A 54048-nucleotide genomic window follows, 5' to 3' on the forward strand; every position below is an offset into this window, starting at 1 on the left:
CGATGCCGATTTCGGCGAGGTTGTAGGCGTCGTCGCCGACCTCTTCGGCCGCGGCCTCGACCTGCCCGCGGATGTCGTCGTCGGAAATCTCGGTGACGGAGCCGTCTTCGACTTCGAAGCGGAGCTCCTGTCCCTCGTCGAGGAGGCCGTGGGGCATCATCGTCCCGTCGACGACGTAGGTGCCCGTCGCGGACGCGGGGCTGAGGAAGATTTCGCCCGCGGGGAGGTTCGAAAACGAGCCGGCCTCGGCGATTGCGCCGGTGTCGGCGAGCCACTCGCGGTCGCCGCGGACGAACGTGATGTCCGTGCCTTTCTCGGTCGTGACGCGCAGTTCGTCGGCGTCGCCGACGGCGTCGAGCATGGCCGCGCTGTGGTCGTAGATGGCGTCGTAGTCGGCGTCGAGGCCGGTGACGAACACCTCCTCGGTGATTCCGGGGAGGGTCGCGCCGCGAGCGCCGGCGTCGCAGGCGTCGCCGCGGGCGCGGGTGTGGCTCAGGCTCTTGGTCGTCGGCGCGAGGAAGGCGTCGCAAGACTGCATCGCGGCGGCGACCGGCGCGGGCGGCTCCTCGCCGTGTTGGCTCCCCGGCGGGTAGCGGACGATGGTCGCGTCGTCGGTCACCTCGCTCGCGACCTCGTAGAGCGCCTCGCCGATGCGCTCGCGCTTGTCGTCGGTGACGACGACGAGCGACTCGTCGGGCTGGAGGTCGAGACACTGGCGGACCGCCGTCTCGCTGGCGGCGCGGAGGTCGGCGTCGGCTTCGGTCATGTGGACACCTGCGCCGCCGGCGCTGTTAGGCGTTCCCATCCGGCTTCCCCCGCTCGGTTTCCGCCCCGTCGCCCCGAATCGGGCGGTTCACTCGCCTCGGAGGTAATCGAGGGACTCACTCGCCCGAGAGTTAATTTCTAAGTATTAACCATCGAAATAACTATGGTCGGGCCCGGTCGTTTGTCTCTCATGATACGAGTGGGTGTCAACGGCTACGGCACAATCGGAAAGCGCGTCGCCGACGCGGTCCACGCGCAACCCGACATGGAACTCATCGGCGTGGCCAAGACCCAGCCCAACTTCGAAGCGCACACCGCGGGCGAACGCGGCTACCCGATGTACGCCGCGATTCCGGAACGTTCGCCGCTGTTTTCCGAGGCCGGCGTCGAGCTCGCCGGCGAGGTCGACGAACTGGTCGCCAAGGCGGACATCATCGTCGACTGCACGCCGTCCGGCATCGGCGCGGAGAACCGCGAACTGTACGAGACCCACCACACGCCCGCCATCTTCCAAGGCGGCGAGGACGCCGACGTGGCCGACGTGAGCTTCAACGCGCGGGCCAACTTCGACGCCGCCCGCGACGCCGACTACGTCCGCGTCGTCTCCTGTAACACGACCGGCCTCTCGCGCATCATCGCGCCGCTCGAAGAAGAGTACGGCGTCGAGAAGGTCCGGGCGACGCTCGTCCGCCGCGGCGGCGACCCCGGTCAGAACTCCCGCGGGCCGATAAACGACATTCTCCCGAACCCGATCAAGATTCCTTCTCACCATGGCCCCGACGTGAAGACCATCTTCCCGGACCTCGAAATCGACACGCTCGGGCTGAAGGTGCCGGCGACGCTGATGCACGTCCACGCGCTCAACGTCACGCTCGAAGACGACGTGACCGGCGCGCACGTCCGGCAACTGCTCGAAGGCGAAAACCGCGTCTACGTCATCCCGGAGGGGATGGGCATCGACGGCGCGGGCAAGCTCATGGACTTCGCGCTCGACGCGGGCCGCCCGCGCGGCGACATGTGGGAAAACTGCGTGTGGGGCGAGTCCATCGGCGTCAACGGCCGGGACCTCTATCTGTTCCAAGCCATCCACCAGCAGTCCGACGTGATTCCGGAGAACGTCGACGCCATCCGCGCGATGTTCGACACCGAAGACCAACAGGACAGCATGGCACTCACGGACCAGACGCTCGGTATCGGTATCTCCGGTAGCCCGTCTGGATTCGCTGAGCAGGCGCGCGCGGAGTTCGCCGACGACTAATCGGCGAATCGCCTGTTCAGTTCAGTTCAGTTCGGTGCGGTGCGGTGCAGTTCGGTGTGGTGCGAGACGGTCCGGTACAGTGCAGTGCGGCGCAGTCGCGGCTTTTCCACCCACTCGACTCGCGCTCTCAGAGCGACCGCGACGCGACGTTCCCGGTGTCGAGGTCGACGACCGCGACGTGGAACTCGTCGTCAGCGCCGGGAATCGGCAGGCCGCCGGGGTTGACGTGCGTCGTCTTCCCGCGGTGTTCGACCACCCGCTCGTGGGTGTGGCCGCGCAGGACGAAGTCGTACGTCCCCGAATCGACGAGGGCGTCGACCAGTCCGGCCTCGGTGCCGTGGTACACCGCTATCTCTTGGCCGTCGAGCGTCAAGTGCGCGAAGTCGCCGTGGTAGGTGCCGAACGACTCGACCGCCTCGCGGAGCGCCCACTCGCCGTCGTTGTTGCCGCGGACGGCGTGGAAGTCGAAGTCAGCGTCGAACGGCGCGGCCGAAAAGGGCGCGACGATGTCGCCGCAGTGGACGACCACGTCCGCGCCCTCCGATTCGAAGTGCGAGACCGCGGCTTCGACGTGATCGAGGTTGTCGTGCGTGTCGGAGACGACGCCGAGTTTCATGCGAGTCGGTTCGGCGGCGTCGGCTATCAACGTTGGGTGACACGTCTGCTCCGCGGCTCCGACGCGGTCGCCGAGAAGAAGAACGGGAGTGCGAGGAACTCAGTCCTGCTTCAGCGCCTCGACGCCGGCGAGCGGCGCGCCGGTCAGCGCGCGGATGTACGCGCCGCCGGCGATGGAGACGTGGCCGAAGTCGCCTTCGTCCATGCCGTACATCTCGATGGCGCGGGAAGTGTCGCCGCCGCCGACGACGGAGAAGCAGTCGGTCTCGGCGATGGCGCGGAGGACGCCGGTCGTGCCGACCGCGAAGCGCTCGTCTTCGAACAGGCCGAGCGCGCCCTTCACGAAGACGGCCTCGGAGTCGCGGATGATGGGGTCGTACTCGTCGACCGTCATCGAGCCCACGTCGAGGTACGCGCGGTCCTTCTCCGTGATGTTGGCGACCGCGATTTCGCCGCGCTCGTCGGTCTCGTCCTCGTAGGCGAGGTCGACGGCGAGCTTAATCTGGTCGCCGCGCTCGTCGAGGAGCGACTCGATAGTCTCGCGGTTTTCCTCCCACTGGTCGTCGAAGAAGTCCATCCCTTCGAGGTCGAAGCCGACGTCGTTGCCGGCGGCGCGGAGGAACAGTTCGCCCGCGATGCCGCCGAGGAGGAACTGGTCGACCTTGTCGCCGAGATTGTTCATGACGTCGATGACGTCGGTGGCTTTCGTCCCGCCGACGACCATCGTCACCTGCCCGTCGAACTCGCGGGTGGCGATAGAGGAGTTCGCTTCGTACTCGGTCTGCATCACGCGGCCCGCGTAGGCGGGGAGTACGAGCGGGAAGCCGACGAGGGAGGCGTGCGAGCGGTGGGCCGCCGAGTAGGCGTCGTTGACGTAGGCGTCGACGTGCTCGGCGAGCGTCCGGACGAACTCGGTGTCGGCCTTGACTTCGGGGTCCTCCTCGGGGAGTTCCTCGTCGCACATCCGCGTGTTTTCGAGGAGGAGCACCTCGCCCGCTTCGAGCGCGTCGATGGCGGCGATAGCGTCCTCACCATACGTATCGGCGACGAACCCCACGTCGCGGTCGATGTGGCTCGCGAGGATGTCGGCGTGCTGTTCGAGCGAGACGAAGTCGTCGTCGCCGGGGCGGCCCTGATGGGCCATGAGGACGACGCGGTGGCCGGCCTCGGCGAGTTCGCGGACGGTCTCCGCGTGGCGGTCGAACCGTCGGTTGTCTTGGACCTCGCCGTTTTCGACCGGCGAATTGAGGTCGAGTCGGACGAGTACGCACTGCTCCGGATCGAGGTCGTCGAGGGTCTTGAACATCGGGTGGAAGAACGTGGAGGGATTACTTAGTGGTGGGTAGCTCGCGCTGAAATCGCGGGCGATTCGCGGCGGCGGTGTCTACTGGTGAGTGACGAAGTGGGCGACGTCGAGCATCCGGTTGGAGAAGCCGAACTCGTTGTCGTACCACGTCAGAATCTTGTAGAGGCCGCCGTCGTTGACCTGGTTGGTCGTGTTGAGGTCGACGGTGCTGGAGAACGGCAGGCCGAGGATGTCACGCGAGGTGACCTCGTCGTCCGTGTAGCCGAGGACGCCCGCGAGCGGGCCGGAGTCGGCCGCGGCGCGGAAGGCGTCGTTGATCTCCTCGACGTCGGGCTTGTCTTCGAGGCGGACGACGAGCTCGGTGAGCGAGCCGTTCGGCACGGGGACGCGAATCGCCATGCCGTCGAGCTTGCCGTCGAGCTGGGGCAGAATCTCGGTGGCCGCCTGCGCCGCGCCGGTCGTCGTCGGGACGATGTTCTCGGCGGCGGCGCGCCCGCGGCGCTGTTTCGCGTGGGGGCTGTCGATGAGGTTCTGACTGCCCGTGTAGGCGTGGACGGTCGTCAGGAGACCGTTCTCGATGCCGAACTCCTCGTCGAGCACCTTCGCGACCGGCGTGACGGAGTTGGTCGTACAGGAGGCGTTCGAGACGACGTCCTCGCCGTCGTACTCGTCGTGGTTGACGCCGTAGACGATCTGCTTGACCGGCTCGTCGCCCTTCGGCGGCGCGGAGATGACGACCTTGTCCGCGCCCGCTTCGAGGTGTGCGGAGGCGTCTTCCTTCGTGCGGAAGATGCCCGTACATTCGAGCGCCACGTCTACGTCGAGTTCGCCCCACGGAAGCTCCGCGGGGGACTGAACGTTGTAGAGGCTCACCGAGGTGCCGCCGATGGACAGCGAGTCGCCGTCGCGCTCGACGCCGTCGAGTCGGCCCATGACGGAGTCGTACTTCGCGAGGTACGCCATGTCGTCGAAGTCCATGACGTCGTTGATGGCGACCAGTTCGACCTTCGGGTTGTCGAGGACGGCACGGAAGATGTTCCGGCCGATGCGGCCGAAGCCGTTGAGTGCCACCCGCACCACGTCCGATTCATCCACGTTCTCGCCCGCGCTGAGGTAGGATTTTTCACTCATGTTCGAGTAGTATCCGTATGGATATCCCGGGCGCAGGAGTATATCTGTTTCGGTAAATCCGGCTGAATCGAACGTTACCTTTCATTCACAATCATAATACCGACAGAAACGAACATAACCGGTCAGACACGGGCGGAGATTGACACGCCACTCGTGGGTCGGACGGTCGGGTCGTAGACGGGCGCTCGCGGCCGAATTCTGGCGATTCGTTGGCAGGAGACTGTCACAGGCAGAAACGTTTTATCCTCCGATTTCATAGCGGCCCTCATGGTCAGAGACGACCGCGACGACCCGTTCGACAACATCTTCGACGAAATCGAACGGATGATGAACGACATGACCGGAGGCGACGCCGGATTCGCCTCCGAGACCCACATCGACGTGTACGATGAGGGCTCTACACTCCGACTCGTCGCGGACCTCCCGGGCGTCGATAAAGACGCCATCGACCTCAAGTGCGACGGTGAGACGCTGACTATCAGCGCCGCCGGTGACCGCCGCGAGTACGACGAACGCATCCGCCTCCCGGCCCGCGTCGACGAGCACTCCGCGTCGGCCACCTTCAACAACGGCGTCCTGCAGGTCACGTTCGACCGCGCCGAGGACTCCGCCGCAATCGACGTCGAGTAGCGACTCGACCTCGCCGCGGCCCGCTCAGGACTTCTTTGCGACCCGCTCTATGAGCGCCGCCAGTCGGTCGAAAAAGCCGGCGTCGTACTTCGCGTCGTCGTCGATGGTCGGCCGGGCGTTCGTCTCGGAGACGACGACCCGTCCGTCGGACTCGAGCAGGTCGACCCCGAGATAGCGGATGCCCAACTCGTCGGCGACCGCCTCGGCGAGGTCGCGGTGTCGCTTCGGGAGGGTCACCCCGACCGCCTCCGCGCCGCGGTGGACGTTGTGCTTCCAGCGCCCGCCGTCGCGCGCGCCGTCGGACAGGCGGCGCTCGACCGCGCCGACGACCTCGCCGTCGAGCACCATCGCCCGGTAGTCCCGCGCGTCCGGGAGCCACTCCTGAATCAGAAACGACTTGTCGCCGGTCGCTCGGAAGTCGTGGACGAGGCTCAGCACGTCCGCGTGCCCCGAAAGCGAGTCCGGGTCGTGGGCCTTGGCGATGCCGACGCCGCGTGTCGTTGAGTTCGGCTTGACGACGACGGGGTAATCGAGACCCGCGGATTCAACGGCGTCGAGCAGGTCGGACTCGTCGGCCGGGTTCGAGACGCAGACGCTCCGCGGGACCGGCAGGCCGGCGCGTTCGAGCGCCGCGATGACGCCCGCCTTGTTCCGCGAGGTGAGCACGTCCTCGCGCGTGTTCACCCACGGGATGTCGTGTCTGGCGGTGACGACGCCGCCCTCCATCGGGCGGGACGGGTAGACGAAGCCGACGTCGAACGACTCGGCCGGCGGCGTCGAGAGGTCGAGCGCGAACCCCTCGGCGGGGAGATGTCCCACGTCGATGCCGCGGTCGCCGAGCGGGCCGCGCATTCGCTCGAACGTCTCGCTGGAGGTGGTGACCGCCAACCGAAGCATACGCTACGAGGTGAGGTCCCGGGGGAAAAATGGTGGGTTCGAGGCGAGGCGCGTTCCGAGCACGCGCCGACGCGCCGACGCGAACTTACGCGACGAGCAGTTCTTCGCCGCGGTCGACGACGATGCGGCACGGCGGCGACATCTTGTTGTACGCGCGGCGGAAGGCGTCCTTCGCGGTCTCCGCGTCCTCGACGTCGCAGTAGATGGTGAACACCGTCTCGCCCTTGGGGATGCGAGCGGCGGTGCCGACGACCTTCCCGAACGACTGGCGCATCCCGTCGGAGACACGGTCGGCACCCGCACCGGTCGCCTGCTTGTTCTCGCGGATGACGTGGTGCGGGAACTTGCGCAGAATCATCTTGTACTGCTTTTCGCCGGCGTGCTTGAGCATGAGGCGGTTGGCAGACAGACGCGCGGATTCGAGCGAACCGTGGCGAATCTGCACTTCCTCTTCGACCTTCAGGCTGATCTGGACGGGGTAGTCCTCGGGGTCGGCCTGCAGGTCGCCCATGTTGTGCTGTGCGATCTTCGAACCGGGGATACCCGTGATGTACTCGCGTCGGGTGTACGCCGGGTTCGTAATCTCCCGGTACATAGAGGCGGGCTTGTCTGACATGGTTACTTGTGAAACCGAAGGGTCAGGCGGGCTAAAAACGCTTCGAAGCTTCATTCGCCCGCCGCGGTCGTGTCAGGCGCTGGCACGCCGGTTCGTCGCGGCGGGCCGACCGTCCCGGCCGGGAGACAGTCTTATGCGCCGCCGCCGCCACGATTCGGACCATGTTGCTCGTCTGCGACTGTATGCCTGCGGACGGCCCCACGTACTTCACCGACGCGCTCGCCGACCTCGCGCTCGACGGCCGCGAGGGGACCGTTCACTCCCTTCCCGCCGACGGTCTCCCGACGCTCTCGAACGTCGACGCCGTCGTCCTCACCGGGAGCACCGCGGGCGTCTACGAGACCGACGAGCGGCCGTGGCTCGACGACGCGCGCCTGCTCGCCCGCGACCTCGTCGCCCGCGAACTGCCCACGCTGGGCGTCTGCTTCGGCCACCAGCTCGTCAACGACGCCCTCGGCGGCACCGTCGAAGCCGGCGACCAGCGCCGCGGCATCGCCGACGTGGACCTCGGCGACGACCCCCTGTTCGAGGGCGTCTCCGAGCGCATCCCGATGGTCCACGGCGACTACGTCGTCGCCCCCGGCGACCGCATGGAGACCGTCGCCGCCGCGGACTACTACGACCACCTCGCGACCCGCCACGAGGACGCGCCCCTCTGGACGGTCCAGTACCACCCCGAGTTCACGGCCGCCCTCCTCGACCGCGTCGCCGACGACTTCGGCTGGCCCGGCGACGACGCCGACCGCGACTTCGGAGACGTGACGGCCGACCGAACCGTCGAGAACTTCGCCGCCGCCGCCGGGCTGGACTGATTAGGCGTCGTCGCCGTCGTCGCTGTCTCTGCTTTCTCCTTCGCCCCCGCTTTCACTCTCGTCCTCCTCGACCGGCGGTTCGCCCGTCTCGGGGTCGAGCGCGACGAACTCCAGCCCCTCGCGGTCGAGCATGTCGGCGGCTCGCTCCGTCACCGAGGGAGCGACGAGGACGCCGCGAATCGGCTCGTCGTCGCCGAATTCGCGGTGGAGCGCGTCCACGTACCGGCGGAGCTGACTCGCCGCCGAGGGACCGACGCGCCGGCGCTTCAACTCCACGACGACCGGGACGCCGTCGGCGTCCTCGCCGAAGATGTCGATAGCGCCCGCGTCGCTCTGCCGCTCGGTTTCGAGAGGCTCGAAGCCCGGTTCGAGGATTTCGGGATCCGCGAGGATGTGCTGACGCAGGTCCTCCTCGCTCCCGACGAGTTCGAGGTCGCTCCGGTCGTCGACGGCGTAGGCCGAACACTGCTCGACGCGCTCGAACCGCACGTCGAGTCGCTCGTCGGGGCTCGTGCGCGTGCTCCGGACCCGAAGCCGGCCGTCGCGGACGCTCGCGGAGTGAGTGCATCCCGGCGGTTGCCAGTTGACCGGCGTCCGCTTCTCGTCGGTGTGGACCAGAATCGAGCCGTCCGGCTTCAGGACGACGAGCCGGTCCCCGGGACCGAGTTCGCTCGTCGCGCGGCCGTCGTAATCGACCGTGCACCGACCGAATATCGTCACCATGTCGCCGCGCTCGAAGGCGGCTTCGAGGTGGACGAGGGCGTCTCGGTGCGTCGGCCGGTGGAGTGTGTTCACCGTCATCCGGGTGTCGTCCCGCGGTTCGTCGTCGTCGGGGATAAGCCCCGCGTCGCGGGCCGCCCGCGGTGCACGCCGCCGGCTCGGTTCGCTGGCAGGCTTATGTCATCTCCGTGCGTATACGTACCATGGCCCCTGACTTCGCCCAACACAACCGAATCGAGATGTCGGCCGAGGAGATAAACCGCCTGCTCCGCGAGGAGGGCGTCGGCGTTCTCTCGCTCGCGGACGACGGCGTCGCCTACGGGATTCCCCTCTCGTTCGGCTACGACGCCGACCGGGAGCGGCTCTACTTCGTCTTCCTCCGGCCCGGGGAGTCCTCGAAGAAGACCGAGTTCGCCGAGCGGACCGCCCGCGCGAGCTTCGCGGTCTGGAACGCCCCCTCGCGGGACGAGTGGGAGAGCGTCGTCGTCGACGGCGAACTCCGCCGGGTCGACGACGGCGACTGGGACCGCGTCCGCGACGTGCTCGGAGACAACGCGTGGTATCCGACCCTGTTCTCGGAGACGGAGCCGATGCAGGACATCCTCGGCTGGGAGCTTCGCATCGCGTCCCGGTCGGGGCTTCAACGCCGGCGCGCGTGAGCGCCGGGTCGCCGCGTGGCCCGTCGCGGCCACCAGTGCGGCCGACCCTCGCACGCCGGGGTCGACCCCCGCGCGCCGGTATCGTTATCGAAGCCGGGACCGTCTGAGCGTTCAGCCGATGCAACGGACGACGTTCGAGGAGGCCAGAAAGCTCGCGGCCGCGGTGCGGACGCCGAACCCGTCGCTTTCCGGCGTCGCTCCCGACGCGAGCGAGGAGGTTCTCGCCCTCGTCGACGCGCCGTTCCGAGACGTGGCCGACGCCCACGACCGCCTGTCGGCGCTCGAATCGCTCCTGTACGAGCGCGGCGACCGCCGCGCCGCGTTCCTGACTATCTACGCCCGCGTGACCGCCGAGGTCGACCGCGGCCTCGGCGGCGACGAGTTCGCCGACCCCGACTGGGTCGCCGACTACCTCGTCACCTTCGCGGACCACTACCGCCGGGCGTTCCGCGCCTTCGAGCGCGGCGACCACGACGACGTGCCCGACCCGTGGCGACTCTCCTTCGAGACGGCGCTCGCCGGGGAGTCGCTCGTCGTACAGGACGTGTTGCTCGGCGTCAACGCCCACGTGAACTACGACCTCGCGCTGGCGCTCCACGAGGTCGGCATCGACCCCGACCGCCCCGCGAAGTACGACGACCACCGCCGCATCAACCGGGTCCTCCGCCGCCTCGTCGACGAGGAAGAGGACCTCATCGCCGAGCGGTACGCCGAGGGCGTCGCCGACATCGACGAGTCGTTGGGTCGGCTGGACGAGGCGCTGTCGTTTTTCACGCTCCGTGAGGGGCGGCGGAACGCGTGGCGCGGCGCGGTCGCCCTGACGGACGGCCGGTTCCGCCCGGTCCGGCGCGTCGTCTACTGGTACTTGCGGAGCCTCACGATGGGCGCGGGCCGCTTTATCCTCGCGCCGAGTTCGAACCCCGCGGTGCGCCGCAGACTGGCGCAACTCGAAGCCGGCGACGAGTCGAGTACTTAAACCCCCCCGGATAGCGCGGGGGGAGTTACCTCCCGGTGTCCGTCGTCTATCGAAGTATGAACTCGCCTTCCGCAGTCGCCGCCCGAAGCGCATCGACGCTCGACCCGAACCGGACCCAGCAGGTCGCCGCGGAGCCGTCGGCGGTCCTCTCGGCGCTCAGCGACGGCGACAGCCGGCGAATCCTCGCCGCCTGCGATGGGGGCCCGCGGACCGCACAGGAGTGCGCCGAACTCTGTGACGTGCCGCTGTCGACGGTCTACCGGAAGCTCGACTCGCTCACCGAGGCGTCGCTCCTCGACGAGCGACTGCGGGTCCAGACGGCGACGCACCACCCGCGGGAGTTCGCGACCAACTTCGACACGCTCTCGTTTTCGTTCGACGACGCGGGCGTGTCGCTCGCGTTCCGGCAGGTCGCCACCGACGGCGGCGAAGACGGCTCGGAGGCCCGGTCGCGATGACCTCGATGAGCGCGTCGACGCGGTCGCCGTCGCCGCCCGCGACGCGGGGCGTCGAATCGACGCGACGGACGGAGCGAACCGAGACGGCGCTCGCCTCGCCGGAGGTGGACTGATGAGCGCGACACCGACGCCGGCGGACGACTACGAGTTCACCTGTCCGCAGTGCGGCGAGGGCTTCGCCGTCAACGGCGGGATGCGCGCGGCGGTCCTCGAACGCGGCTGTCCCATCTGCGGAAGCCCCGCCTCGACCGACGCCTTCGACCCATGTCCCGCGTGAGTCGCAGTTCCCCGTCGCGTCCGGCCGCGGCGCGCGGCCCGTCGCGCGCCCGGCGTTCGAGAAACAGTAGGCTACATATACGTGTGCCACGCGTACTACGAACCACATGAGCGACAGCGCGGACTACACGTTCGTCTGCCCGGAGTGTGCGGAGTCCATGCTGGTCAACGACTCCATGCGCGACGCCCTCCTCGAAAACGGCTGTGTCATCTGTAGCGCCGCGCTCACGACGGACGCCTTTTCGACCGCCTGAGCGCCCCCCTGTTCCCGACCCGCCCGCGACCCGCCAGCCGCCCGCGATTCGCCCGCGACCCGTCCCCGACCGAGTCCGCCGATTTCGCCCGACTGGACTCGCGCGGGCGTCGCCGAGAAGTAACAGTAATTACGTCGGCCGCGAGTCTGGTGGTACGAACCGATGTCTCTGGACCAACAGACCGAACTCTCGCCCGACGAGATACACGAGGTTCTCGCTCGTCACGAGACGGGCGTCCTCTCGCTCGCGAAGGCGGACGAACCATACGCGATTCCCATCTCCTACGGCTACGACGGCGAGAGCGGTCGGTTCTATCTCCGACTCGTCTCCACGCCCGAAAGCGAAAAGCGGCAGTTCCTCACGTCGTCGCCGCGGGCGCGACTCGTCGTCCACGAGTCGAACGACGGGAGCTATCGGAGCATCATCGCCGAGGGGACGCTCGAACGCGTCGACCCCGACGAGCTGACCGTCGAACGAATCGTCCAGTACGGCAAGGCAAAGCGCCCGCTGTTCGAAATCTGGGGCGAGACGAAGCGCGACCTCGACATCCAACTGTTCGAACTCGACCCCGAGACGCTCAGCGGCCGGGCCGTCGAACTGGACGACGCGGAGTCCGACCAGTAATGTCCGCGGTCGTCTCATCCGGGACGGCCCTCGTCGCGGCGGTCGCCCCGCCCTGCGACGAACCCCGACTCGCCCGCGCGTAACACGATGCCAGCCGGTATTCGCGCCACGGTCGAGTTCGCCTCGCCGTCGGTCTGCCCCGTCGCCTCGGTCGCCCACTCGACGGACTCCGTCGTCGATTCCGTCTCGACCAGCGTCGTCTCCACCCCCGGCGACGTCAGCGTCTCCGAGTTCGTCGTCGAGGCCGACGACCCGCCGGAGGCGGCCGCGCTCGAACCCATCTTCTCCTACGGTTCGAAGCACCTCTATCGCTACACGCACGATGGGAGCGTCGGCTGTCCCTGCGAGTGCCTCGGCGAGTTTGGCTGTCCGGTCGACCGCTACTTCGCCCAGCGCGGCAGTCTGACGCTCGTCTTCCACGCCGCCGACTACGAGCAGTTACAGACCGTCATCGGCGAGCTTCGCGACCGCTTCCCCGGGCTCGACATCAAGCGCCTCGTGCGCTCGCCGACCGGCGACGCCCCCGGCGACAGCGTCTTCGTCGACCGCGGGAAGCTCACCGCCCGCCAACTCGAAGTCCTCCAGACCGCCTACGACATGGGCTACTTCGAGCGCCCGCGCGGGGCCAACGCGACCGAGGTCGCGGCCGAACTCGACATCAACCAGTCGACGTTCTCGGAACACCTCGCCGCCGCCCTGACGAAACTGCTCGGCGACGTCCTCGAAGAGGGCTAGCGACCGCCGCGGGCTCCCCTCCCCACCGGGGTATATAAACGTCCCACGCTATCGGGGTTGTCAGTTGGTCCCCGTTCGCCGATTCTACAGAAGTATGAGTCAGGCTTCGCTCCCGTTCGATTTCCGCTCCGCAACCGCTTCCTCGGAACCCCGCGTCGTCGACGACCACGCCGAGGTCGACGCGCTGTTTTCCCTTCTCGAAGACGACGACTGCCGGTGCATCCTCGACGCGACCGACGGCGTCGCCCGCTCGGCGAGCGAGCTCTCGGAGGCGTGCGACCTCCCGCTTTCGACGACCTACCGCAAACTCGACCCGCTCGTGGACGCCGGCCTCCTCTCGAAGCGCCTCCGCATCTCCCGCTCCGGCACCCACACGGCCGAATACGAACGCACCGTCGACGACGTGACCGTCTCCGTCACCCCGTCGGGCGTCGAAGTCCGCGTCTCGCACCGCGACGTGGCGCAGTCGGCGTCGGTCACCGCCTGAGCGTCGCGCTCACCTTTTCCATTCGCCAGTTTCGCGCCGGTCGCACCGATTCGACCGCGATTTGCTGTGCCTACTTAAGATTCTACTCGTCGTACGGTTGTCGTGTATTCCAACCGCATTCCAGTCCTGATCGTCGCAGTTCTCGTGCTCCTCGCCGGCTGTGCCGGCGGCGCTGACGTCGCGCCGGCCGCCCAGACCGACGACACTGGCGAGTCGACCGGCGGCGGTGACAGCGCGGATACCGGCGAGTCGACCGACGGCGACGACTTCGAACTGAGCGACCCCGAGCGACTCCTCCGCGACGCCGGGAGCTTCACCGTCAGTTGGTCGTACACCGGCGTCGACGCGGACGGCGTCGAAACCGCGGTCACCCGCGAGTTCGCCGCCGACCTCGAAACCGAACGGTCGTACACCCGCACGACGTCGACGACCGACGGTCAACCGGACGAGGGAGCCGTCGAGCAGTTCGTCACAGACGGCGTGACGTACGTCCGGGTCGGCGACGGCGACGAGGCCACCTACACCTCCTACGAGGGGTCGACGGAAGTCCTCGCCACCGCCATCGCGCTCTCGCAGGCCCGCGCGTACGGCGCTGACGACGACCTGACGTTCGCCGGCACCGAGACGTTCGACGGCGCGTCCGTCGAGCGCTACGAGCTGTCGGCCGCCAACGAGGCGCTGATTCTCGCCGGGTCGGCCGCGGCGCAGGGCGAGCCCGGAAGCCTGGAGGTCACGAGCTTCGAGTACGTCGTCCTCGTCGACGAAGACGGCCTCTCGCGCCACGAATCGTGGTCGTTCTCGGGGCGGATGGACGACGGGTCCGAGGTGAGCGGGTCGTGGGAGTACTCGCTCACGGGCGTCGGCTCGACGACCGTCGACGAACCCGCGTGGCTCGACGAAGCGCGGGCGTAGGCGGGGATGGTTTTGTGGCTTAGGTAGCCGGCCTCTGCACCCAGTTTCGCGCCCTGTCTCTAAGCTGTGTTCCGATTGTTTCAGCTCTTCTTGAGATCGTGCGTATATCTGGGTACACGAAGAGTCAAAGAGACTAAGGGCAGAGAAAATCTATATTGAGTATAGACGGACCTATTGTGGGGATTGAAGCTATAGTAGCTTCAGATGTAACTCTGCGGTTTGAAGACTGAATTTACAGACGGACCCTTGTGGGGTTGAAACACGCGAAGTTGAGCTAACCGGGAGTTTGCGCATCGAGCGCAGAATCTTAGCAACAGCCCTCGCGTCACCAGCGGCAACTGTGAGTGACATCCATGAATCGAAAACCCTCAAATCGGACCAAAGATCGAGTATGCTCGGACCCCAACGACACGGAACCGCCCTGCAAAGACCTGCTGGAGTGGATCGCGCTCATCCTTCGCATCATCGAGATGCTCAGGAACTTTCTGGCTCCCATCTGCAAATAAGCTAACCACCTTATTTCGGATACTAAATATCCTAATTAGGAGGGTCGGATTTGGTCGCGTCTGTTCTTAGCACTTCTACTCTCCTCGGAGACCGTTTCAAACCGTACAGTAGTGATACGCCTCCCGGATTTGAACCCCACTCGCAACTCGGAGAGTTGCTCGCTGGTTCAGAATCCGGTCGGGTGGCAGTTACAGTACCTGCCACGCTCGCTTCGCTCGGTGGTCAGGTACAGAGAAATGCCGCCTCCCGGATTTGAACCGGGGACAGCTCGATCTTCAGTCGAGTGCTCTCCCAGTCTGAGCTAAGGCGGCGCGATTCGACAGACGCACAGGAGCGAAAAAACCATTTCGAATTGCGACGCTACGACCCGCCGTACTCCGACTCCTCCCACCCCGTCACGTCGCTCGGGATGAGTTCGCCGTTGACGTGCCACTCGCGCGGGCGGAACGAGACGCCGAACAGCGTCGCGTAGAACCCCGCGACGAACGCGACGATGATGTTGCCGGGGATGCCGCCGATGCCGGCGCTCCCGACGAGCGTCGCACCGTCCGTGTACGCCGTCAACTGGATGACCCACGCGACGAGCATCACGACGAAAAGCGGCAGGTACACCCGCCGGAGCCGATGCGCCAGGGCCTCCTCGAAGGGTATCTTCATGTTCGGCGTGCGGTAGTCCTCGCCGAGTTTCTTCCGCCAGTCCTCGTCGAGGACGCCGCCGTCGGGATCGAGCGCGTACGCCCAGACGTTCTGCTGGAACATCCGAACCCGCGAGCGCCAGATGTCGTACGCGCGGAAGCGCCGCGCCTCGATACAGAGGAAGATGCTCAGCGTCACCACCCCGAGGAGGATGATGTAGTGCGGGTGCGTTTGTGCGGAAAACGACCACGTCAGAATCCCGGCCATCAGCGTAATCGCCCAGTTGCTGGTCCGGTCCAGCCGCTCCCGCCACGATTTCATCCGGTGTATCTCGCCCCGGTAGAGGTGTGCGAACGACGAACCCGGGCCCATCGTCTCGTCGAAGACGCCCGCGCCGATGTGGGAGTCGTCCATTCCCGCGGGAGGTTCAAGCTCCCCGTCGTCGGACATTGTTGTTCATTTGATGCACAACTACCGAGGGATAAGAGCCTTCTGGGTTGTGAGTTGGGGTGGCGACTGTCTGACGCGCGCCGTCCTGCGTCGGACAGCCTCGCGGCTCAGAGTGTGTAAAAAAGCGCTCAGAAATCGATTCGTCTGGTACTGAATTCGGAAACCGAATTACAGGCGCGTGACGTTCGTCGCGCGCGGGCCCTTGGGGGCCTGCTCGATGTCGAACTCCACTTCCTGACCCTCTTCGAGGTCCGGACCGCCAACATCTTCCATGTGGAAGAACACGTCGTCGTCCGCGTCGTCAGTAGAGATGAAACCGTAGCCGCCAGTGTCGTTGAAGAAGTCGACCTTACCTTTCGCCATTGCAACCGTACAACGTGCCTGCGAACGGATAACCCTTCCGCATGGCGAGGGTATCGCTCGCCCGACTCACGGTGCGCCGCCGAGCGCCGCCGCTCGCGGGCGTGAAAAACGGAAGAAAGTTCGTCAGTCTGTGAATGTACTGCGGTGAACGGAAACCTGCTTAGAGGCGGGTGACGTTCGTCGCGCGCGGGCCCTTGGGGGCCTGCTCGATGTCGAATTCGATCTCCTGACCCTCTTCGAGGTCCGGACCGCCAACATCTTCCATGTGGAAGAACACGTCGTCGTCCGCGTCGTCAGTAGAGATGAAACCGTAGCCGCCAGTGTCGTTGAAGAAGTCGACCTTACCTTTCGCCATTGCCTTTGAATCAAGCGACCTCACGCGGATAAGTCTTCTGAAGAACGTCTCTGGGTCCAGCGGTGCCGTGTGTTCGGTTCTCCGGGGTTGAAACGTCTGAATGCTGTCTTGTTCGATTGCGCCGCCCGGAATTCGATTGCCGCCGACCGAGGGTGACTCTCGGTCGCTCCGCTCCCTCGGTAGTTCGCAGAAAAATGCCGCCTCCCGGATTTGAACCTCGCTCGCAAATCTTCGATTTGCTCGCTGGTTCAGAATTCGGTCGGGTGGCAGTTACAGTACCTGCCACGCTCGCTTCGCTCGGTGGTCAGGTACAGAGAAATGCCGCCTCCCGGATTTGAACCGAAAGAAGACTCACTCCGTTCGACTTCTTGGGTTCAAATCAGTCCGGCGTCGTTTCTCCGATTCTTCGCCCCGCTCAGAATCTCAGAATATGCCGCCTCCCGGATTTGAACCGGGGACAGCTCGATCTTCAGTCGAGTGCTCTCCCAGTCTGAGCTAAGGCGGCTCGCACTCTTCCGAAGCCGGACCGAATCAAAAAGGCTTTCGAATCGCCCGTCGGCGTCCGGTCAGCGGTGCCGGCCGCCCGTCGGGCTCGCCCGCGCCCGCTCCGCCCGCGAACGAATCCCCTTGAGCATCTTCCGCTCCATGGCGAACTGGACCGGCTCGACGACCAATCGGTTCATCGCGCGCTCGCGGAGCGTCTCCGACCGCCCGCGGAACCTGACGACCAGCCGCGTCGCGCCGGGCGCAACCTCGTGCAACGCGAAGGTCCACGTCGCCGGGCTCTCTCCGGTCTCCCAGCCCGGCGCGCTCAACACGAGGCTCCGCTCGGGGTCCACGAAGGCGACCCGGAACGACGGCGCGCCCGACCCCGGCGGGCCGAGTCGTATCTCGTCGCCCACGTCGAGTCGCTGGTGTTGCGGGAGGATTCGGTCCGCGTTGTGAATCTGCAGGCCGAAGAGGTTCTCCAGTCGCTCGTAGCTGTAGAACCCGCCGCGACCCTGCCCCAACTGGACGAGCCACGGCCAGACCGCCCGCGCGGGGGCCGTAATCGTAATCGCCCGCGTCGAGGAGACGTCCGCCTCGGCGACGAAGTCGTCACCGGGGAGCCACCCCGTCGCCTCGTCGTCTGTCGTCCCCCAGCGCCTATGCCACGGTCGAACCGCGAGGAGGTACGTCCCGACGACGCCGATTCCCGCGAGACCGAGTGCCCGGATGAGTCGTCTCGTGCCCATTGCCTTCACCGTTCGTGCCCCCTTGGAGAGGGGGTGAGATAATCCTACCTCCGGGATTCCGAACCGCGGGCGACCACGACCCAGACGATTCCACCGAGGGCCGCCCCGACGAGGTTCGCCCCCGCGTCGGCGACGCCGAACGACCGATACGGGAGCGTCGCCTGCACGAGTTCGATACCCGCGCCGAACGCGCCGGCGGCGACGACGGCCGCCGCGACCTCCTCGCGCCCCCTCGCGCGAATCGCGGACGCGACGGCGAATCCGAGACCGGCGTACCCGACCGCGTGGACCCACTTGTCGAGGCCGACGAGTCCGAACGGACCCATCGGTGTGAGGCTTCCCGGCGGCGTCGGAACGACCGACACCACGAGGACGACGAACGCGTACCCGAGGGCGACGGCCGCCCGCCGCGGGTTCTCGCGGAGTCGAGCGATTGGGTTCACTACTCGGTGGTGGGTTCGTGGTGGGCTAAAAGGGTTCGCGTCCTCGTGGCTCCGACCGCGACCACGTGAAATTAAATAGCAGGTGAGCGACACGTTTCGACAACCGTGTCGCTACTCCCCCGCTGGTTCACCTCCAAGAACTTCGCAGTACAGCTCATCATCCTCGCGTTGGTCTTCGACCCGCTCGGGTTCGTCGGCGGCTACCTCCTCGGTCCGTCGCTGGGTGTCGAACCGCTCGTCGGCGGCGCGTTCGGTCTCGTCGCCGCCAACGTCCCGATGTCGCTTTTGGTGATGCAACGAAGTGTGTGAGTGGAGTCGGGCGGATTCGAACCACTCCGTCAACCTCGCTCCGCTCGGTTGCCGTAAGGTTCTCCCGCCCTCGGTTCACTAATTCGCGTTCGCTGTCGCTCACACAGAATTAGTGGGCTCGGGCGGATTCGAACCACCGACCTCAGCCTTGTAAAGGCCGCGTCATAACCAACTAGACCACGAGCCCTGCACCTCAATCGAGCCGGTTCGCGCTCATAACGGTTTTCGTTTCGACCGGTCCCCGGAACCCTTAGACGCGCGGCGACCGTCACGTCCGCCAATGACCTCTCGCGCGCGAATCGCCCTGCTCGTCGTCGCCGTCGTCGTCGCGGTCGCGAGCGTCGCGTACCTCACCAACCCGGCGGTCGTCCCCGGCTCGACCGACGACTACGAACGAACCACGCTCACCGTCGTCGACGACGAGACCGGCGAGACCCTGGCGACCGTCGACGCCCGCGTCGCCGACACCCGCGCCAAGCGCTTTACCGGCCTGAGCGACACCGAATCGCTCGCCGAAAACGAGGGGATGTGGTTCGTCCACGACTCGTCGGGCACCTACGCCTACGTGATGCGCGACATGGACTTCCCCCTCGACATCGTCTTCGTCGCCGAAAACGGCACCATCACGCGCATCCACCACGCCGAACTCGACCCCGAGGGGACGAGCGAATCCGACCTCACCCGCTACCGCGGAACCGGGAAGTACGTCCTCGAACTCCCCTACGGCTACACGAACGAGACCGGCATCGACGCGGGCGACCGGGTCGAAGCCGAGTAGAAGCGAAACGCCCGAAGGGCCGGCGACCGTTGACCCCACTATGACAGCACACGTCGCGGCGCTCTCCGAACTCGAAGGCTGGCGCGCCGAGGAGTTCGCGGCGCGGGTCCACTACCGCGGGGCGGACGACGCCTACAGCATCGAGTACTACGAACCGTCCGACTGCGTCCTCTACTGGAAGGTGAAAGGCGACGGCGAAGTCGCGGTCCCCGTCGGCCGCGACACGGTCCCCGACCCGCTCCGCGAGCGCGTCCGACAGGACCTCGTCGAGGCCGGAATCGACCCCGAGGTCGAAGACCGAGTCGTCTGAGCGCCGACGGCGCGACCGACTCGCACCCATCCGTCGGCGTTGCAGTACGTCACGAATTATGATACGTAGTTGGTAACAATCTCACAATATCTGTATTTGTGCCGACGTGTTGTAGTTGGATAAGTGCCATGTCGACACACATCACGAGGAGAGGGGCGCTTCGCGGACTGGGTCTCACCGCGCTTCCGGCGCTCGCGCCGGGCGTGTTGCAACTGCGGACCGACGAGGTGGGGCTTTCGGGATGCGCGAGCGTCACCGAGTCGGGGCGGTACTACCTCGACGGAGACCTCGACTGTCTGGAGGTTCTCGCCGACGACGTCCGCGTCGACGGCCGGGGCTACGCCGTGAACGGCGAGACGACGATTTCGGGCAGTCGCGTCTCGATAACCGATATCGTGCTGACGAAGGGGGGCCGAATCACGGATGCGAGTCGGGTGACGATAGCGGACTCGCAAGTCGTCGGCCATCCGGGCGACCAGTACGACCCGGTCCCGCAGTTCGTCCTCGCGGACACAGCGCGCTGTGCGGTGACGAACACGAGCTTTTTCATCTTCGAATCGGAGAGCGTCGTTCTCAGACGCACCACGCGGACCCGGTTCGAGTCGTGTACGCTCGTCAGTCCGGTCGTGCTCACGCTCACGGACTCGCACCGAAACGAGTTCGTCGACTGTGAGTTCCTGACCGAGGACTTCCCGGTAAGACTCGTCAGAAGCAATCGGAACGTGTTCCAGCGGAACCTCGCCGACGGCGGTGGCCCCGGGTTCCAACTCCGCGACAGCCACCGGAATCGCTTCGTCGAAAACGAGGTCGATATCATCATCGCCGGGTTCGAACTCGTCGGAAGCGACCGAAACTCCCTCCACGAGAACGTCGTGACGACCGGTCTCTCGGCTCACGGCGTCACGCTGGAGGACTCCCACCGCAACCGACTCATCCGGAACGACCTCTGCGGCGTCAGCCAACAGCCGGTCGTCGAATCCGGGGGTTCGAGCAGGAACACGGTTCGGAACGCCTCCTGTTGAGCTACCGGCGGCCCGCTCCCCCACCCGAGCGCTTTACTGCGCGCGCCCCCTGAACCGTTGTCGTGTCCCCTGAAACCGACGACGACCCGTTCGAGGACCAGCGAGCGCGGGTCGACAACCCGATGCGGCGGCTGTTCGCCGAGTACGGGCGCGACAACACCTTCGAGTTCCTCGTGGGCGTCCTCGCGAGCGTCGCCGCCCGCGTGCTCGACCTCATGCCGCCGGTCGTCCTCGGCCTCGCCATCGACGCCATCATCCGGCAGGAGACGTCGTTCGCGGCCGGTTTCCCCGTCGTCCCCGAGGCGTGGATTGCCCCGTTCGTCCCCGCGACCCGAGACGGCCAGTTCTTCTTGGCGGTCGGCATCATCGTGTTCAGTTTCACCGCCGGCGCGCTGTTCCACTGGCTCCGCAACTGGGGGTGGAACGCCTTCGCCCAGCAGATTCAACACGACGTCCGGACCGACACCTACGACCGGATGCAACTGCTCAACATGGACTTCTTCGCCGACAAGCAGACCGGCGAGATGATGTCCATCCTCTCGAACGACGTGAACCGCCTCGAACGGTTCCTCAACGACGGGATGAACTCGTTTTTCCGCCTGTTCGTGATGGTCGTCGCCATCGCGGTGGTCCTCCTCTCGTACAACTGGCAACTCGCGCTCGTCGCGCTGTTGCCGGTGCCGCTCATCGCGCTGTTCACGTGGAAGTTCGTCGGCATCATCCAGCCGAAGTACGCCGACGTGCGCTCGTCGGTCGGCAAACTCAACTCCCGGCTGGAGAACAACCTCGGCGGCATTCAGGTCATCAAGACGTTTAACGCCGAACCCCACGAATCGGACCGCGTCGACGGCGTCTCGATGGACTACTTCGACGCCAACTGGGACGCCATCAACACCCGAATCAAGTTCTTCCCGGCGCTCCGCATCCTCGCGGGCATCGGCTTTTCGCTCACCTTCGTCGTCGGCGGCCTGTGGGTCATCAACGGACAGGGTCCCGGCCCCTTCACCGGCGACCTCGAAATCGGCGAGTTCGTCACGTTCATCCTGCTCACCCAGCAGTTCGTCTGGCCGCTGGCTCAGTTCGGGCAGATTATCAACATGTACCAGCGCGCCCGCGCGTCCAGCGCCCGCATCTTCGGCCTGATGGACGAGCCCGCGCGGCTGGCCGAACAGCCCGACGCGCCCGACCTCGCCGTCTCCGAGGGCCGCGTCGAGTACGACGACGTGACGTTCGGCTACGGCGACGGCGAGACCATCGTCGAGGACGTCTCCTTCGAGGTCGACGGCGGCGAGACGCTCGCGCTCGTCGGCCCCACGGGCGCGGGGAAATCGACGATTCTCAAGCTCCTGATGCGGATGTACGACCCCGACGAGGGGCGCGTCAGCGTCGACGGCCAGGACGTGCGCGGCGTGACCATCTCCAGCCTCCGCGAGTCAATCGCCTACGTCAGCCAAGAGACGTTCCTGTTCTACGGGACCGTCCGCGACAACATCACCTACGGGACGTTCGACGCCGACGACGAGGCGGTCGTCGCGGCCGCCAAGGCCGCCGAGGCCCACGAGTTCATCTCGAACCTCCCCGAGGGCTACGACACCAAGGTCGGCGAGCGCGGCGTGAAGCTCTCGGGCGGCCAGCGCCAGCGCGTCTCCATCGCCCGCGCCATCCTGAAAGACCCCGACATCCTCGTCCTCGACGAGGCGACCTCGGACGTGGACACCGAGACGGAGATGCTCATCCAGCGCTCGCTGGACGAACTCACGGCCGACCGGACGACGTTCAGCATCGCCCACCGCCTGTCGACCATCAAGGACGCAGAACAGATTCTCGTCCTCGAAGACGGCCGCATCGTCGAGCGCGGCACCCACGACGACCTCCTCGCGGAAGACGGCCTCTACGCCCACCTCTGGGGCGTGCAGGCCGGCGAAATCGACCAGCTCCCCGACGAGTTCGTCGAGCGCGCCGCCCGCCGGCAGGCCGAGGTCGACGCCGGCAACGACTGAGCGAAGCGCCCATCACTAAGGTCGGGGCCGTCCCTTCTGTCGCCATGCGACTCTCCGAGGCCACCTGGACCGAGGTCGCCGACCTCGACGCCGACCTCGCTCTCCTCCCGGTCGGAAGCACGGAACAGCACGGCCCGCACGCGCCGCTCGGAACCGACGCGCTCAACGCCGAATCGGTCGCCGAGGCCGGGGCCGAGACGTTCGACGGCGAGGTCGTCGTCGGCCCGACCATCCCGGTCGGCGTCGCCGAGGAACACCGCGCGTTCGACGGCACGCTGTGGGTCTCCCCGGACACCTTCCGCGCGTACGTCCGCGAGACAATCGAATCGCTCGCCCACCACGGCTTCGACCGCGTCGTCGTCGTCAACGGCCACGGCGGCAACATCGACGCGCTGGCGGAACTCTGCCGGCGCGTCTCGCGGACGGGCGACGTTTACGCGGTCGCCTTCACGTGGTTCGACGCCGTCGGCGAGCACTCCTCGGACATGGGCCACGGCGGCCCGTTAGAAACCGCGCTCCTCCGCCACACGCACCCAGAACTGGTCCGCGAGGACCGAATCGACGAGGCCCGCGCGGGCGGTGCCGACCGCTGGGGCGAGTGGGTCTTGGGCGTCAACCTCGCCCACGACTCCGACGAGTTCACCGACAACGGCGTCGTCGGCGACCCCGCCGAGGGGGACGCCGACCGCGGCGCGGAACTGGAATCGCTCGCCGCCGACTCGCTCGCGTCGCTCCTCGACGCGGTCGAGAGTCGAGAACTCGACTGAACGGCCGCTGTCCGGCCCACCAGCCCACCGGCTCACCGATGGACTGGTCGGCCGGCGGGCGAGTTACTCCGCTTCTTCCTCGTCTTCGTCGTCGTCCGCGCCGGCGGCTTCCGCCGCCTCGGCCGCGTCGGTGAGCGCGCCGCGGAGTTGCGGCATCGTGTTGGTGAGGTCGCCGACGAGTTCGTGGGCCTCCTCCACCATCTCGATGAGTTCTTCCAGCTCTTCGATGGCCGCTTCGAGGTCCTCGGGGTCGTCGAACGCCTCGGCGCGCTGACCGATGACGTACCACTTCTTGGCCTGTCGGACGTGCTCGGCCGCGCCCTCGACGTTGAGCGAGGAGCGGAGGCCGTTGAGGACGCCGAGGACGTTGTCGGCCTCGGCCTCCCACACGTCGTCCGGGTCGGGGAGCGCCGACCGCGCCTCGCCGAGGTGCTCTTCGACGTCGGCGCGCATCTCCGCCGCCGCCTCTCCGAACAGGTCGTCGTCGCCGAGCGTGCTTTGACTCATGCTCACACGTTCGGCACGCGGGGGTTTAAAAACGACCCCGAAAGTGAAAGTGAAATCGAGCGACTCGGTCGCGGTCGCGGCCGATTTCCGACCTCACTCGACCGACATGAGTTTCATCAGCGGGTAGCCGTCTTCCATCTCCATTTCCGTCCGGACGCGGACGCCCTCGTAGTCGATTTCCATCTCGACTTCCATGAACCGCCCCGTGAGTTCGGTGTAGTCGGCGGTCGAGTCGGCGAGTTCGGTCTCCAGTGCGCCGTCGAGAATGTGCACGGAGACCGACTCGCAGTACGGTTGGTTCTCGATGGCCTCGGCCATGGCCCGTTCGAGGCTCCGGGCGCTGTCAGGGCTGACCGGCGTCCCGGCGAACTGGTGGTAGAGCGTCCCGAACTTGATGCCCGCCTCGAAGCAGGCCGTCTGCGGGTCTGTGACCATACCGGGAACTCCGCCGCCGCCGGGTAAAGTTCGCCGGTCGAGGTGGCGAGCGAGCGCGAATCGGTCCTTACTTAGCCTCCCTCGCCGGACGTAGAACCGAATGGACCAGCCGGTTTTGCTGACGGGGGCTGGCGGGCGCGTCGGCCAGGCGATACTAGGGCACATCGGCGACGCCTACGACTGGCGGCTTTTGGACCGCGAGCCACTCTCCGACGAGAAGATACCCGAATCGGTCGACCCCACGGAGGTGTACGTCGCCGACGTCACCGACGAGACCGCCGTGCGAAACGCCATGGACGGCGTCTACGCCGTCATCCACCTCGCGGGCGACCCGCGGCCCGAAGCGCCGTGGGACAGCGTCCTCCGGAACAACATCGACGGCACCCAACAGATGTTCGACGCCGCGGTCGACGCCGGCGTCGAGAAGTTCGCGTTCGCCTCCTCGAACCACGCCGTCGGGGCGTACGAGACCACGGACCGGACGCCCGACATGTACCGCCCGCACCACGAGTTCCGACTCGACGGGACGGAACTGCCGCGCCCGAGTAACCTCTACGGCGTGAGCAAGGCCGCCGGCGAGACGCTCGGTCGGTACTACCACGACCACCACGACATCTCGGTCGTGAACGTCCGCATCGGCAACCTCACTCAGCACCACCCGCCGAAGGAGTACGAGCGCGGACAGGCGATGTGGCTGTCGTACCGCGACTGCGCGCACCTCTTCGAGTGCTGTATCGAGGCCGACTACGACTACGAAATCGTCTACGGCATCTCCGACAACGACCGGAAGTACTACTCCATCGACCGCGCTCGGGCGGTGCTCGGCTACGACCCGCAGGACAACTCCGCCGAGTTCACCTTCGAGGGCGAACCGCTGGACGAGGCCTGACCGCGGCGTCGGAACCCCGGTTTCTCCTCACTCGAACAGGCCGCTCACGTCGTCTTCGCGCCGTCGCCGCCGGCGGACGTGCTCGCTCAATCGCTGAAACACCAGTCCTCGCTGGGCCTCGTTGCGCACGAAATCGAACACCATCGCCGTGAACTGCGTCTGTGCTCCCTCGGCGATTTCCCCGCGGGCGTATTCGACGGCGTCGGCGACGACCGACTCGTCGTAGCCGTCCAGTTCCTCCGCGAGCGTCTCGGCCGCGACGGCGACCGCGTCGAAATCGAGGTCGTCGTACGTGACGACTCGGCCATCGAGTCGGAGCGCCAGCGGGTCGGCGGCGGCGACTCCCGGGTCGGCTTCGAGGCGCGCGAGAAACGCCCGCACTTCGGCGAGGTCGACGCCGCGGTAGTCGTCGCCGAGGCCGTCGAGGTACTCCCGGGTGCTCCGGGCGAGGCCGACCGCGCCGGAGTCGTTGCCGTCGCGGGCGTGGTGGACCGCCGCGGTGAACTGGATGAGGCCGTGGAGGAACCGCTCGTCGTCAGTGTCGCGTTCGAGCGACAGCCACCGCGACTCCCACGCGCCGTGGGCCGCCCGGAACGCGCCCGCGTTGTAGATGGCGACGCCTGCGCGAAGCGAATCGTCCATGCGAACCGTTCGCCGTCCACGAGTAAAGATTCCGCGAAGGACGCGCTCTCGGGACGTAGGGCTGGCATACTTATCCCTCTCGGGAACATATGAGGTATGATAGCACATGAATGCCCTCGAAACCCTCGTCCGAGGTGTCGAACGATGACTCCGTCCCCGGTTTGTATCCGCTGTGGTGAGCAGTACCTGTTCACGCGGTCGTACAAAGGCAACTACTGTCGGGACTGCCACGGGTCGTGGGCCGCAAAGCCCCGCTCGGAGGAGACGCCTCGCCCCCGTCCACAGCGGTCGCGGACGACCTCGTCGGTCCGCCGCCGCGAGGACGACGAGCGGTCGCCCGGCCTCGAACCCCCCTACGACGAGGCGTAAGCGCGTTTTTCGCGGTCCGTGACTGCCGAGTGCGCTCGGCGTTCCGTGATTTCTCCGACCTCGCGATTCGCATTTGACGCCGGTAGGCTCCCGTTAGCGACGGTTAGGCGGTGGGTTTCCCCCCGTCGATTGACTCGGCCGGTGTCTCTATACGTCGTCCGGACGAGCGCTACCGAAATGTCGTCCGAGTCGATTACCGTTCATCTCGTCGGGGACTCCACGATGGCCGATAAGGAGGCGAACGAGCGCCCGGAAACCGGGTGGGGAATGCCCTTCGCCGACTGTTTCGACGACGCCGTCGCGGTGGCGAACCACGCCCGAAACGGCCGGAGCACCCGCACGTTTCTGGCGGAGGGTCGCTGGCGTCCCGTGGTCCGCCAGTTGACCGCGACCGACTACGTGTTCGTCCAGTTCGGCCACAACGACGAGGTGCCCTCGAAGGAACAGCACACGACCGAGGCGGCGTTCGTCGACAACCTCCGGACGTTCGTCGACGAGACGCGCGAACGCGGAGCGACGCCGGTGTTGCTCACGTCCATCGCGCGCCGCCACTTCGACGACGACGGCGTCCCGAAAGACACCCACCGCGAGTACGCCGACCTGACGAGAACCGTCGCACGCGACCGCGACGTTCCGTTCATCGACATGGACGAGCGAACGCGGGCGCTCCTGGCGGAACTCGGTCCCGCGGAGTCGACGGGCCTCTACAACCACCTCGAACCGGGCGAACACCCGAACTATCCGGAGGGTGTCGCCGACGACACGCACTTCAGCGAGCGCGGGGCGCGCCGCATGGCCGACGTGGTACTCGACGGGGTCGAAGAACTGGAGCTCGGGTTGGCCGCTCACGTCGAGTCCTGACGAGCGCTGAACCCGGTCGCGACGAAGTCGCTTGCCGTTCAGGTCTCCGTAGAGAATGTGAACCGACCCGAGAGAACAGAGGGCTCTCGAAGGTCAGGTCCAGAGAGAAACGTCCTGACGGAGATTTGAACTCACTCGCTCCCTTCGGTCGCTCCCTGTTCAAGTCTCCGAAACGGAGTTTCAACGAGGAGCGGACTCCTCGCTTCGCTCGTCGTGTAGTTCCTCGTAGAAACGTCCTGACGGAGATTTGAACTCCGGTCCCTGGCTCCGCAAGCCAGGAGGATAGTCCACTACCCTATCAGGACTGTCTTACTGCATTCTCCGGTACTCGACGGTTACTTAAGACGGTTACGATGTGAACTCTCAATGAACCGCGGGACCACGGCACGAGGCGGGCGTCGGTGTGCGTGTCGCACGCAAGGACTTTTTCGCCGGCGAGCTTAGTCCCGGACGTGAATCGACGCGCGCTCCTCCTCGGAACCGCCGGGCTGTGCGCCTCGCTCGCGGGGTGTTCGAGCGGCGGCGACGCGGCGGAGCAGTCACCGGCGGGCACCGGCACCGAGACCGGGACCGCGTCGCCGACGCCGGCGGAGACGCCCCGTCATCCGCGACTCGTCGGGCGGTCGTTCACGCCCGTCCGCGCCGACGCCTGCCCGGCCGAGGGGGCGCTCGCGTCCGAGACCGAAACCGGTGTCTCCGTCGTCGGGTGCGTCTCGGGGGCGACCGACTGCGCCGTCGCCCGACTCGCGCGGGCCGACTACGACGCGGAGTCGGACACGGCCACGGTCGTCGTCGAGACCGTCGGGCGAGCCGACGCGGAGAACTGCGCCGAATCGCCGGTCGCCCGCGGCTACGAGGCGACGCTCCGGTTCGAGAGCGGCCTCCCCGGTCGGGCGGTCGTCGTCCACGACGACGCGGACGGCCGCCGGGAGGTCGCTCGCATCGACGTGGACGCCTGACGGTCGGGTCCGAAGGTTCAAATCCGAGGCCGCGGCCACCCCCGCTATGTCGCTCGATTCGTGCCGTCGCTCGCGCGTTCCAATCCGGAGGAAAACAACGCTTAAGCGCCGCCCTTCCCTGTTCGACCATAGTATGAGTACGACGTTTGGTCTGCGGCGACGCGCGCGCTTCGTTCCGGGAGGTGACGCCTGATGGGCGTCATCCGGGAGGTCTATGACGACCTCGACACCGATGTCGAGTTCGAGGAGTTCGAGGCGGCGGTCAACGACAAGGTCGAACAGATGGGCGGCCTCGCCGACGAGGAGACGGCGGCGATGCTCATCGCCCACGAACTGCGCGACGAGGAGGTACACGGCATCGCCGACATCGAACCCGGGATGGAGGACGTGAAGTTCCTCGCCAAGGTCGTCAGCATCGGCGAGGTGCGGACGTTCGAGCGCGACGGCGAGGACGAAGACGGGCGGGTCGTCAACATCGAGGTCGCCGACGAGACCGGGCGCATCCGCGTCTCGCTGTGGGACGAGATGGCCGCCGGCGCGAAGGAGAACCTCGAAGTCGGCACCGTCCTCCGCATCGGCGGCCGCCCGAAAGACGGCTACAACGGCGTCGAAGTCAGCGCCAGCAAGGTCGAAGAGGACCTCGACGCCGAGGTCGACGTGCAGGTGCTCGACACCTACCGCGTCGAAGACCTCGCGCTCGGCCTCTCGGACGTGAACCTCGAAGGCAAGATTCTCGACACCGGAACCGTCCGAACGTTCGACCGCGACGACGGCACCGAGGGTCGCGTCTCGAACCTCTCGGTCGGCGACCCGACCGGCCGCGTCCGCGTCACGCTCTGGGACGAGCGGGCGGACCTCGCCGAGGAGCTCGAAACGGGCCAGTCGGTCGAGGTCGTCGACGGCTACGTCCGCGAGCGCGACGGCTCGCTCGAACTCCACGTCGGCTCCCGCGGCGCGGTCGAGGTCATCGACGAGGACATCGAGTACGTCCCCGAGACGACCGACATCGGCACGCTCGAACTCGGCCAGACGGTCGACATCGCCGGCGGCGTCATCGAGGCCGACGGCAAGCGCACCTTCGACCGCGACGACGGCTCTGAGGGGCAGGTGCGAAACATCCGCGTCAAGGACGGCACCGGCGACATCCGGGTCGCCCTCTGGGGCGAGAAGGCGGACGCCGACGTCGACCTCGCGGACTACGTCGTCATCACCGACGTAGAGATAAAAGAGGGCTGGCAGGAGGACCTCGAGGCCTCCGCCGGCTGGCGGTCGTCCGTCACCGTGATGGACGAGGCGCCCGAGGGCGCGGCCGGGACCGACGCCGGCGGGTCGGCCCCCAGCCCGCCGAGCGACCAGGGTCTCGGCGCGTTCTCCGGTGACGGGTCGTCCGAGTCGTCCGGGTCGTCCGACGGTGCGTCCGCCGCGAACGGCGGGTCCTCGTCGGACGCGTCCGCGGCCGAGGCCGCCGGCGAGTCGGTCGAGTTCACCGGGACGGTCGTGCAGGCCGGGACGCCGGTCATCCTCGACGACGGCACGCAGACCAAGACCGTCGACACCGACGCCGACCTCGGCCTCGGCGACGAGGTGACCGTCTCCGGGACGGAGACCGACGGCCGCATCAGCGCGGAGACGGTCGAAGTCCACACCGGCGCGCAGCGGTAGGGCGGGGAGACCACCGGTCGGCGGTCACCGGTCAGAGGTCGCTGGTCGCCCACCGCCCACCGCCGTCGGCGAGCCGTCGAATCTGACTCATTGTTCGTCCGGTTTTTCCGGGTTCTCACAGCGAAATCCGTCCCCTCGAGAGCGCTCCGTGCGATAAAATCCAGAAGGGGCCGCGACGGAAAGGATTATACGCCACACGGACCCGATATGTGGGTATGAGTGTCGAGCTACCGTTCGCCCCGGTAGACGCGATTATCCGGCAGAACGCAGGTGAGTTGCGAGTGAGCGCCGGCGCCGCCGAGGCGCTCGCCCGCCGGATTCAGGACCGCGGCGCGGAACTCGCGATAGACGCCGCCGACCGGGCGACGGCGGACGGTCGCAAGACGTTGATGGCCGAGGACTTCGGCGTTCAACAGGTCGTCGACCGCGACGAACTCTCCCTCCCTATCGCCCCCATCGACCGCATCGCTCGCCTCCGAATCGACGACCGCTACCGCGTCGCGATGGACGCTCGAATCGCCCTGGCCGATATCCTCGAAGACTACGCCGTCAACGTGGCGGGCGCCGCCGTCAAGCTCGCCCACCACGCCGACCGGCGGACGGTCCAATCCGAGGACATCGAGACCTACTTCTCCCTCTTCGAATAATGCAATTCGGCTACAGCGAAACGTGTCTCGACCACGACACCGGGCCGCGACACCCCGAGACGGCCGACCGACTGCGGGCCATCCGGCGCGGGCTGGCGAAGCGCCACGGCGTCGAGTACGTCGACGCCCCGCCCGCCGAGAAATCCACCGTCGCGGCCGTCCACGACGACAGCTACGTCGACGAGTTCCACGACTTCTGTTCCGACGGCGGCGGCAACTGGGACCCCGACACCGTCGCCGTCGAGGCGTCGTGGGACGCCGCGCTCACCGCCGCCGGCCTCGCGGAGTGGGCCGCCCGCGCCGCGCTCGACGGTGACGACGGCCGCGACACCCCGTTCTCGCTCGGCCGCCCGCCGGGCCATCACGCCGTCGAGGACGACGCCATGGGCTTTTGCTTCTTCAACAACGCCGCCGTCGCCGCGCAGGCGGTCATCGACGACGGCCTCGCCGAGCGCGTCGCCATCTTCGACTGGGACGTCCACCACGGCAACGGCACGCAGGATATCTTCTACGACCGCGGCGACGTGTTCTACACGTCCATCCACGAGGACGGCCTCTACCCCGGCACGGGCGAGGTCGAAGAGACCGGCGAGGGCGACGGCGAGGGGTCCACTCTCAACGTCCCGCTCCGCGCCGGCGCGGGCGACGCCGACTACGTCTACTCGTTCGACGAGGCCATCGCGCCCGCCGTCGAGCGGTTCGACCCCGACCTGTTCATCGTGAGCGCCGGCTTCGACGCCCACCGCCACGACCCCATCTCGCGGATGCGCGTCTCGACCGAGGGCTACGCGATGCTCACCGAGTGCGTGCAGGAGCTCTGTGCGGCGACCGATGCCGCCATCGCGTTCGTCCTCGAAGGTGGCTACGGCCTCGACACGCTCTCCGAGGGCGTCGCGACCGTCCACGAGACGTTCGACGGCCGCATCGCGATGGGGCCCGACGAAGACCCCGACGAGAAGAACGTCGAGCTAGTCGACGACGTGCGCGCCGCTCACGGCCTCGGCGCGAAGTAGCGACCCAACTCGGGACCGAACGACTCGGCGAGCGCGGCCACGTCGTCGCCGACGAGAACGTCGTAGCCGTCTTCTTTGAGCGTCGATTCCACGTGTTTTCCGAGCGCCACGTCGAACAGCGCGTCGCTTTCGAGGAAGCCGGTCGCCGAGGTGAACTCCCGCTCGCGCTCGACCACGTAGCGGTCGCCGTCGAGAAACGGCCCGTAGTGGTCGTCGCCGCCCTCGTACGCGCCGTAGAACCCCTCGGCGTGCTGGCGGACGTGGACCGGCGGCCCCTCGTGGCGCTCGACTGTCGGGCGCTCGGCCACCGAGAGCTCCGCGAACAGGACGGCCTCGCCGTCGGCGTCGTCTTCGGTGTCGGCGAACGTCGCGCGCCGGAACACGTCGAAGCCGCGTCTGTCGAGGCCGTCGGCGACGCCGGTCAGCGACTTTCTGAGCTGGGGGTAGAGCTGGTCGTCCACGAGGTCCGGGCAGTCGAAGACGACGGCGACGGCCGTGGTGCCGCGGCGGTCGAGGTGGTCGCGAACGCCGTCGGCGTCGAGCGCCGGCGGGTCGGGCCGGAAGAACAGCGATTCCCGCGGGTCAGAAAGCAGGTCGCGGGCGTAGTGCTGGAGCCGCGCGACGTTCTCCGCCGAGCAGACCGCGGCGACGTTCCGCTCGGGGTCGGTCGGGTCGATGACGACGAGCGGGTCGGAGAAACGCCGCGTCCCGTGGTCCTCCGGGTCGAACTCGACCTGCGGGCTCCAATCGGCGGCCGCCCGGAGCAACGGTTCGAAGCCGCCGTGTTCGACCACGAGGAGTTCGGCGAGATAGCCCGAGAAGCCCTCGGTTCGGAGGTCGCTCCCGTAGGCACCGATGCCCTTCAGGAAGCGCTTGAAGACGCGCACGTCCGCCGCGAGGCCGTCGTCGAGGCGCTCGGTCAGGTAGGCGTTGTGGAACGGCGTCCGGTCGACCGCAGAGCGGATGTCCGAGGCGGACGGCACGTCGTAACAGGGGACGAGGTCCACGTCGAAGCCGCCGTAGTCGCCTTTCACGTAGGGGTGTTCGGCGTACTCCTCGTGGCCGTCGGGGAGGACGGAGTGGCCGACTTCGAGGCCGTACGCTTCGAGTTCCTCGCGGTCGAGGTCGGCCGGGAAGCGCACGAACAGGTCGATGTCGCGGTCGCCCGAGAGCCACGTGCCGCGGGCGGTACTGCCGACTTGGAGCGCGTCGGCGTCCACCGGCAGGTCCGCGAGGGCGTCGTGGACGCGGGATTCGAGCGCCGCCGCGGCGTCCGCGAGCGCCCGACGCTCCGCCTCGTCGGGGTCGATGCGCTCGCGGACCGCGGCGACGACCGCGTCGAGGTCCGAGTTCGTCATGCCCGCTGGTTCCCCGCGGGCGGGCGAAAGCGTGACGGTGCTCCTGCGACCGCGTCAGGCGGTGGCATCCGCCAGCCGTCGGTTAAAAACGAAAGCCCTATCAAGAAACATCGAATACGAGAGAGTGCAGACGAAAGCCGCCGTAGCTCAGTTGGTAGAGCACCTCGCTGTTAACGAGGTTGTCCCAGGTTCGAGTCCTGGCGGTGGCGCTTCTCCGTTTCTCACCCCGACGAGCGACTCGTCTCCGGTTCGTCGGCGACGGCTTCTGATAAGACATAAGAGGGACGACGGGAAAGAATCGACCGAGGGCCCCTAGCTCAGTCTGGTCAGAGCGCTCGGCTCATAACCGGGTGGTCATGGGTTCGAACCCCATGGGGCCCATAATACTTTTAGTCGCTCCGTTGCTGATGAAAAAGGCCATCTACGGACCCTCACGCGCCTGACTTCCCCGTTTCCGCGAAATATCAAAACGCCCAAAAATCCCAGTTCCATAAGCTCTGCTCACGGACGTGCCCGCGGTCGGGCGATAACTTTAGCCGGGGGTGTTCGGTAGATGTCGCGGGCTCGTCGAGAGACGGACCTGTGGCGGTACGTCGAGTACCGGTGTCGGAGCTGTCACGAGTGGTGCCTCGTCGATTACTCGGCGCGCGCGGCGAAGATGCGAGGTGCAAGTACTGCGCGCGCATCCCCTCCATCGAGGACGAGACGCGAACTGACGCGACTGCCGCTCTCACAGCGTTTATTTCGCTTCCCGTTCACGTCACGCGTCCAACTGCTCTGCGTTCGCCGTTGACGGCGACGTCGAGCCACACAGCGGGAAGTCGGCGATTGTGCTCGGACGAGATACCTGACGTTCGAGGGTTTCTTCCTCCGGAATTCTGGTGATTAGCCCCGTCTGAGAATTTTTACTATTATCCCGAGTAAATGAATATCAATCGTTAAGTACGATGGGTCCAATATTTTTCATGCATGTCACGCGATAGCCAGTCTGATAATAGTCGACTCAGTCGGCGCCAGTACGTCGCCGGCGCGGGAGCGCTCGCGACGATGGGGCTCGCCGGCTGTTCCGGCGGCGGCGGTTCCGATGACGGCGGCGACGGTGGTACTACTGAAGCGGGTGGCGACAGTACCACCGAAGACGGCGGCGACGGCGGTGACGGCGGTAGTAGCGCCCCGGTCGAGGTGCTCCACGGCTGGACCGGCGGCGACGGCGCCGCGGCGGCCGAAGCGCTCGAAGCGGCGTTCAACGAGGCCTATCCCGACGTCGGTCTCGACATGAACCCCATCGGCGGCGGCGGGAATCAGAACCTCGACGCGGTCATTGCGAACCGGCTCCAGAGCAACGACCCGCCGGGTTCGTTCGCCAACTGGCCGGGCCCGAACCTCCTCCGCTACGAGGGCGTCCTCGGAAGCGTCGACGACGTCTGGGAGGAGAACAACTTCGAAGAAGTGATGATCGACGAGGCGGTCGAACTCCACCAGCAGGGCGGTAGCTACCGGGCCGTCCCGCTGGGTTCCCACCGCCTGAACTGCCTGTTCTACAACGTCTCGGTCGTCGATGAGGCCGGCATCGACGTCGACTCGCTGAACAGCCCCTCGGCGCTCATCGACGCGTTCGAGACGGTGCAAAGCGAGACCGACGCGGTTCCGATGACCCACGCGATGTCCGGCACGTGGACGACGACACAGCTGTGGGGCGCCGTGATGCTCGGCGTGAACGGCTACCAGCCGTACATGGACTTCCTCAACGGTGAGGCCTCCGAGAGCGCGGTTCGCTCGGCCTTCGAGACGACCGCGGAGATGCTCGAAAACTACATCTCCGACGACGCGGCCTCGCTCAACCTCACCTCGTCGAACCAGAACATCATCAACGGCAACGCCGCCTTCATCCACCAGGGTAACTGGGCGGCCGGCGCGTTCCGGAACGCCGAGAACTTCGACTACGGCGAAGACTGGGGCTTCAAGACGTTCCCCGGCACGGAGGGGATGTACACGCTCCACATGGACTCGTTCCTCTACCCGGCCGACAACCCGACGCCGGAGGCGTCGAAGGCCTGGTCGGCGTTCGTCGGCAGTCCCGAGGCGCAGATCGCGTTTAACCAGTACAAGGGCTCGATTCCGACCCGGACCGACGTGAGCATGGAAGAGTTCGGACCGTACCTCCAGGAGACCGCCGAGGACTTCGCCAACGCGGAGTACCGTCCGCCGAACCTCCAGCACGGACTCGGTGTCTCCTCTTCGACGATGACGGCGCTCAACGAAGTCATCTCCTCGGAGTTCACCGGACCGTACAACGTCGACGCCGCGACGCAGGGGTTCCTGGACGCGGTCTCGAACTGAACCGTAAGAAATGTCAAATTTTTATCAACGAGTGCGCCGTGCGATCAACCTCAGTGCTAGCGACGACCAGCGGGTCGGCGACGGTGACGAAAGCGGGCGCGACGCGGTCCGTACCGACGGTGGCGTCGTAAGCGAGGACTCCCCGAATCCGGGGGCCGAATCGGGCGTCTTGGACCGCCTCGCCGCGGGGATAGACGATCGGCTCGGAAGCGACTTCCTCGAATCGTCGATCTTCTGGATTCCGCCGTTCCTGCTGATGGGGCTTTTCGTCTACGGCGCGGTCATCTGGAACTTCCTCATCTCGCTGACCGACTACCAGCGGTTCGCGAACGCGCCGGACTACTCGAACCTCGACTTCGAGATGTACACGCGGGCGCTCGCGGACTCGGGGTTCATCGACGCCGCGGTCAACACGTTCATCCTGCTCGTCGCGTTCACGGCAGGGACGCTCGCGGTCGGCCTCATACTGGCGATTCTTATCGACCGCGGAATCCGGTTCGAGAACTCGTTCCGGACGATCTATCTACTGCCGATGAGCCTCTCGTTCGTCGTGACGGCGCAGTTCTGGCTGTGGATTTACAACTTCAACAACGGGATTGCCAACCGCGTCATCGGCGTTTTCGGACTCGGCCCGATTAGCTGGCTCGGCGATCAGAACATCGTCCTCTGGGCGGTCATCTTCGCGTTGATGTGGCAGTTCTCCGGGTACGCGATGGTCGTGTACCTCGCCGGACTCCGCGCGATTCCGGACGAACACTACGAGGCGGCGAAAGTCGACGGCGCGTCGACGCTGAAGATGTACTGGCGGGTCATCATCCCGCAGTTGAAGGGCGCGACGATAAGCGCCGCCGTCGTGCTGATGGTGTTCGGCATGAAGGCGTTCGACTTCCTCTACTCGCTGGTCGGCGGCTACCGGCCGCCGAACGGAGCCGACATCTTGGCGACGAAGATGGTCCGCGAGGCGTATGCGAACCTCAACTGGGCGTACGGCGCGGCGATTGCAATCGTCCTCTTTGCGATGGCGCTCGGCGTCATCGGCCCGTACCTCGTCTACGAATACCGGAGGAACAACCTATGAAAGACGACACGCTTCGAACGGACGGCGGAACGGCGACGATCACGGACCGGCTACGCCGGAACGTCGAGCAGATGACGATAGAGGACGCCGGTCTGTACGTCGTCCTGCTGTTGGCGGCGGGGTTCTATCTCGTCCCGATCGAGTCCGGGTTGGTCACGTCGATCAAGACCGGGACCGCAATCGTCCAGACCGCGCCGTTCGCCCCGCCCGGACCGTCCGGGTTCACGCTGGCGAAGTGGCAGGCGGCGGTCGAGGCCCTCCTGCGAGGGATGGGCAACAGCATGCTGTACGCCGTGCCCGCGACGATTATCTCGGCGTTCGTCGGGAGCATCACGGCGTACGGGCTGACGATTCCCGACTGGAAGCAGTCGTACAAGGCGCTGGTGCTGGCGCTCATCATCGCGGGCATCTTCATCCCGTACCAGGCCGTGTTGGTGCCGCTGACGCAGTTCTGGTCGCAGTGGGCTCAGCTCACGGACCTGCTTTCGTTCGTCTGGGCGCTCGGTATCCCGGACGACTACGTCGGCATCGTCGAGCTCGTGGTGACGCACGTCGCCTACGGGATTCCGATTTGTACGCTCCTGTTCCGGACGTACTACAAGACGATGAGCGAAGAGATGATAGAGTCCGCGCGCCTCGACGGGGCGACGCTCCGTCGGGTGTACCGGCGCATCGTCTTCCCGCTTTCGGGGCCGATGTTCGCCGTGGTCCTCATCTACCAGTTCACCCAGATATGGAACGACCTCCTGTTCACGCTGGTGCTCGTCTCGACGGAGTCGAGTCCCGCGGCCCCCGTCGTGTTGATTCTCGCCGGGCTCGGCACCTCGATGGAGGGACAGGACTTCGCGCTCCGGATGGCCGGGGCGTTCTTCGCGGCGCTCCCGACGCTCGCGGTGTACATCTTCTTCGGCGACGAGTTCGCCGAGGGGGTGGCCGCGTGACGCGTCGTCACAGGGACGTGGCCGCCGTCGAGGCCGACTCGAACGGCGACCGCGGCCGCCGGAGGCGCTCGCCGCGGCGCGGAACCGACAGCTCACTAACGATACCTACTCAGAGATATGGCAACGCTTGAACTCGATTCGATAACGAAGACGTTCCAGGACGGCGACGACGAAATCGTCGCTGTCGACGACATCTCGATGTCGATCGACGACGGGGAGTTCCTCGTCGTCGTCGGCCCATCGGGCTGTGGGAAGTCGACGACGCTCCGGATGATCGCGGGCCTGGAGACGATTACGTCGGGCACGATTTCGCTCGGTGACCGCGTCATCAACGACGTCCCCTCTCAGGAACGGGACATCGCGATGGTGTTTCAGTCGTACGCGCTGTACCCGCACATGACCGTCCGCCAGAACATGTCGTTCGGCCTGGAGGAGTCGACGGACCTCCCGGACGACGAAATCAGCCGGATGGTCTCGGAGACGGCCGACCTCCTCGACATCCCGAGCCTGCTGGACCGGAAGCCGAGCGACCTCTCGGGCGGCCAGCAACAGCGCGTCGCGCTCGGCCGCGCCATCGTGCGCGACCCCGAGGTGTTCCTGATGGACGAGCCGCTTTCGAACCTCGACGCGAAGCTCCGCGCGCAGATGCGGACGGAGCTCCAGCGGCTCCAAGACGACCTCGGCGTCACGACCGTCTACGTCACCCACGACCAGACGGAGGCGATGACGATGGGCGACCGAATCGCCATCCTCGACGGCGGGGAGCTCCAGCAGATCGCGACGCCGCTCGAGTGTTACCACGAGCCCGCGAACCAGTTCGTCGCGAGCTTCCTCGGCGAGCCGTCGATGAACTTCTTCGACGTGACGCTCGAAGGCGACCGGCTGGTCGGTGACGCCTTCGAGTACCCGGTCGGCGCGGAGATACGCGACGACGTCGGCGACGCGACCGAGCTCGTCCTCGGAATCCGACCCGAGTCCGTCGAACTCGTCGAGACCGCGGGCGGCGACCACGACTTCGAGATGACGGTCGACGTCGTCGAACCGATGGGCGACGAGAACACGCTGTACCTGCAGTTCGACCCCGACGCGGACTCCGAGAGCGCGGCGACGCTGGTCGCGACCACGGACGGCCTCACCCCCGTCAGTTCGGGCGAGGCGGTGGTCGCGCGGATTCCCGAGGAGGCGATTCACCTCTTCGACCGCAACACGGGCGAGGCGCTCCACAACCGGTCGATGGAGGAAGCCGCACAGCAGATCGACCTCAGCTAACCGGACTGCGACTCCTTTTCCCGTCGTTCGACCGCGCGCCGCGTCTCACCAGTGGTGGGTTCGGTCGACGCCTTCGGCGACGAGCGCCGCGGCGGCGACGTGGGCGTACGCGCACCACCCGAGCGCCAGGAGGGCGGCGACGCTCCGCGAAATCGTCGCCGCGAGCGCGCTCCACGAGAGGACGACGAGGACGGCCGCGCCCACCCACGCGAGGAAGTACGTCGCCGAGACCGCCCCGCCAAGGGCGTCTCGTCGAAGCCCGGCGCGGAGTCCCTCGCGGACGCTCACGGCGGCCGCGACCGGCAAGAGATACGCGCAGACGACCGTGACGAGTAGCGCGACGGTCGCGAGCATCGCCGTCGTCACGCCGGTCAGTACGGCCGGAACCGTCCCGGTCGCGGTGACGTAGGCGACGGCGACGACGGTGACCGCGGCCGGCAGGAGGTAGACGGCGGCGACGCCGAGCAGTCGCCCGGCGAGCCTGAGCGTCTCGGCCGTCGCCAGTGAGGGGAAGCCGTCGCCGGCGAGCACGCCGCCGACGAGACCGAAGAAGGCGAAAAGCGGGACGACGCCGAGCGCCGCCGGCGCCAGAAACGTGAGGTCGGGCCAGAGCCGCGCCGCGAGGCGGAGGAGCGTCACGGCGACAAGGAGCGCGACGAGGCACGTCGCGGTGCCGTCCACTCGCGTGCGGTCCGCAAACGGATACCGGAGGGCGTCGGCGAACACCTTACGCTCCCCGCGTGCGGTCGGTGACGCCGCGCATCGGCGAGTCGTCGGCCGCGCTAGGCACTGGTCGGAACACGGCTATTCGCTGGACGGCACCGCGCAAAAGGGTGTTGGTCGAACGACCGAACCGTCGCGGACGCGGTGGAGCACACGGTGGTTCGCGGCCGGCTCAGACCCGAAAAATCGGGTCTCCGTTCGCACTGACCGAACCGCACGAAACGGCGACTGGCCGAGCGAAAAATAGCATAATAGATGTGATATATGGTGCGAACCGGACGCCCTCTTTCGGCCGAGCCGTTCGACCCCGTGTACCCAGTTCACACGCTTCATTCGCCGTTTTCGAAGCGATTGGCCAACTTCGACAAACGGGATTTTAGGCAACACGAAAAATTGTTCGTTCTCGGATAAGTATTAAGTGGCCCCAGCCCCAACTACCAGTCGAGATGAGCACACAGAAGTCAGTCCTCAAGGAAGCAGGCAGTGTCGGCGACAACCCGGTTCGACTCGACACCGAGAAGGCCGAACAGATAATCGAAGCGCTGAACACCGACCTCGCGGACGCGTACGTCCTCTACCACCAGCTCCACAAGCACCACTGGAACGTCGAGGGTGCCGAACACCTCCGCCTCCACGAGTTCCTTCAGGAGGCCTACGAGGAAGTCGAGGAGGCCGCGGACGAAGTCGCAGAGCGCCTCCAGTCCATCGGCGGCGTCCCCCACGCCAGCATGCCCGCGCTGAGCGAGGCCGCGACCGTCGAGCCCGAGGACGAGGACGCCTACGACATCCGCACGTCGCTGGAGAACGACCTCGAAATGTACGGCGACATCATCGAGAGCTACCGCGAGCACATCGAACTCGCCGCGGGTCTCGGCGACCACGCGACGGCCCACATGCTCCGCGAGCAACTCATCGAAATCGAAGAACACGCCCACGTCATCGACCACTACCTCGAAGACGACACGCTCGTTCAGTAAGCGTCGTCGCCGACGCGTCGGAGGACCCGGTCCCCGCTCCGACGACCGACCGTTTTCTCGCGGAACCCCCGTTAGACGCGTAGCGACCGTACTCGCCGCGCTCGCGACCCGAGCACGCTCCTTCGAATGGGCCGGAACGGGACGGGATGGAACGGAACGGAACCGAGTGAGGTCTGGCGTTACCGAGTGACGTCGATAGTCACGTCGCTCGAAATCCAGCCGTCGCTGTTGCCCGACTCCATGAACACCGACTTCCCCGGTCCGCCCTTGCAGACGGATATCTCGGGGGAGTCGGGTCGGTCGGGCTCCGACGCGGATTCAGAGTTCGACTGCGTACCTGCGCCCATTGCGAGACTTTAGGGATACCTAAAACAAAAAGGGTGCGGTTCTGACCCGGCGCATTCGTGACAATTAATGATAGATAACACTTTCTGCGGTCCCGCTCGACTCGTTCACTCCGCGAGCGTGTCGGGCGACGACTGCGACCCCGTCTCGGTGCTCCCGTCCGCCTCGTCGCGGAGCAGTGTCGCCGCGAGGCGTTCGGCGACTGTCCGGCTGACGTTTCCGACGAGTTGCATCGCCTCGTCCTCGTGGTCGTCGAGGCCGAGCACGTCCCGGCAGAACCGCGAGAGGGTCCGGTAGGTGTCGTAGAGGTCCGCGGCCGCGTCGCGGCCCTCCGCCGTGAGCGTCGCGCCCTCGTACGGCTCGTACTCCACGAGCCCCTTGGCGTCGAGGTTCTGGAGGCGCTCTGTCGCCGCGGGCGGCGAGCGGTCGAGCGCGTCGGCGACGTAGCCCGGCGAAATCGGCGTCTCCTCGTCGCCCTCCCGCTCGGCGATGTACAGCGTGAGGAGGTACTGCGGCGCGCCGATCATACGCGGCGGACGAGGTGGTCGCGGACGGCCCGCTGACAGTCCGCACAGACGCCGTCAACGCGGGTCGCGGCCGCCAAGACCGGGTAGTCGGTCGCGCGGTCCTCGTAGAGATACGCCGCGAGCAGTCGGTGGTCGACTTCGACCGCCGCGGTGTGGTGGGTCGCCCCGCCGAGACGACGCTGTCGCTCGCGGACCAGTCGGTCGCACGCCTCGCGGCGGTCGGCGAGCGCCTCGTGACGCCGCCGGAGGGCGTCGAACCCCAGTCCCGAAAGCGGCGTCTCGTCCGCCCGCACCAGCCAGTCTTCGCACTCGTCGAGCACGGCGAGCGCCGCTCGGAGCGACCGCTCCTCGCCGTCGAGCGCCCGACGCATCCCGTCGAGGCCGCGTTTCCGGTCCGCCGCCGCCGACACGACCGCCTCTTTGACCGCCGGCGTGAACCGGCCTCCCGTGTCAGAATCGAGCGCCGCCGAGACCTCCGGTCCGAACTCCTCGCGAATCGTCACCGAGAGCGGTTCGGACTCGTCCCCGTCGGCGACGCTGTGGGCGCGTATCGTCTCGGCGAACAGTTCGCGGACCCGTCGCCGTCCCCCGCCGGCGGCGTCTCGCCGGGTCGCCGCCGGCATCGACGCCGTCCCGCACGCGGTCGCTCGCGCGGGCTGTGCGGCGAGCTTTCGCACGCGCCGCTCGAACCGCTCGACGGCCCGTCGCTTCGCCAGCACCTGCTCGCGCTCGCCCTCGACGCGGCCCAGCGCGTCTCGGACGTCCGCGGCCTCGTCACCAATCACGTCCGCGTCCCCGTCTGTCCGGTGCGCCCAACCGCGCCGGTGCGCCCGACCCGGTGGTCTCGACGCCGAGGCAATCGCGCATGTTCAACACGCACCCGCGGCGGTTCCGCCGCCGCACGCGAGCGCGCCGCGTCGGTTCGGTCCCGACGACCGGTGGGACTCCTTGTCGGCCATACCGTTTAGGCCAACCTAAAACAACATAGTGTCTTCGGTTTTTAGGCTATCCTAAAAGGTGGTCGCACAGTGGAAGGTGGGGGACCCGCCGCGGCGCTCCGGTCGTCTCGCAGTGGCACAGTCGGGGCCGGATGCCGGCGGTCGGGCGGTCACTCCTCGGTCGCGTCCGGGTGGGTTCCCTTCGGGACGCCCCAGCCGAGTTCGGTGAACGACGCCACGCAGACCGCCGCGACGACGACGTGCATCACCATCAGCACGACCACGCCCGGCACCGTCGCGCCGGGGTCGACGTAGAGGAGTCCGATGTCGGGGATGAACGACGCCACGAGCACCGCGGCGGCGACCCTGACGAACGTCCGGTCCGCGTCGGCGACGCGGGCCGCGAAAAGCCCGTAGACGAGCGTCGCCGCGACCGCGCCGACGGCCGAAAAGAGCACGACCGGCGGGTACGAAAGCGGCGCGAACGGCTCGACGAGCCCCGTTTCGAGGACGAGCGCCAACAGGAACGCGTTCGCCACGGTTGCGACCGCGGCGGTCGCCAGCCCGCGACGCGTGAGGTCCGTCCACGTCGGGCGGGCCGCGGGTGTCACGGTTGCCATGATATATAGTAGCACACATCCGGTGAAGAATCTACGCGTCTTCGCCGATTCGTGACGCTCCGTGAGTCCGACGCGTGGGTCGAACACGGTCGAGGCGTCGCTCCGAGTCGGTTCCTCGACTCGGTTTTCCGACTCGGCCCTTCGATTTCCCCCGACTCAGTTCTCGGTCAGGAGGCGACGGAGCACGTAGTGGAGGATGCCGCCGTTTTCGACGTACGTCACCGCGGCGGGGGTGCCGACCTGCGCGGTCACGTCGAACTCGATTTCGGTCCCGTCGTCCCTCGTGGCGACGACGGTCAGTTCGTCGTTGACTTCGAGGCCGTCGTCGAGGCCGCGGATGTCGAACTGCTCGGAGCCGTCGAGGCCGAGCGATTCCCACGAGTCGCCGTCTTCGAACTGGAGCGGGAGGACGCCCATGCCGACGAGGTTGTCGCGGTAGATGCGCTCGTAGCTCTCGGCGATGGTCGCGCGCACGCCGAGGAGGTCCGTCCCCTTCGCCGCCCAGTCGCGGCTGGAGCCGGTCCCGAACTCGACGCCCGAGAGGACGACGAGCGGGGTTCCCTCCTCGCGGTAGCGCTGGCTGGCCTCGAAGACGGTCGTCTCCTCGCCCGTCGGGTGGTGAATCGTGTAGCCGCCCTCCACGTCGTCGAGCATCTGGTTTTCGATGCGGACGTTGGCGAACGTCCCGCGCATCATCACCTCGTGGTTGCCGCGGCGGGAGCCGTAGGTGTTGAAGTCCACGGGGTCGACGCCGTGGTCCACGAGCCACCGGCCGGCCGGGAGCTTCGACCCGAACGGCCCGGCGGGGCTGATGTGGTCGGTCGTCACCGTGTCGCCGAGCGTCAGGAGACAGCGGGCGCCCTCGATGTCGGAGACGCCGGGTTTCTCCAGCGGGAAGTCCGTGAAGAACGGCGGCTCGCGGATGTAGGTCGAGTCGTCGTCCCAGTCGTACACGTCGCCGGTCGGCGCTTCGAGCGCCTCCCAGCGCTCGTCGCCCTCGAACACCTCGGCGTACTTCTCGCGGAACATCGACGGGTCGACGCTGTCGTGGATGGTCTCTCGAATCTCGTCGGCGTCCGGCCAGATGTCCGCGAGGTAGACGGCGTTGCCCTCGTCGTCGGTTCCGAGCGGGTCGGTTTCGAGGTCGATGTCCATCCGCCCGGCGAGGCCGTAGGCGACGACCAGCGGCGGGCTGGCGAGGTAGTTCGCGCGAATCTTCGGGTGGATCCGCGCCTCGAAGTTGCGGTTGCCGCTGAGGACGCTCGTCGTCCACAGGCCGTGTTCGTCGATGGCGTTCTCGATGGGTTCCGGGAGCGGCCCGGCGTTGCCGATACAGGTGGTACAGCCGTAGCCGACCACGTCGTAGCCGAGCGCTTCGAGGTGCGGGAGCAGGTCGGCCTTCTTCAGGTACTCCGTGACGACGCGGCTCCCCGGCGCGAGGCTCGTCTTCACGTACTCCGGCACGTCGAGACCCTTCTCCAGCGCGTTGCGCGCGAGCAGGCCCGCGGCGACCATGACAGAGGGGTTCGAGGTGTTCGTACAGGACGTGATGGCGCTGACGACGACGCTCCCGTGGCCGATTTCGACCGTCTCGCCGCCGAGGTCGACCTCGACGCGCTTCGTCAGCTCGCCGAGGTCGGGTTCGTCGGGGGCCGCCTCGGGCGTCTCGGTCAGCGTCCCGCCGTCACCCGCGAGTTCGCCGTCGGGGTCGCCGCCCCCGCCCTCGCCGAGCCAGCGGGTGATTGCCTCCTCGTCCACGTCGGCGACGACCTCCTCGAACTCGCCGTAGAGGAGGTTCCGGAAGTGCGTCTTCATGTCGCCCATGGCGACGCGGTCCTGCGGGCGCTTCGGTCCGGCGAGGCTCGGTTCGACGGCGGAGAGGTCCACGTCGACCGTCTCCGTGTACTCGGGGTGTTGCTCGCCGAAGAGGCCTTGCGATTCGAGATACTCGCGGACGAGTTCGATGTGTTCGGGTTCGCGGCCCGTGAGTTCGAGGTAGTCCAGCGTCGCCTCGTCGACCGGGAAGACGCTGATGGTCGACCCCTGTTCGGGGGCCATGTTGGAGATGGTCGCCCGGTCGGGGACAGACAGGTTCCCCACGCCGGGGCCGAAGAACTCGACGAAGCGGTCGACGACGCCGACCTCGCGGAGCTGTTCGGTGACGTGCAACACGAGGTCGGTCGCGGTCGCGCCCTCCGGCAGTTCGCCGTCGAGTCTGACGCCGACGACCTCGGGGAGCTTCATCGTGATGGGCTGGCCGAGCATCGCCGCCTCGGCCTCGATGCCGCCGACGCCCCAGCCGACGACGCCGATGCCGCCTATCATGGGCGTGTGGCTGTCGGTGCCGACGAGCGTGTCGGGGAGGAGCCAGCGGTCGCCGCGCCACTCGCGGTCGTGGACGACGCGCCCGAGGTGTTCGAGGTTCACCTGGTGGACGATGCCCGTGCCCGGCGGGACGACGCTGAAGTTGTCGAAGGCGTTCTGCGCCCACTTGAGCGCCTTGTAGCGCTCGGCGTTGCGCTCGTACTCCAACTCGACGTTCTTCTCGTAGGCGTCGGGCGAGCCGAAGAAGTCGACCTGCACGCTGTGGTCGATGACGAGGTCACACGGCACCTCGGGTTCGACGAGCTTCGGGTCCTTGCCGGCGCGGTCGGCCGCCGACCGAAGCGCCGCGAGGTCGACGACCGCGGGCACGCCCGTCAGGTCCTGTAACACCACGCGAGACGGCGTGAACGGGACTTCGACGTTCGGCACGTCCGGCTCCCACGAGGCGGCGTTTCGCACGTCCTCCTCGGTGACGATGTCGCCGTCGACGTTCCGCAGTACGGACTCCAACAGGATGCGGATGCTCACCGGGAGTTTGTCGAGTTCGCAGAGGCCCTGTTCTTCCAGTACGGTCAGGTCCGCCATCTTGTACGTGGTTCCGTCGTGTTCGAACTCACGGACGGCGTCCAGCGTATCTCCATCACTCATAGTCGACCGTTAGGGTCTCCGGGGGCTTGAATACGGGACTCGTTCTCACGGCGTCGGAATCGAGGCGAACCCGGGTCGAGTCGGCGATATCTGGGACTCTGGAGAGGGTGCCGCCGGGGTTCACCGAGACCGCGGGCGGGACTTCCCCAGTTCGCCCGCGACGATGACGCCGCCGTGTTCGAGAAGCGAGTGCGAACAGTCCCAACAGCTGTACCGAAGGTCGTGGCCGCGGGCGACGACCACGTCGGCGCGCTCGCCGCACCGATAACAGGTCCGGTGGTCCGCCGGGTGGATGACGCGCATCGGCCTCGGGCTACTCCTCCGGGACGGCCGCGACCCCGACGAACTCGTTGACCTCGTCTTGGACGTACCGGCGGACGCGCTCGCAGTAGTCCCACAGGAGGTCGTTGAACTGCTCGCGCTCGGGTTCGGTCAGGCTCTCGCCGCCCCGCGACCACGACGCCGGAATCTCGGAGTGACGGGTGCAGACGACCGAAATCGGGTGGTTCTTCGGATGGCCCATGACGACGGCGTACTCGTCTGTGCCCCAGAGCCCGTCGTCGCCGTCGCCCGCGAGTTCCGCGTCCACCTCGTCGAGAAGCTGTCGCTCCTCGGCCGTGACGGCGGCGTCGTCGCCGGCGAACAGCTCGCGGTACGCCCGGTCGCGGGCCGTGTACGTCCATCCATCGAGCCGCTCCCGCGCCCCTCGGAGGAGTCGTCTGTCAGCTTCCATGCGTATCAGAAGGTGCGCCGAGGTGATAGTCGTACGCCCGCCTCGAAGCGCGCGACCCCGGCGTCGTTCGTCGCCGTCGGTGACGGCGCGGACGACGCCGCTCACTCCCGCGCGGCGGTCAACTTCTCCCTGAGTCGGTCGGCGTCGACGCGGAACTTGAACGCGGGCCGGCCGTCGACGTAGACGTACGGCACGCGCTCGCCGTACTTCTCGCGGAGTTCCTCGTCGGCGTCGACGTTCACGAGGTCGATATCGACCGGGACGTCCGCCTCCGCGGCGACCTCGCGGACGGTCGCTTCGGCCTCGTCGCAGAGGTGGCACTCCGTGCGCGTGTAGATGACGATGGGGACGGCGTCGCTCATCGCTCGATGTCGCCGCCGCGGCCTGTTGAGTCTTCTCGTCGGCGTCGTCTCCGGCGGCGTTTGTCCCGACCCGTCAGTCCTCGACGATGCCCGTGAACTCGTCGACCGGCATCACCGAGTAGTCGACGCTCAGGGTGTCGCGGGTCGCGCGAATCTTCCCGACGAACGTCGAGATGTCCGAGAGCTGTCCTTCGAGGACGAACAGCTCCATGCAGTAGTGGTTGCCGACGTGGTTGTGAAAGTTCGACTTCACGAGGCCCTCGTACTCGTGTCGCAGGCCCATCATCCGCTCTTCGACGGCGGTCGTCTCGTAGTCGAAGATGACGGTGACGACGGCCATCAGCTCGCGGTCTTCGAGCTTCTTGTCCTCGAACTCGCCGAGGAGGTTCCGGGCGGCCTCCCTGACGACCTCGCTTCGCCCCGTGTAGCCGTGCTCGCCGGCGAACGAGTCGATGCGTTCCAGAAGCTCCTCCGGCATGGAGACGCTGACGACGGTCATATATTAACTCCGGTAGGAATTCCTATTAAAGATTCGTATCGTCCCCCGAATCGGCTCCGCTCGCACCGCGACGGGGGAACGATGTTGCAAGTATCTGTTGGCCGGTTCTCGGCCGCCGTCGGTCGCCAATGCGCCCCGAAACCTCGGCTGACGGCGGTTCCGTCCGGGTGTTCCGTCGCCGTCGGCGTTTTCGATTCCGATACCGGAGGCGAACTGTTGATATAGGAGAAGCGACCAGTCACAAACCGATCGAATCCTCGTATGGCGACAACATCCGAACCCGGGCTCTCCGAGACGCGAATTCACGAGGTACTGAGTAACGACCGCCGGCGGATGGCCATCGAGTTCCTCCAGGACGGCGACCTGACCCTCCGCGAACTCTCGGAGCGCATCGCGGAAGCCGAGACCGGGGAGTCGCCGCCGCCGCGAAACATCCGACAGAGCGCCTACGTTTCGCTACAACAGACCCATATCCCGAAGCTCGTCGAACTGGACATCGTGCACTACGACGAGGAGTCGAAGGTCGTCTCGTTGGCCGAGGCGGGCGACGTGACGGTCTACATGGAGGTCGTCCCCGAGGGCGAACTCTCGTGGAGCGAGTACTACGCCGCCCTCGCCGCGCTCGGCATCGTCCTCATGATTGCCGTCGTCGTCGGCGTCCCCGTCATCTCGGCCGTCGGCGCGCCCGGTCTCGGCTCGCTCGTCTTCGCCGTTCTCGGCGGCTCCGCGGTCTACCAGCGCTGGTCCCAAGAGGACTGACGCGCTCCGTCGCCCCGCTTTCCTGTCGCGTCTCCAGTCCCCGGCGCTTCGCAACCGACCCGGTCCGCCACGACCGACCCGGCGCTCTCCCGACCAGCGACCGCTCGACGCACGGAGACGCCCCGGCGGCGACGCCCGGCGGCGTGACAGTTAGGTTGTCTCCGCCACGACTGGGCGTATGCACGACTCGGCCGACCCGGACGGGCCGCCGACGGTCTGCGGCGAGTGCGGCGCGAAACACTCGTTTCGGCGGCGGTACGTCACCGGCGGCGGCTGGCGAACCGTCTACCGGTGTTCCGAGTGCGGGTCCCGCGCGCCGAGCGACGCCGACGACGGTCCCGCGTGAGCCGCGGCGGTCGCCATCAGCCCGCGCGACTCGCGGGGCGCGTCAGCAGTAGGTGTCGCGCATCGTCCGCGCGAACAGCCCCTCGCGGTCGAGCGCGATGGCGACGAGGACGAACTCCTCGTCGAGGGGGCGCAGGACGAACACCTCGCGGGGCACGTCCGGCGCGTCGGTCTCGTCGTCGAGACGGTCCAAAAGCGGGTCCAGCGGGACGACGCCGTCGCCGAACTCGTCGAACAGGTCGCGCGCGCCGGGCTGTTTCGCGAAGACGTAGAGCACGGCGTTCGGGTCGCCGTCGGTGCCGTAGGTGACGCGCGAGCCGATGGCCTCGCCGTCGCCGGTCGCCCGCCACGTCTCGCGGGCGGCCTCGAACAGCCCCGTCGCGGCCCCGACGAACCGGAAGCGGGTCCGGTCGCGGACCGTCACGGCCGCAAAGCGCGGGTCGCCGTCCTCCCAGCGCAGGGTGGCCTCGATTTCGTTTCCGGATTCGAGCGCCGAGACGCGCTCGGCGAGGTCGCCGCCGTAGCCGGTTTGCGGCACGTACGTCGGCGAGTAGGCGTCGTCGGCGTCGGTCTCGACGGCCGGGTCGGTCCAGTCGATGCGCTCGTCGGGGAGTTCGAGCAAGAGGAGTTCGTCTCCGTCGCGCGGACTGCGATAGACCCGGAACCGGCCGGTCGTCGTGACCTCCATGTCCGCGGCTACTGGGCGGACGGAAATACGCCTGCCGGTCGGCCGTCCGGTCGTCGGGACGCCCGTCGGCTCACCGCGAGATGCCGTTGCCCTCGTCGGCGACGACGCGCTCGACGTCTTCGGGGTTGACGACGGCGATGTCCCCTTCGACGGTCCGCTTGAACGACGCCGTCGCCGAGGCCCACTCCAGCGACTCGGCCACGCTTCCGCCGTCGAGGTGCTTCGCGAGGTAGCCGCCGACGAACGCGTCGCCGGTGCCGATGGCGTCGTAGGTCTCGGCCTCGTAGACGCCCTGTTCGAACACCGCGCCGTCGGACACCGCGAGCGACCCCGCCTCGCCGCGAGTGACGACGACGGTCTCGATACCGTAGTCCTCGGCGAGTCCGCGGGCGACGGACTCGGCGTCGCCGTCGCGCCCGAGGACGGTCGCCGCGTCGCGCTCGGCGGCGAAAAGCAGGTCGATGGAACCGAGCAGGTCGCGGTAGGCCTCGGCCGCCTCGTCGGGCGACCAGAGCTTCGCCCGGTAGTTCAGGTCGAAGGCGGTCATCGTCCCGGCGTCCTGCGCCGCGTCGAGCACGTCGGCCGTGGTCTCGCGGAGCGTCTCGGAGAGCGCGGGCGTGATGCCGGTCGTGTAGCACACCTCGGCGTCGCGGACGGCGTCGAGGTCGAACTCGCCAGCCTCCAGCGTCGTCACGGCCGCGTCGGCGCGGTCGTAGACGACGTTCGTCGGCCGCGGGGCCGCCCCGTGTTCGAGGTAGTAGACGCCCTGTCGGGAGTCGTCGGCCCAGACGACGCCGTCGGTGTCGACGCCGTGGCTCCGGAGTTCGCCGACGATTCGCCGGCCGAGCGGCGAGTCGGGGAGCTTCGAGAACCACGCGGCGTCCCGTCCGAGTCGGGCGACGGCGACGGCGACGTTCGACTCCGCGCCGCCCGCCTGCACTTCGAGTTCGCGGGCGGTTTCGAGTCGCTCGCCACGCGGCGGCGACAGCCGAAGCATCGTCTCGCCGAAGGTCACGAGTGCTGTCATGGACGGCCGTTCGCGGGCGCGATATAAACCTCCGGCGTTGCCGACGAGGTTCGCGCCCGCGGCCGATTCGGTCGCCCCGCGCCCGCTCACGTGGCGGTCAGCCGCCGGACGAGGTAGATGAACGCGATGGGGATGCTCAGGAACGGGACCGCCACGAGGTAGTACACGGGCGAGGGAACCCAGTCGCTCTCGCGGGCGAGGTCGAGTCGGTCGGCGTAGAGCGCCAGCGGGCCGACGATTACGGCGGCCGCCGTCCCGTAGAGCCGAATCGCCTGCCCGACCGCGTCGGCCCACGGCGGCACGCTCGGCCCCGTCGCCGCGGTGAAGAGATACGAGACGACGAGCACCAGCGGCCCGAAGCAGACGCCCAGAACGACCAGCGGGTTCATCGCCTCCATTGTCTCGGTGCCCCGACTTGAATCCTCGCCGCGGCTATCGGTTCCGAGACTCGGGGCAGGGCGGCGAGACCAGCGCGACGAGACGGCCGCGCCCGCCCGACCTGCCCCAACTCGACCCGACCCGACCCGACCCGACCCGACCCGCTCGGGCTACTCCTCGCGCCGCCGCCCGCCGTGGCCGGGGTAGTCGCGCTCGAAGCGCGAGGCGATTTCGTCGCGGTCGAACTCGACGATGACCGGACGCCCGTGCGGGCAGGCGTAGGGGTTCTCGCAGTCGTCGAGCGCCGCGAGCAGGTCGAGCACGGAGCCCTCCCGAAGCGACGTGTTGCCAGTGATGGAGGGGTAACACGCGAGGTCAGACAGCAGTTCGTCGGCGACGGCGTCGACGGTCTTCCGGCCGCCGTCGACCTCCTCGCGGACGAACGCCGTCAGCGCGTCGCGGAGCAGGCCGGGGTCGAGCGCGGCGTCGAACACCGCCGGGACGGTCCGCACCGAGACGGTCCGCTCGCCGGTTCGCCCGGCGTGGAAGCCCACCTGCGCCAGCGCCTCGCGGTACTCCTCGAACAGCGCCGCCTCGCGCGCGGTGAGTTCGAGTTCGACCGATTCGGCCAGCGCCTGCGTCGGCGTGTCGCCTTCGACCTCGCCTTTCAGGCGCTCGTAGTTCACGCGCTCGTCGGCGGCGTGCTGGTCGACGAGCACCAGCCCCTCGTCGGTCTCGGCGACGATGTAGGTGTCCGCGAGTTGGCCGATGATTCGCATCGACGGGAGCGAGTCGAACGCCGGCGAGAGGTCCGCCTCCTCGCCCGAGAGGTCGCGCTGGGTCGTCGGCGCGGCGATTCGGGAGCGGCGGCTTCGGGGTTCTTTCTCGTCAGTACCCGGTTCGACCGACGAATTTGCGTCCTGCGCCGCCTCCGGTTCAGTCTCGTCGTCGGTCGAAAGCGACGACTGCTCGGTCGTCTCCGGCCCCGGCGCGAGGTCGTACTCGCGGGGCGGCGTCGGCGGCGTGGACGATGGCGGGTCGGTCGCTCCGGACGAGTCAGCAGGCGTCTCGGCGGTCGGACCGTGCGAGCCGTGGTCGCCAGCGGGACTGTCGGCGTCGACGCCCGCCTCCCGTTCAGTTGCAGTCGTGGTGTCCGGGTCGGCGTCGCGGGTCGCGGTCGCGTCCGAGTTCGCCCGAGGGCCCGACTCGTGGACCGCTCGGTCCTCCCGAGCCTCCCGCGCGGACTGCACGTCCCGCGCTGACGGGGGGTCGGCGTCGCCCGCGTCTCCCGATTCGCCGTCCGAATCCGACTCTCGGACCTCGTGTGGGTCCAACGAGGCCGCGTCGTCGCCCGACGAACCGGGTTCGATGGCCGCTTCGTCGGCTTTCGACCGCCCCCGCGGGGCCGACGACCGGACGAGACCGTGACTCAGGAGGGCGTCTTCGACCGCCTCGGTCACGTCGCGCTTGACGCCGGACTCGTCGTCCCAGCGGACCTCCATCTTCCGCGGGTGGACGTTCACGTCCACGGCGTCGGGCGCGACCTCGACGAACAGCACCGCGAAGGGGTAGCGGTCGGCGTCGAGTTGGCCGCCGTAGGCGTCGAGGACGGCCTCGCGGAGCACGCGGTCCGTGACGTAGCGGTCGTTGACGAACGTCGAGAGGTAGTCGCGGGTGCTCCGTGTCGTCTCGGGGTGGCTCACGAGCCCCGAGACGGCGACGCCGGGGGCGTCGTGGTCCACGGGCACCATCGACTCGGCGACTTCGCGGCCGTACACCGAGAGCACGGTCGATTGCAGGTCGCCGCGGCCCTCGGTGGCGAACACCTCGCGGTCGTCGTGTTCGAGCGAGACGGCCACGTCGGGGTTGGCGAGCGCGTAGTGGGTGACGACCGCGTTGACGTGGTCGAACTCGGTCGCCGTCGTCTTGAGGAACTTCCGGCGGGCGGGCGTGTTGTAAAACAGGTCGTCGACCTCGACGACGGTCCCCTCTGGACAGCCGGCGGGTCGAACCGACTCGACCTCGCCGCCCTCGTATTTCAGCTCCGTGCCCACGTCGCCGCCGCGGGGCTTCGACCGGATGGTCAACCGCGACACCGCGCCGATGGTGTGGAGCGCCTCGCCGCGGAAGCCGAGGGTGCCGACGCCGGCTTCGAGGTCCTCGATGTCGCCGATTTTGCTCGTCGTGTGCTCGCGGACGGCCAGTTCGAGGTCTTCTTCGCTCATGCCGACGCCGTCGTCGCGGATGCGGACGCCCTCCACGCCGCCGGCGTCGACGGCCACGGAGATGCGCGTCGCGTCCGCGTCGAGGCTGTTTTCGAACAGCTCCTTGACGACCGAGGCGGGCCGCTCGACCACCTCGCCGGCGGCGATGCGCTGGATGGTCTTCTCGTCGAGCTGTTTGATGTCGCTCATTCGCCGTCACCGCCGTCGAGTTTCGACTGCCACGCCTGCACCTTCGCCATCAGGTCCAGCGGCGACGTGTCGTTCACGTCGGTCGATTGCAGTTCGTCGAGGACGGCTTCGGTCTCCGGGTCCAGCGCGGCCTCGGACTCGGCCTCGGTCCCGGCGTCGCCCGCCTCGGACTTCGACTCGACGGCCGCGGCCGCGTCCACCGAGCCGTTGCCCGCCGCGTCGTTGCCAGTCGCGCCGTTCGCGGGCGCGCCGGAGCCGGCCGAATCGCCGCCAGTCCCATCGACTTCGGCGACGTTCATCTGCCCGCTTCCCACGTCGAAGACGGCCTGTACGGGTTCCGACGACCCGGAGCCTTTCGCCTCGATGGCCTTCTCCTCGCGGAGTCGGTCGAGCACGTCGCCGGCGCGGTCGACCACCGGGTGCGGGACGCCCGCGAGGTCGGCGACGTGAATCCCGTAGCTCCGGTCGGTCGGGCCGTCGACGACGGTCCTGAGGAACGTCACGTCGCCGTCGCGCTCGTCGGCCGCGACGTGGACGTTGGCGACGCGGTCGAGGTGGTCCGCGAGGCTCGTCAGTTCGTGGTAGTGCGTGGCGAACAGCGTCTTCGCGCGCACCTCGTTGTGGAGGTACTCGGTGGCCGCCCACGCGATGGAGATGCCGTCGTAGGTAGCGGTCCCGCGGCCCACCTCGTCTAAGATGACGAGCGAGTCCTCGGTCGCCGAGTGGAGGATGTTGCTCAGCTCCTGCATCTCGACCATGAACGTCGAGCGGCCCTGCGCGAGTTCGTCCAGCGCGCCGACGCGGGTGTAGATGCCATCGACGACGCCGACGGTGGCGCTTCGGGCGGGGACGAAGCTCCCCACCTGCGCGAGGAGCGTGATGAGCGCCGCCTGCCGCATGTACGTCGATTTGCCGGACATGTTCGGCCCGGTGACGATGAGGAAGCCGCGGTCGTCGTCCATGCGGAGGTCGTTCGGGACGAAGTCGGTCGTCGTCTCCACGACCGGGTGGCGACCGGCCTCGATGTCGAGCGCCCCGGCCTCGGTGAGTTCGGGACGCGTCCACCCGTTGCCGGCGGCGTGGGTGGCGAGCGACGCCAGCGCGTCGATTTCGGCGATGGTCCGGCCCACGTCCTGTAAGAGTTCGGCGCGCCGGGCGACGCGCTCGCGGAGGTCTTCGAACAGTTCGTACTCGAGGTCGCCGCGGGCCTCTTCGAGCCGGAGAATCTCGCGTTCCTTCTCCTCTAACTCCTCGGTGACGAAGCGCTTGGAGTTCTTGAGCGTCTTTATCTGCCGGTAGTGGTCGGGCACCTGGTCCGCGACCGACTTGCCGACCTGAATGTAGTAGCCGTCGGTCTTGTTGCGGTCGACGGTGACGTGCGAGAGGCCGTGGGCCCGCTTCTCGCGGTCGGCGAGCGTGTCGAGCCACGACTTCGCCGACTCGTGGCGCTCGATGAGGTCGTCG

General features: G+C 67.3%; 63 protein-coding genes and 6 tRNA genes (2 of these 69 cut by a window edge). 34 read left to right on the plus strand and 35 right to left on the minus strand.

Going from position 1 to position 54048, the window contains the following annotated elements:
- Positions 1-766: the 5' portion of an aminopeptidase gene (locus IEV64_RS07395; RefSeq protein ID WP_188423634.1), read on the minus strand. It extends 194 nt beyond the left edge of the window; only the first 766 of its 960 coding nucleotides appear in the window; the start codon lies at positions 764-766; its stop codon lies off the left edge, out of view.
- Positions 767-955: 189 nt separating this feature from the next.
- Here IEV64_RS07395 and IEV64_RS07400 point away from each other — a divergent pair, with 189 nt between their 5' ends.
- Positions 956-2023 carry a type II glyceraldehyde-3-phosphate dehydrogenase gene (locus IEV64_RS07400; RefSeq protein ID WP_049920527.1) on the plus strand — a complete coding sequence of 356 codons (1068 nt, stop codon included), beginning with the start codon at positions 956-958 and terminating at the stop codon, positions 2021-2023.
- A gap of 127 nt (positions 2024-2150) precedes the next feature.
- Here the strand turns inward: IEV64_RS07400 and IEV64_RS07405 are convergent, their stop codons facing one another.
- From IEV64_RS07405 to gap, 3 genes are all read right to left on the minus strand, one after another.
- Complete coding sequence (locus IEV64_RS07405; protein WP_188423538.1) at positions 2151-2639, minus strand: metallophosphoesterase; 489 nt, start codon at positions 2637-2639, stop codon at positions 2151-2153.
- A 99-nt stretch (positions 2640-2738) separates the two neighbouring features.
- On the minus strand, positions 2739-3944 hold the full coding sequence (locus tag IEV64_RS07410) for a phosphoglycerate kinase (RefSeq protein ID WP_188423539.1): 1206 nt from the start codon (positions 3942-3944) through the stop codon (positions 2739-2741).
- A 78-nt stretch (positions 3945-4022) separates the two neighbouring features.
- On the minus strand, positions 4023-5075 hold the full coding sequence (gene gap / locus IEV64_RS07415; RefSeq protein WP_007274893.1) for a type I glyceraldehyde-3-phosphate dehydrogenase: 1053 nt from the start codon (positions 5073-5075) through the stop codon (positions 4023-4025).
- Between the two features lie 267 nt (positions 5076-5342).
- Here gap and IEV64_RS07420 point away from each other — a divergent pair, with 267 nt between their 5' ends.
- A complete protein-coding gene (locus IEV64_RS07420) occupies positions 5343-5705 on the plus strand; it encodes an Hsp20/alpha crystallin family protein (RefSeq protein ID WP_004970480.1) in 363 nt (120 codons plus the stop codon).
- A 24-nt stretch (positions 5706-5729) separates the two neighbouring features.
- Here the strand turns inward: IEV64_RS07420 and IEV64_RS07425 are convergent, their stop codons facing one another.
- Positions 5730-6602 carry an ATP-grasp domain-containing protein gene (locus IEV64_RS07425; protein ID WP_007274892.1) on the minus strand — a complete coding sequence of 291 codons (873 nt, stop codon included), beginning with the start codon at positions 6600-6602 and terminating at the stop codon, positions 5730-5732.
- A gap of 85 nt (positions 6603-6687) precedes the next feature.
- A complete protein-coding gene (locus IEV64_RS07430; protein WP_004044437.1) occupies positions 6688-7218 on the minus strand; it encodes a 50S ribosomal protein L16 in 531 nt (176 codons plus the stop codon).
- A gap of 161 nt (positions 7219-7379) precedes the next feature.
- Here IEV64_RS07430 and IEV64_RS07435 point away from each other — a divergent pair, with 161 nt between their 5' ends.
- Positions 7380-8030 (plus strand): type 1 glutamine amidotransferase, encoded by a 651-nt coding sequence (locus tag IEV64_RS07435; protein ID WP_188423540.1) that lies wholly within the window; start codon positions 7380-7382, stop codon positions 8028-8030.
- Here the strand turns inward: IEV64_RS07435 and nucS are convergent, their stop codons facing one another.
- A complete protein-coding gene (gene nucS / locus IEV64_RS07440) occupies positions 8031-8831 on the minus strand; it encodes an endonuclease NucS (RefSeq protein ID WP_007274890.1) in 801 nt (266 codons plus the stop codon).
- 122 nt (positions 8832-8953) lie between these two features.
- Here nucS and IEV64_RS07445 point away from each other — a divergent pair, with 122 nt between their 5' ends.
- The 9 genes from IEV64_RS07445 to IEV64_RS07485 all read left to right on the plus strand — a co-directional run bounded on the left by IEV64_RS07445 (position 8954) and on the right by IEV64_RS07485 (position 14131).
- Positions 8954-9409: a pyridoxamine 5'-phosphate oxidase family protein gene (locus IEV64_RS07445; RefSeq protein WP_007274889.1), complete on the plus strand. Its 456-nt coding sequence runs from the start codon at positions 8954-8956 to the stop codon at positions 9407-9409.
- Between the two features lie 118 nt (positions 9410-9527).
- On the plus strand, positions 9528-10385 hold the full coding sequence (locus tag IEV64_RS07450; RefSeq protein WP_188423541.1) for a DUF5995 family protein: 858 nt from the start codon (positions 9528-9530) through the stop codon (positions 10383-10385).
- Positions 10386-10441: 56 nt separating this feature from the next.
- A complete protein-coding gene (locus IEV64_RS07455) occupies positions 10442-10843 on the plus strand; it encodes a winged helix-turn-helix domain-containing protein (RefSeq protein WP_007274887.1) in 402 nt (133 codons plus the stop codon).
- A 112-nt stretch (positions 10844-10955) separates the two neighbouring features.
- A complete protein-coding gene (locus tag IEV64_RS07460; protein WP_004970472.1) occupies positions 10956-11120 on the plus strand; it encodes a DUF7560 family zinc ribbon protein in 165 nt (54 codons plus the stop codon).
- Positions 11121-11226: 106 nt separating this feature from the next.
- Complete coding sequence (locus IEV64_RS07465; RefSeq protein ID WP_004970471.1) at positions 11227-11373, plus strand: DUF7560 family zinc ribbon protein; 147 nt, start codon at positions 11227-11229, stop codon at positions 11371-11373.
- 162 nt (positions 11374-11535) lie between these two features.
- On the plus strand, positions 11536-11997 hold the full coding sequence (locus tag IEV64_RS07470; protein WP_004970470.1) for a pyridoxamine 5'-phosphate oxidase family protein: 462 nt from the start codon (positions 11536-11538) through the stop codon (positions 11995-11997).
- An 87-nt stretch (positions 11998-12084) separates the two neighbouring features.
- Positions 12085-12732 (plus strand): helix-turn-helix domain-containing protein, encoded by a 648-nt coding sequence (locus IEV64_RS07475; protein ID WP_007274886.1) that lies wholly within the window; start codon positions 12085-12087, stop codon positions 12730-12732.
- A gap of 94 nt (positions 12733-12826) precedes the next feature.
- Positions 12827-13219: a winged helix-turn-helix domain-containing protein gene (locus tag IEV64_RS07480; protein WP_007274885.1), complete on the plus strand. Its 393-nt coding sequence runs from the start codon at positions 12827-12829 to the stop codon at positions 13217-13219.
- 102 nt (positions 13220-13321) lie between these two features.
- Positions 13322-14131, plus strand: a complete 810-nt coding sequence (locus tag IEV64_RS07485; RefSeq protein ID WP_007274884.1) for a DUF7537 family lipoprotein — start codon at positions 13322-13324, stop codon at positions 14129-14131.
- Positions 14132-14875: 744 nt separating this feature from the next.
- Here the strand turns inward: IEV64_RS07485 and IEV64_RS07490 are convergent.
- From IEV64_RS07490 to IEV64_RS07520, 7 genes are all read right to left on the minus strand, one after another.
- Positions 14876-14949: transfer RNA gene (locus IEV64_RS07490), tRNA-Phe, on the minus strand.
- A gap of 49 nt (positions 14950-14998) precedes the next feature.
- Positions 14999-15724, minus strand: coding sequence for a DUF2270 domain-containing protein (locus IEV64_RS07495; RefSeq protein ID WP_049920525.1), 726 nt, complete (start codon positions 15722-15724; stop codon positions 14999-15001).
- A 168-nt stretch (positions 15725-15892) separates the two neighbouring features.
- Positions 15893-16087, minus strand: a complete 195-nt coding sequence (locus tag IEV64_RS07500) for a cold-shock protein (protein ID WP_004057909.1) — start codon at positions 16085-16087, stop codon at positions 15893-15895.
- 160 nt (positions 16088-16247) lie between these two features.
- Positions 16248-16442, minus strand: coding sequence for a cold-shock protein (locus IEV64_RS07505; protein ID WP_004057907.1), 195 nt, complete (start codon positions 16440-16442; stop codon positions 16248-16250).
- A 431-nt stretch (positions 16443-16873) separates the two neighbouring features.
- Positions 16874-16947, minus strand: a tRNA-Phe gene (locus tag IEV64_RS07510).
- Between the two features lie 61 nt (positions 16948-17008).
- Positions 17009-17677, minus strand: a complete 669-nt coding sequence (locus IEV64_RS07515; RefSeq protein WP_004970465.1) for a hypothetical protein — start codon at positions 17675-17677, stop codon at positions 17009-17011.
- 44 nt (positions 17678-17721) lie between these two features.
- Positions 17722-18120, minus strand: coding sequence for a VanZ family protein (locus tag IEV64_RS07520; RefSeq protein WP_007274882.1), 399 nt, complete (start codon positions 18118-18120; stop codon positions 17722-17724).
- Positions 18121-18225: 105 nt separating this feature from the next.
- Here IEV64_RS07520 and IEV64_RS07525 point away from each other — a divergent pair, with 105 nt between their 5' ends.
- A complete protein-coding gene (locus tag IEV64_RS07525) occupies positions 18226-18429 on the plus strand; it encodes a DUF8141 family membrane protein (protein WP_007274881.1) in 204 nt (67 codons plus the stop codon).
- Positions 18430-18542: 113 nt separating this feature from the next.
- On the opposite strand, the gene IEV64_RS07530 is transcribed toward IEV64_RS07525, so the two are convergent.
- A tRNA-Val gene (locus tag IEV64_RS07530) sits at positions 18543-18616 on the minus strand.
- 93 nt (positions 18617-18709) lie between these two features.
- Here IEV64_RS07530 and IEV64_RS07535 point away from each other — a divergent pair.
- The 5 genes from IEV64_RS07535 to IEV64_RS07555 all read left to right on the plus strand — a co-directional run bounded on the left by IEV64_RS07535 (position 18710) and on the right by IEV64_RS07555 (position 23306).
- Positions 18710-19207, plus strand: a complete 498-nt coding sequence (locus tag IEV64_RS07535) for a DUF192 domain-containing protein (RefSeq protein WP_188423542.1) — start codon at positions 18710-18712, stop codon at positions 19205-19207.
- A 40-nt stretch (positions 19208-19247) separates the two neighbouring features.
- The gene (locus IEV64_RS07540; RefSeq protein WP_007274880.1) at positions 19248-19517 is read left to right on the plus strand and encodes a DUF7538 family protein; all 270 of its coding nucleotides are present in this window, start codon (positions 19248-19250) and stop codon (positions 19515-19517) included.
- Positions 19518-19645: 128 nt separating this feature from the next.
- Positions 19646-20539 (plus strand): NosD domain-containing protein, encoded by an 894-nt coding sequence (locus IEV64_RS07545; RefSeq protein WP_188423543.1) that lies wholly within the window; start codon positions 19646-19648, stop codon positions 20537-20539.
- Positions 20540-20601: 62 nt separating this feature from the next.
- On the plus strand, positions 20602-22539 hold the full coding sequence (locus IEV64_RS07550) for an ABC transporter ATP-binding protein (protein WP_007274878.1): 1938 nt from the start codon (positions 20602-20604) through the stop codon (positions 22537-22539).
- Positions 22540-22583: 44 nt separating this feature from the next.
- Positions 22584-23306, plus strand: coding sequence for a creatininase family protein (locus IEV64_RS07555; protein ID WP_188423544.1), 723 nt, complete (start codon positions 22584-22586; stop codon positions 23304-23306).
- Positions 23307-23369: 63 nt separating this feature from the next.
- Here the strand turns inward: IEV64_RS07555 and IEV64_RS07560 are convergent, their stop codons facing one another.
- Both IEV64_RS07560 and IEV64_RS07565 read right to left on the minus strand, forming a co-directional pair.
- Positions 23370-23813, minus strand: a complete 444-nt coding sequence (locus tag IEV64_RS07560) for a DUF5790 family protein (protein ID WP_188423545.1) — start codon at positions 23811-23813, stop codon at positions 23370-23372.
- Positions 23814-23906: 93 nt separating this feature from the next.
- A complete protein-coding gene (locus tag IEV64_RS07565; RefSeq protein WP_188423546.1) occupies positions 23907-24248 on the minus strand; it encodes a dihydroneopterin aldolase family protein in 342 nt (113 codons plus the stop codon).
- 100 nt (positions 24249-24348) lie between these two features.
- Here IEV64_RS07565 and azf point away from each other — a divergent pair, with 100 nt between their 5' ends.
- On the plus strand, positions 24349-25137 hold the full coding sequence (gene azf / locus IEV64_RS07570; RefSeq protein WP_007274874.1) for an NAD-dependent glucose-6-phosphate dehydrogenase: 789 nt from the start codon (positions 24349-24351) through the stop codon (positions 25135-25137).
- Between the two features lie 27 nt (positions 25138-25164).
- Here azf and IEV64_RS07575 read toward each other — a convergent pair whose 3' ends face one another.
- Entirely contained in the window at positions 25165-25779 is a 615-nt protein-coding gene (locus IEV64_RS07575) for a DUF309 domain-containing protein (protein WP_007274873.1), read from the minus strand.
- A 144-nt stretch (positions 25780-25923) separates the two neighbouring features.
- Here IEV64_RS07575 and IEV64_RS07580 point away from each other — a divergent pair, with 144 nt between their 5' ends.
- Positions 25924-26148, plus strand: a complete 225-nt coding sequence (locus IEV64_RS07580; protein ID WP_083874908.1) for a DUF7564 family protein — start codon at positions 25924-25926, stop codon at positions 26146-26148.
- Between the two features lie 177 nt (positions 26149-26325).
- Positions 26326-27009 carry a rhamnogalacturonan acetylesterase gene (locus IEV64_RS07585; protein ID WP_007274872.1) on the plus strand — a complete coding sequence of 228 codons (684 nt, stop codon included), beginning with the start codon at positions 26326-26328 and terminating at the stop codon, positions 27007-27009.
- 232 nt (positions 27010-27241) lie between these two features.
- Here IEV64_RS07585 and IEV64_RS07590 read toward each other — a convergent pair.
- Positions 27242-27314, minus strand: a tRNA-Arg gene (locus IEV64_RS07590).
- Positions 27315-27461: 147 nt separating this feature from the next.
- Here IEV64_RS07590 and IEV64_RS07595 point away from each other — a divergent pair.
- From IEV64_RS07595 to IEV64_RS07610, 4 genes are all read left to right on the plus strand, one after another.
- Complete coding sequence (locus IEV64_RS07595; RefSeq protein WP_007274871.1) at positions 27462-27968, plus strand: hypothetical protein; 507 nt, start codon at positions 27462-27464, stop codon at positions 27966-27968.
- Between the two features lie 192 nt (positions 27969-28160).
- A complete protein-coding gene (locus tag IEV64_RS07600) occupies positions 28161-29630 on the plus strand; it encodes a single-stranded DNA binding protein (protein ID WP_007274870.1) in 1470 nt (489 codons plus the stop codon).
- Positions 29631-29845: 215 nt separating this feature from the next.
- A complete protein-coding gene (locus tag IEV64_RS07605; protein ID WP_004970449.1) occupies positions 29846-30277 on the plus strand; it encodes a histone in 432 nt (143 codons plus the stop codon).
- Complete coding sequence (locus IEV64_RS07610; RefSeq protein ID WP_188423547.1) at positions 30277-31290, plus strand: histone deacetylase family protein; 1014 nt, start codon at positions 30277-30279, stop codon at positions 31288-31290. Before IEV64_RS07605 ends, IEV64_RS07610 begins: the two co-directional genes overlap by 1 nt.
- Here the strand turns inward: IEV64_RS07610 and cca are convergent.
- The gene (gene cca, locus IEV64_RS07615; RefSeq protein WP_007274868.1) at positions 31269-32648 is read right to left on the minus strand and encodes a CCA tRNA nucleotidyltransferase; all 1380 of its coding nucleotides are present in this window, start codon (positions 32646-32648) and stop codon (positions 31269-31271) included. The genes IEV64_RS07610 and cca overlap by 22 nt on opposite strands.
- A 136-nt stretch (positions 32649-32784) precedes the next feature.
- Here cca and IEV64_RS07620 point away from each other — a divergent pair.
- The 6 genes from IEV64_RS07620 to IEV64_RS07645 all read left to right on the plus strand — a co-directional run bounded on the left by IEV64_RS07620 (position 32785) and on the right by IEV64_RS07645 (position 38276).
- Positions 32785-32857 (plus strand) — tRNA-Asn (locus IEV64_RS07620).
- 97 nt (positions 32858-32954) lie between these two features.
- Positions 32955-33029 (plus strand) — tRNA-Ile (locus IEV64_RS07625).
- 801 nt (positions 33030-33830) lie between these two features.
- Positions 33831-34988: an ABC transporter substrate-binding protein gene (locus tag IEV64_RS07630; protein WP_049920540.1), complete on the plus strand. Its 1158-nt coding sequence runs from the start codon at positions 33831-33833 to the stop codon at positions 34986-34988.
- Between the two features lie 10 nt (positions 34989-34998).
- On the plus strand, positions 34999-36066 hold the full coding sequence (locus IEV64_RS07635; RefSeq protein WP_394295366.1) for a carbohydrate ABC transporter permease: 1068 nt from the start codon (positions 34999-35001) through the stop codon (positions 36064-36066).
- Complete coding sequence (locus IEV64_RS07640; protein ID WP_004970443.1) at positions 36063-37007, plus strand: carbohydrate ABC transporter permease; 945 nt, start codon at positions 36063-36065, stop codon at positions 37005-37007. The genes IEV64_RS07635 and IEV64_RS07640 overlap by 4 nt, the downstream gene beginning before the upstream one ends.
- A 117-nt stretch (positions 37008-37124) precedes the next feature.
- Positions 37125-38276 carry an ABC transporter ATP-binding protein gene (locus IEV64_RS07645; protein ID WP_007274865.1) on the plus strand — a complete coding sequence of 384 codons (1152 nt, stop codon included), beginning with the start codon at positions 37125-37127 and terminating at the stop codon, positions 38274-38276.
- Between the two features lie 45 nt (positions 38277-38321).
- Here IEV64_RS07645 and IEV64_RS07650 read toward each other — a convergent pair whose 3' ends face one another.
- The gene (locus tag IEV64_RS07650) at positions 38322-39002 is read right to left on the minus strand and encodes a hypothetical protein (protein ID WP_007274864.1); all 681 of its coding nucleotides are present in this window, start codon (positions 39000-39002) and stop codon (positions 38322-38324) included.
- Between the two features lie 443 nt (positions 39003-39445).
- Here IEV64_RS07650 and dpsA point away from each other — a divergent pair, with 443 nt between their 5' ends.
- Positions 39446-39976, plus strand: coding sequence for a DNA starvation/stationary phase protection protein DpsA (gene dpsA / locus IEV64_RS07655; RefSeq protein WP_188423548.1), 531 nt, complete (start codon positions 39446-39448; stop codon positions 39974-39976).
- Positions 39977-40155: 179 nt separating this feature from the next.
- Here the strand turns inward: dpsA and IEV64_RS07660 are convergent, their stop codons facing one another.
- The 9 genes from IEV64_RS07660 to IEV64_RS07700 form a co-directional block, all read right to left on the minus strand.
- Positions 40156-40323 carry a hypothetical protein gene (locus tag IEV64_RS07660; protein ID WP_188423549.1) on the minus strand — a complete coding sequence of 56 codons (168 nt, stop codon included), beginning with the start codon at positions 40321-40323 and terminating at the stop codon, positions 40156-40158.
- Between the two features lie 105 nt (positions 40324-40428).
- Positions 40429-40848: a metal-dependent transcriptional regulator gene (locus IEV64_RS07665; RefSeq protein WP_188423550.1), complete on the minus strand. Its 420-nt coding sequence runs from the start codon at positions 40846-40848 to the stop codon at positions 40429-40431.
- Positions 40845-41633, minus strand: coding sequence for a DUF7260 family protein (locus IEV64_RS07670; protein ID WP_188423551.1), 789 nt, complete (start codon positions 41631-41633; stop codon positions 40845-40847). The genes IEV64_RS07665 and IEV64_RS07670 overlap by 4 nt, the downstream gene beginning before the upstream one ends.
- A gap of 323 nt (positions 41634-41956) precedes the next feature.
- Entirely contained in the window at positions 41957-42406 is a 450-nt protein-coding gene (locus tag IEV64_RS07675) for a DUF6069 family protein (protein ID WP_049920524.1), read from the minus strand.
- A 156-nt stretch (positions 42407-42562) separates the two neighbouring features.
- On the minus strand, positions 42563-45379 hold the full coding sequence (locus tag IEV64_RS07680; protein ID WP_007274859.1) for an aconitate hydratase: 2817 nt from the start codon (positions 45377-45379) through the stop codon (positions 42563-42565).
- Positions 45380-45499: 120 nt separating this feature from the next.
- Positions 45500-45682: a hypothetical protein gene (locus IEV64_RS07685; protein WP_004970428.1), complete on the minus strand. Its 183-nt coding sequence runs from the start codon at positions 45680-45682 to the stop codon at positions 45500-45502.
- A gap of 10 nt (positions 45683-45692) precedes the next feature.
- Positions 45693-46112, minus strand: a complete 420-nt coding sequence (locus IEV64_RS07690; RefSeq protein WP_049920539.1) for a DUF7539 family protein — start codon at positions 46110-46112, stop codon at positions 45693-45695.
- 101 nt (positions 46113-46213) lie between these two features.
- On the minus strand, positions 46214-46474 hold the full coding sequence (locus tag IEV64_RS07695; RefSeq protein WP_007274857.1) for a glutaredoxin family protein: 261 nt from the start codon (positions 46472-46474) through the stop codon (positions 46214-46216).
- 73 nt (positions 46475-46547) lie between these two features.
- Positions 46548-46973: a CopG family ribbon-helix-helix protein gene (locus tag IEV64_RS07700; RefSeq protein WP_004970423.1), complete on the minus strand. Its 426-nt coding sequence runs from the start codon at positions 46971-46973 to the stop codon at positions 46548-46550.
- 261 nt (positions 46974-47234) lie between these two features.
- Between IEV64_RS07700 and IEV64_RS07705 the strand changes: the two genes are divergently transcribed.
- Together IEV64_RS07705 and IEV64_RS07710 are read left to right on the plus strand one after the other, a co-directional pair.
- Complete coding sequence (locus IEV64_RS07705) at positions 47235-47732, plus strand: DUF7344 domain-containing protein (RefSeq protein ID WP_004970421.1); 498 nt, start codon at positions 47235-47237, stop codon at positions 47730-47732.
- Between the two features lie 178 nt (positions 47733-47910).
- Positions 47911-48078, plus strand: a complete 168-nt coding sequence (locus IEV64_RS07710; RefSeq protein WP_007274856.1) for a hypothetical protein — start codon at positions 47911-47913, stop codon at positions 48076-48078.
- Positions 48079-48120: 42 nt separating this feature from the next.
- Here IEV64_RS07710 and IEV64_RS07715 read toward each other — a convergent pair whose 3' ends face one another.
- The 5 genes from IEV64_RS07715 to mutS all read right to left on the minus strand — a co-directional run.
- Complete coding sequence (locus tag IEV64_RS07715; RefSeq protein WP_188423552.1) at positions 48121-48765, minus strand: DUF6663 family protein; 645 nt, start codon at positions 48763-48765, stop codon at positions 48121-48123.
- Between the two features lie 70 nt (positions 48766-48835).
- Entirely contained in the window at positions 48836-49792 is a 957-nt protein-coding gene (kdgK1, locus tag IEV64_RS07720; protein WP_188423553.1) for a bifunctional 2-dehydro-3-deoxygluconokinase/2-dehydro-3-deoxygalactonokinase, read from the minus strand.
- Positions 49793-49878: 86 nt separating this feature from the next.
- Complete coding sequence (locus IEV64_RS07725; protein WP_049920537.1) at positions 49879-50181, minus strand: hypothetical protein; 303 nt, start codon at positions 50179-50181, stop codon at positions 49879-49881.
- A gap of 159 nt (positions 50182-50340) precedes the next feature.
- A complete protein-coding gene (gene mutL / locus IEV64_RS07730; RefSeq protein WP_188423554.1) occupies positions 50341-52584 on the minus strand; it encodes a DNA mismatch repair endonuclease MutL in 2244 nt (747 codons plus the stop codon).
- Positions 52581-54048, minus strand: the 3' portion of a protein-coding gene (gene mutS / locus IEV64_RS07735; RefSeq protein ID WP_188423555.1) for a DNA mismatch repair protein MutS. Its footprint extends 1292 nt past the window's final position; the window shows 1468 of its 2760 coding nt (coding positions 1293-2760); the start codon falls outside the window, past its right edge; its stop codon occupies positions 52581-52583. Before mutS ends, mutL begins: the two co-directional genes overlap by 4 nt.

Origin of the sequence: Haloferax sulfurifontis (assembly GCF_014635105.1) — an archaeon.
Taxonomy (GTDB): Archaea; Halobacteriota; Halobacteria; order Halobacteriales; family Haloferacaceae; genus Haloferax; species Haloferax denitrificans.

Excerpts from the sequence above, each read along its gene's own strand:
- IEV64_RS07400 (WP_049920527.1), top strand. The coding sequence starts at position 956 with ATGATACGAGTGGGTGTCAACGGCTACGGCACAATCGGAAAGCGCGTC.
- IEV64_RS07405 (WP_188423538.1), bottom strand. The coding sequence starts at position 2,639 with ATGAAACTCGGCGTCGTCTCCGACACGCACGACAACCTCGATCACGTC.
- IEV64_RS07410 (WP_188423539.1), bottom strand. The coding sequence starts at position 3,944 with ATGTTCAAGACCCTCGACGACCTCGATCCGGAGCAGTGCGTACTCGTC.
- gap (WP_007274893.1), bottom strand. The coding sequence starts at position 5,075 with ATGAGTGAAAAATCCTACCTCAGCGCGGGCGAGAACGTGGATGAATCG.
- IEV64_RS07420 (WP_004970480.1), top strand. The coding sequence starts at position 5,343 with ATGGTCAGAGACGACCGCGACGACCCGTTCGACAACATCTTCGACGAA.
- IEV64_RS07425 (WP_007274892.1), bottom strand. The coding sequence starts at position 6,602 with ATGCTTCGGTTGGCGGTCACCACCTCCAGCGAGACGTTCGAGCGAATG.
- IEV64_RS07430 (WP_004044437.1), bottom strand. The coding sequence starts at position 7,218 with ATGTCAGACAAGCCCGCCTCTATGTACCGGGAGATTACGAACCCGGCG.
- IEV64_RS07435 (WP_188423540.1), top strand. The coding sequence starts at position 7,380 with ATGTTGCTCGTCTGCGACTGTATGCCTGCGGACGGCCCCACGTACTTC.
- nucS (WP_007274890.1), bottom strand. The coding sequence starts at position 8,831 with ATGACGGTGAACACACTCCACCGGCCGACGCACCGAGACGCCCTCGTC.
- IEV64_RS07445 (WP_007274889.1), top strand. The coding sequence starts at position 8,954 with ATGGCCCCTGACTTCGCCCAACACAACCGAATCGAGATGTCGGCCGAG.
- IEV64_RS07450 (WP_188423541.1), top strand. The coding sequence starts at position 9,528 with ATGCAACGGACGACGTTCGAGGAGGCCAGAAAGCTCGCGGCCGCGGTG.
- IEV64_RS07455 (WP_007274887.1), top strand. The coding sequence starts at position 10,442 with ATGAACTCGCCTTCCGCAGTCGCCGCCCGAAGCGCATCGACGCTCGAC.
- IEV64_RS07460 (WP_004970472.1), top strand. The coding sequence starts at position 10,956 with ATGAGCGCGACACCGACGCCGGCGGACGACTACGAGTTCACCTGTCCG.
- IEV64_RS07465 (WP_004970471.1), top strand. The coding sequence starts at position 11,227 with ATGAGCGACAGCGCGGACTACACGTTCGTCTGCCCGGAGTGTGCGGAG.
- IEV64_RS07470 (WP_004970470.1), top strand. The coding sequence starts at position 11,536 with ATGTCTCTGGACCAACAGACCGAACTCTCGCCCGACGAGATACACGAG.
- IEV64_RS07475 (WP_007274886.1), top strand. The coding sequence starts at position 12,085 with ATGCCAGCCGGTATTCGCGCCACGGTCGAGTTCGCCTCGCCGTCGGTC.
- IEV64_RS07480 (WP_007274885.1), top strand. The coding sequence starts at position 12,827 with ATGAGTCAGGCTTCGCTCCCGTTCGATTTCCGCTCCGCAACCGCTTCC.
- IEV64_RS07495 (WP_049920525.1), bottom strand. The coding sequence starts at position 15,724 with ATGTCCGACGACGGGGAGCTTGAACCTCCCGCGGGAATGGACGACTCC.
- IEV64_RS07500 (WP_004057909.1), bottom strand. The coding sequence starts at position 16,087 with ATGGCGAAAGGTAAGGTCGACTTCTTCAACGACACTGGCGGCTACGGT.
- IEV64_RS07505 (WP_004057907.1), bottom strand. The coding sequence starts at position 16,442 with ATGGCGAAAGGTAAGGTCGACTTCTTCAACGACACTGGCGGCTACGGT.
- IEV64_RS07515 (WP_004970465.1), bottom strand. The coding sequence starts at position 17,677 with ATGGGCACGAGACGACTCATCCGGGCACTCGGTCTCGCGGGAATCGGC.
- IEV64_RS07535 (WP_188423542.1), top strand. The coding sequence starts at position 18,710 with ATGACCTCTCGCGCGCGAATCGCCCTGCTCGTCGTCGCCGTCGTCGTC.
- IEV64_RS07540 (WP_007274880.1), top strand. The coding sequence starts at position 19,248 with ATGACAGCACACGTCGCGGCGCTCTCCGAACTCGAAGGCTGGCGCGCC.
- IEV64_RS07545 (WP_188423543.1), top strand. The coding sequence starts at position 19,646 with ATGTCGACACACATCACGAGGAGAGGGGCGCTTCGCGGACTGGGTCTC.
- IEV64_RS07555 (WP_188423544.1), top strand. The coding sequence starts at position 22,584 with ATGCGACTCTCCGAGGCCACCTGGACCGAGGTCGCCGACCTCGACGCC.
- IEV64_RS07560 (WP_188423545.1), bottom strand. The coding sequence starts at position 23,813 with ATGAGTCAAAGCACGCTCGGCGACGACGACCTGTTCGGAGAGGCGGCG.
- IEV64_RS07565 (WP_188423546.1), bottom strand. The coding sequence starts at position 24,248 with ATGGTCACAGACCCGCAGACGGCCTGCTTCGAGGCGGGCATCAAGTTC.
- azf (WP_007274874.1), top strand. The coding sequence starts at position 24,349 with ATGGACCAGCCGGTTTTGCTGACGGGGGCTGGCGGGCGCGTCGGCCAG.
- IEV64_RS07575 (WP_007274873.1), bottom strand. The coding sequence starts at position 25,779 with ATGGACGATTCGCTTCGCGCAGGCGTCGCCATCTACAACGCGGGCGCG.
- IEV64_RS07580 (WP_083874908.1), top strand. The coding sequence starts at position 25,924 with ATGACTCCGTCCCCGGTTTGTATCCGCTGTGGTGAGCAGTACCTGTTC.
- IEV64_RS07585 (WP_007274872.1), top strand. The coding sequence starts at position 26,326 with ATGTCGTCCGAGTCGATTACCGTTCATCTCGTCGGGGACTCCACGATG.
- IEV64_RS07600 (WP_007274870.1), top strand. The coding sequence starts at position 28,161 with ATGGGCGTCATCCGGGAGGTCTATGACGACCTCGACACCGATGTCGAG.
- IEV64_RS07605 (WP_004970449.1), top strand. The coding sequence starts at position 29,846 with ATGAGTGTCGAGCTACCGTTCGCCCCGGTAGACGCGATTATCCGGCAG.
- IEV64_RS07610 (WP_188423547.1), top strand. The coding sequence starts at position 30,277 with ATGCAATTCGGCTACAGCGAAACGTGTCTCGACCACGACACCGGGCCG.
- cca (WP_007274868.1), bottom strand. The coding sequence starts at position 32,648 with ATGACGAACTCGGACCTCGACGCGGTCGTCGCCGCGGTCCGCGAGCGC.
- IEV64_RS07635 (WP_394295366.1), top strand. The coding sequence starts at position 34,999 with ATGTCAAATTTTTATCAACGAGTGCGCCGTGCGATCAACCTCAGTGCT.
- IEV64_RS07640 (WP_004970443.1), top strand. The coding sequence starts at position 36,063 with ATGAAAGACGACACGCTTCGAACGGACGGCGGAACGGCGACGATCACG.
- IEV64_RS07645 (WP_007274865.1), top strand. The coding sequence starts at position 37,125 with ATGGCAACGCTTGAACTCGATTCGATAACGAAGACGTTCCAGGACGGC.
- dpsA (WP_188423548.1), top strand. The coding sequence starts at position 39,446 with ATGAGCACACAGAAGTCAGTCCTCAAGGAAGCAGGCAGTGTCGGCGAC.
- IEV64_RS07660 (WP_188423549.1), bottom strand. The coding sequence starts at position 40,323 with ATGGGCGCAGGTACGCAGTCGAACTCTGAATCCGCGTCGGAGCCCGAC.
- IEV64_RS07665 (WP_188423550.1), bottom strand. The coding sequence starts at position 40,848 with ATGATCGGCGCGCCGCAGTACCTCCTCACGCTGTACATCGCCGAGCGG.
- IEV64_RS07675 (WP_049920524.1), bottom strand. The coding sequence starts at position 42,406 with ATGGCAACCGTGACACCCGCGGCCCGCCCGACGTGGACGGACCTCACG.
- IEV64_RS07680 (WP_007274859.1), bottom strand. The coding sequence starts at position 45,379 with ATGAGTGATGGAGATACGCTGGACGCCGTCCGTGAGTTCGAACACGAC.
- IEV64_RS07685 (WP_004970428.1), bottom strand. The coding sequence starts at position 45,682 with ATGCGCGTCATCCACCCGGCGGACCACCGGACCTGTTATCGGTGCGGC.
- IEV64_RS07690 (WP_049920539.1), bottom strand. The coding sequence starts at position 46,112 with ATGGAAGCTGACAGACGACTCCTCCGAGGGGCGCGGGAGCGGCTCGAT.
- IEV64_RS07695 (WP_007274857.1), bottom strand. The coding sequence starts at position 46,474 with ATGAGCGACGCCGTCCCCATCGTCATCTACACGCGCACGGAGTGCCAC.
- IEV64_RS07700 (WP_004970423.1), bottom strand. The coding sequence starts at position 46,973 with ATGACCGTCGTCAGCGTCTCCATGCCGGAGGAGCTTCTGGAACGCATC.
- IEV64_RS07705 (WP_004970421.1), top strand. The coding sequence starts at position 47,235 with ATGGCGACAACATCCGAACCCGGGCTCTCCGAGACGCGAATTCACGAG.
- IEV64_RS07710 (WP_007274856.1), top strand. The coding sequence starts at position 47,911 with ATGCACGACTCGGCCGACCCGGACGGGCCGCCGACGGTCTGCGGCGAG.
- IEV64_RS07715 (WP_188423552.1), bottom strand. The coding sequence starts at position 48,765 with ATGGAGGTCACGACGACCGGCCGGTTCCGGGTCTATCGCAGTCCGCGC.
- kdgK1 (WP_188423553.1), bottom strand. The coding sequence starts at position 49,792 with ATGACAGCACTCGTGACCTTCGGCGAGACGATGCTTCGGCTGTCGCCG.
- IEV64_RS07725 (WP_049920537.1), bottom strand. The coding sequence starts at position 50,181 with ATGAACCCGCTGGTCGTTCTGGGCGTCTGCTTCGGGCCGCTGGTGCTC.
- mutL (WP_188423554.1), bottom strand. The coding sequence starts at position 52,584 with ATGAGCGACATCAAACAGCTCGACGAGAAGACCATCCAGCGCATCGCC.